General features: G+C 61.1%; 59 protein-coding genes, 2 tRNA genes and 4 pseudogenes (2 of these 65 cut by a window edge). 32 read left to right on the top strand and 33 right to left on the bottom strand.

The features are described from left to right. From tolA to AC2CGW_RS03110, 7 genes are all read left to right on the top strand, one after another. On the top strand, positions 1 to 450 hold the 3' end of the coding sequence (gene tolA, locus AC2CGW_RS03140) for a cell envelope integrity protein TolA (protein WP_186667175.1). 618 nt of this gene lie to the left of the window's left edge; only the last 450 of its 1,068 coding nucleotides appear in the window; its start codon lies off the left edge, out of view; its stop codon occupies positions 448 to 450. Positions 451 to 476: 26 nt separating this feature from the next. Then, positions 477 to 1,748: a Tol-Pal system beta propeller repeat protein TolB gene (gene tolB, locus AC2CGW_RS03135; protein ID WP_054890993.1), complete on the top strand. Its 1,272-nt coding sequence runs from the start codon at positions 477 to 479 to the stop codon at positions 1,746 to 1,748. A 53-nt stretch (positions 1,749 to 1,801) separates the two neighbouring features. Next, positions 1,802 to 2,299 (top strand): peptidoglycan-associated lipoprotein Pal, encoded by a 498-nt coding sequence (gene pal / locus AC2CGW_RS03130; RefSeq protein ID WP_023381906.1) that lies wholly within the window; start codon positions 1,802 to 1,804, stop codon positions 2,297 to 2,299. 6 nt (positions 2,300 to 2,305) lie between these two features. Beyond that, a complete protein-coding gene (gene ybgF, locus AC2CGW_RS03125) occupies positions 2,306 to 3,112 on the top strand; it encodes a tol-pal system protein YbgF (RefSeq protein WP_186667174.1) in 807 nt (268 codons plus the stop codon). Between the two features lie 160 nt (positions 3,113 to 3,272). Further along, a complete protein-coding gene (gene queE, locus AC2CGW_RS03120) occupies positions 3,273 to 3,920 on the top strand; it encodes a 7-carboxy-7-deazaguanine synthase QueE (RefSeq protein WP_186667173.1) in 648 nt (215 codons plus the stop codon). A 17-nt stretch (positions 3,921 to 3,937) separates the two neighbouring features. Beyond that, a complete protein-coding gene (gene queC / locus AC2CGW_RS03115; RefSeq protein ID WP_186667172.1) occupies positions 3,938 to 4,612 on the top strand; it encodes a 7-cyano-7-deazaguanine synthase QueC in 675 nt (224 codons plus the stop codon). A 60-nt stretch (positions 4,613 to 4,672) separates the two neighbouring features. After that, positions 4,673 to 4,748, top strand: a tRNA-Lys gene (locus AC2CGW_RS03110). A 545-nt stretch (positions 4,749 to 5,293) separates the two neighbouring features. On the opposite strand, the gene AC2CGW_RS03105 is transcribed toward AC2CGW_RS03110, so the two are convergent. Beyond that, on the bottom strand, positions 5,294 to 6,235 hold the full coding sequence (locus AC2CGW_RS03105) for an AraC family transcriptional regulator (protein WP_484573684.1): 942 nt from the start codon (positions 6,233 to 6,235) through the stop codon (positions 5,294 to 5,296). Positions 6,236 to 6,706: 471 nt separating this feature from the next. Between AC2CGW_RS03105 and AC2CGW_RS03100 the strand changes: the two are divergent. From AC2CGW_RS03100 to AC2CGW_RS03090, 3 genes and pseudogenes are all read left to right on the top strand, one after another. Further along, a pseudogene (locus AC2CGW_RS03100) lies at positions 6,707 to 7,381 on the top strand (ESPR-type extended signal peptide-containing protein); the annotation flags it as partial. 75 nt (positions 7,382 to 7,456) lie between these two features. Continuing rightward, positions 7,457 to 11,434 carry a YadA-like family protein gene (locus AC2CGW_RS03095; RefSeq protein WP_288374806.1) on the top strand — a complete coding sequence of 1,326 codons (3,978 nt, stop codon included), beginning with the start codon at positions 7,457 to 7,459 and terminating at the stop codon, positions 11,432 to 11,434. 22 nt (positions 11,435 to 11,456) lie between these two features. Further along, the gene (locus AC2CGW_RS03090; protein ID WP_484573532.1) at positions 11,457 to 12,296 is read left to right on the top strand and encodes an OmpA family protein; all 840 of its coding nucleotides are present in this window, start codon (positions 11,457 to 11,459) and stop codon (positions 12,294 to 12,296) included. 4 nt (positions 12,297 to 12,300) lie between these two features. Here AC2CGW_RS03090 and AC2CGW_RS03085 read toward each other — a convergent pair whose 3' ends face one another. Both AC2CGW_RS03085 and AC2CGW_RS03080 read right to left on the bottom strand, forming a co-directional pair. Then, positions 12,301 to 13,224, bottom strand: a complete 924-nt coding sequence (locus AC2CGW_RS03085) for an SH3 domain-containing protein (RefSeq protein WP_186709577.1) — start codon at positions 13,222 to 13,224, stop codon at positions 12,301 to 12,303. Between the two features lie 52 nt (positions 13,225 to 13,276). Beyond that, on the bottom strand, positions 13,277 to 13,630 hold the full coding sequence (locus AC2CGW_RS03080; protein ID WP_186667168.1) for a hypothetical protein: 354 nt from the start codon (positions 13,628 to 13,630) through the stop codon (positions 13,277 to 13,279). Between the two features lie 152 nt (positions 13,631 to 13,782). Here AC2CGW_RS03080 and AC2CGW_RS03075 point away from each other — a divergent pair, with 152 nt between their 5' ends. The 5 genes from AC2CGW_RS03075 (at position 13,783) to AC2CGW_RS03055 (ending at position 18,015) form a co-directional block, all read left to right on the top strand. Next, on the top strand, positions 13,783 to 13,926 hold the full coding sequence (locus tag AC2CGW_RS03075) for a hypothetical protein (RefSeq protein WP_186718925.1): 144 nt from the start codon (positions 13,783 to 13,785) through the stop codon (positions 13,924 to 13,926). 1 nt (position 13,927) lies between these two features. Next, a complete protein-coding gene (locus AC2CGW_RS03070; protein ID WP_484573531.1) occupies positions 13,928 to 14,770 on the top strand; it encodes an EAL domain-containing protein in 843 nt (280 codons plus the stop codon). Between the two features lie 398 nt (positions 14,771 to 15,168). Further along, positions 15,169 to 16,380: an N-acetylmuramoyl-L-alanine amidase gene (locus AC2CGW_RS03065; protein ID WP_186667166.1), complete on the top strand. Its 1,212-nt coding sequence runs from the start codon at positions 15,169 to 15,171 to the stop codon at positions 16,378 to 16,380. Positions 16,381 to 16,490: 110 nt separating this feature from the next. Then, a complete protein-coding gene (locus AC2CGW_RS03060; RefSeq protein WP_484573530.1) occupies positions 16,491 to 17,369 on the top strand; it encodes a glycosyltransferase family 2 protein in 879 nt (292 codons plus the stop codon). 76 nt (positions 17,370 to 17,445) lie between these two features. Then, positions 17,446 to 18,015, top strand: a complete 570-nt coding sequence (locus tag AC2CGW_RS03055) for a CatB-related O-acetyltransferase (RefSeq protein ID WP_054890988.1) — start codon at positions 17,446 to 17,448, stop codon at positions 18,013 to 18,015. 4 nt (positions 18,016 to 18,019) lie between these two features. Here AC2CGW_RS03055 and AC2CGW_RS03050 read toward each other — a convergent pair whose 3' ends face one another. The 7 genes from AC2CGW_RS03050 to AC2CGW_RS03020 are packed head-to-tail and all read right to left on the bottom strand — an operon-like array spanning position 18,020 to position 24,579. Then, positions 18,020 to 19,075: an ABC transporter substrate-binding protein gene (locus AC2CGW_RS03050; RefSeq protein ID WP_186709573.1), complete on the bottom strand. Its 1,056-nt coding sequence runs from the start codon at positions 19,073 to 19,075 to the stop codon at positions 18,020 to 18,022. A 16-nt stretch (positions 19,076 to 19,091) separates the two neighbouring features. Next, positions 19,092 to 20,195, bottom strand: coding sequence for an NAD(P)/FAD-dependent oxidoreductase (locus AC2CGW_RS03045; RefSeq protein WP_484573683.1), 1,104 nt, complete (start codon positions 20,193 to 20,195; stop codon positions 19,092 to 19,094). A 29-nt stretch (positions 20,196 to 20,224) separates the two neighbouring features. After that, positions 20,225 to 21,580, bottom strand: a complete 1,356-nt coding sequence (locus tag AC2CGW_RS03040) for an FAD/NAD(P)-dependent oxidoreductase (protein WP_186709571.1) — start codon at positions 21,578 to 21,580, stop codon at positions 20,225 to 20,227. Continuing rightward, complete coding sequence (locus AC2CGW_RS03035; RefSeq protein ID WP_186718935.1) at positions 21,577 to 21,867, bottom strand: (2Fe-2S)-binding protein; 291 nt, start codon at positions 21,865 to 21,867, stop codon at positions 21,577 to 21,579. The genes AC2CGW_RS03040 and AC2CGW_RS03035 overlap by 4 nt, the downstream gene beginning before the upstream one ends. 1 nt (position 21,868) lies before the next feature. Further along, complete coding sequence (locus AC2CGW_RS03030) at positions 21,869 to 22,663, bottom strand: ABC transporter permease (protein WP_186667159.1); 795 nt, start codon at positions 22,661 to 22,663, stop codon at positions 21,869 to 21,871. A gap of 3 nt (positions 22,664 to 22,666) precedes the next feature. After that, positions 22,667 to 23,545: an ABC transporter permease gene (locus tag AC2CGW_RS03025; protein WP_484573682.1), complete on the bottom strand. Its 879-nt coding sequence runs from the start codon at positions 23,543 to 23,545 to the stop codon at positions 22,667 to 22,669. An 8-nt stretch (positions 23,546 to 23,553) separates the two neighbouring features. Beyond that, positions 23,554 to 24,579 carry an ABC transporter ATP-binding protein gene (locus AC2CGW_RS03020; protein ID WP_186709568.1) on the bottom strand — a complete coding sequence of 342 codons (1,026 nt, stop codon included), beginning with the start codon at positions 24,577 to 24,579 and terminating at the stop codon, positions 23,554 to 23,556. 237 nt (positions 24,580 to 24,816) lie between these two features. On the opposite strand from AC2CGW_RS03020, the gene AC2CGW_RS03015 reads away from it, so the two are divergent. Next, positions 24,817 to 25,641 carry an IclR family transcriptional regulator gene (locus AC2CGW_RS03015; protein ID WP_186667157.1) on the top strand — a complete coding sequence of 275 codons (825 nt, stop codon included), beginning with the start codon at positions 24,817 to 24,819 and terminating at the stop codon, positions 25,639 to 25,641. Positions 25,642 to 25,724: 83 nt separating this feature from the next. Here the strand turns inward: AC2CGW_RS03015 and AC2CGW_RS03010 are convergent. From AC2CGW_RS03010 to AC2CGW_RS03000, 3 genes and pseudogenes are all read right to left on the bottom strand, one after another. After that, positions 25,725 to 26,315, bottom strand: a pseudogene (locus AC2CGW_RS03010) (methyl-accepting chemotaxis protein); the annotation flags it as partial. A gap of 267 nt (positions 26,316 to 26,582) precedes the next feature. Further along, positions 26,583 to 27,632, bottom strand: a pseudogene (locus AC2CGW_RS03005) (methyl-accepting chemotaxis protein); the annotation flags it as partial. Between the two features lie 284 nt (positions 27,633 to 27,916). Beyond that, positions 27,917 to 29,269, bottom strand: coding sequence for an APC family permease (locus AC2CGW_RS03000; protein ID WP_186667155.1), 1,353 nt, complete (start codon positions 29,267 to 29,269; stop codon positions 27,917 to 27,919). Between the two features lie 543 nt (positions 29,270 to 29,812). On the opposite strand from AC2CGW_RS03000, the gene AC2CGW_RS02995 reads away from it, so the two are divergent. Beyond that, positions 29,813 to 31,321 carry a YdgA family protein gene (locus AC2CGW_RS02995; RefSeq protein WP_484573529.1) on the top strand — a complete coding sequence of 503 codons (1,509 nt, stop codon included), beginning with the start codon at positions 29,813 to 29,815 and terminating at the stop codon, positions 31,319 to 31,321. 261 nt (positions 31,322 to 31,582) lie between these two features. Continuing rightward, positions 31,583 to 32,641 (top strand): quinolinate synthase NadA, encoded by a 1,059-nt coding sequence (nadA, locus tag AC2CGW_RS02990; RefSeq protein WP_186667152.1) that lies wholly within the window; start codon positions 31,583 to 31,585, stop codon positions 32,639 to 32,641. A 94-nt stretch (positions 32,642 to 32,735) separates the two neighbouring features. Here nadA and AC2CGW_RS02985 read toward each other — a convergent pair whose 3' ends face one another. Then, complete coding sequence (locus AC2CGW_RS02985; RefSeq protein WP_186709563.1) at positions 32,736 to 34,169, bottom strand: M48 family metalloprotease; 1,434 nt, start codon at positions 34,167 to 34,169, stop codon at positions 32,736 to 32,738. Between the two features lie 119 nt (positions 34,170 to 34,288). Between AC2CGW_RS02985 and AC2CGW_RS02980 the strand changes: the two genes are divergently transcribed. Beyond that, a complete protein-coding gene (locus tag AC2CGW_RS02980; protein WP_186667150.1) occupies positions 34,289 to 34,528 on the top strand; it encodes a sulfurtransferase TusA family protein in 240 nt (79 codons plus the stop codon). Positions 34,529 to 34,551: 23 nt separating this feature from the next. After that, entirely contained in the window at positions 34,552 to 35,622 is a 1,071-nt protein-coding gene (locus AC2CGW_RS02975) for an AI-2E family transporter (protein ID WP_186667149.1), read from the top strand. 81 nt (positions 35,623 to 35,703) lie between these two features. On the opposite strand, the gene AC2CGW_RS02970 is transcribed toward AC2CGW_RS02975, so the two are convergent. Then, the gene (locus AC2CGW_RS02970; protein WP_186667148.1) at positions 35,704 to 36,177 is read right to left on the bottom strand and encodes a peroxiredoxin; all 474 of its coding nucleotides are present in this window, start codon (positions 36,175 to 36,177) and stop codon (positions 35,704 to 35,706) included. Positions 36,178 to 36,186: 9 nt separating this feature from the next. Further along, a complete protein-coding gene (locus AC2CGW_RS02965) occupies positions 36,187 to 36,744 on the bottom strand; it encodes a glycine cleavage system transcriptional repressor (protein ID WP_054890967.1) in 558 nt (185 codons plus the stop codon). 260 nt (positions 36,745 to 37,004) lie between these two features. Between AC2CGW_RS02965 and dapA the strand changes: the two genes are divergently transcribed. The 6 genes from dapA to AC2CGW_RS02935 all read left to right on the top strand — a co-directional run bounded on the left by dapA (position 37,005) and on the right by AC2CGW_RS02935 (position 41,791). Continuing rightward, positions 37,005 to 37,892, top strand: a complete 888-nt coding sequence (gene dapA, locus AC2CGW_RS02960; RefSeq protein WP_186718949.1) for a 4-hydroxy-tetrahydrodipicolinate synthase — start codon at positions 37,005 to 37,007, stop codon at positions 37,890 to 37,892. Between the two features lie 17 nt (positions 37,893 to 37,909). After that, positions 37,910 to 39,025 carry an outer membrane protein assembly factor BamC gene (gene bamC, locus AC2CGW_RS02955; protein ID WP_065862225.1) on the top strand — a complete coding sequence of 372 codons (1,116 nt, stop codon included), beginning with the start codon at positions 37,910 to 37,912 and terminating at the stop codon, positions 39,023 to 39,025. After that, on the top strand, positions 39,026 to 39,784 hold the full coding sequence (locus AC2CGW_RS02950; protein ID WP_153773364.1) for an MBL fold metallo-hydrolase: 759 nt from the start codon (positions 39,026 to 39,028) through the stop codon (positions 39,782 to 39,784). A 29-nt stretch (positions 39,785 to 39,813) separates the two neighbouring features. Further along, entirely contained in the window at positions 39,814 to 40,524 is a 711-nt protein-coding gene (gene purC / locus AC2CGW_RS02945) for a phosphoribosylaminoimidazolesuccinocarboxamide synthase (RefSeq protein ID WP_063545856.1), read from the top strand. Positions 40,525 to 40,615: 91 nt separating this feature from the next. After that, positions 40,616 to 40,705 (top strand) — tRNA-Ser (locus tag AC2CGW_RS02940). 108 nt (positions 40,706 to 40,813) lie between these two features. Beyond that, complete coding sequence (locus AC2CGW_RS02935; protein WP_484573528.1) at positions 40,814 to 41,791, top strand: tyrosine-type recombinase/integrase; 978 nt, start codon at positions 40,814 to 40,816, stop codon at positions 41,789 to 41,791. 2 nt (positions 41,792 to 41,793) lie between these two features. On the opposite strand, the gene AC2CGW_RS02930 is transcribed toward AC2CGW_RS02935, so the two are convergent. From AC2CGW_RS02930 to AC2CGW_RS02850, 17 genes and pseudogenes are all read right to left on the bottom strand, one after another. Then, a complete protein-coding gene (locus AC2CGW_RS02930) occupies positions 41,794 to 42,042 on the bottom strand; it encodes a helix-turn-helix transcriptional regulator (RefSeq protein ID WP_484573527.1) in 249 nt (82 codons plus the stop codon). Next, a complete protein-coding gene (locus AC2CGW_RS02925) occupies positions 42,039 to 42,323 on the bottom strand; it encodes a hypothetical protein (protein ID WP_484573526.1) in 285 nt (94 codons plus the stop codon). The genes AC2CGW_RS02930 and AC2CGW_RS02925 overlap by 4 nt, the downstream gene beginning before the upstream one ends. A gap of 380 nt (positions 42,324 to 42,703) precedes the next feature. After that, positions 42,704 to 42,865, bottom strand: a pseudogene (gene csrA / locus AC2CGW_RS02920) (carbon storage regulator CsrA); the annotation flags it as partial. A 304-nt stretch (positions 42,866 to 43,169) separates the two neighbouring features. Next, complete coding sequence (locus AC2CGW_RS02915; RefSeq protein ID WP_484573525.1) at positions 43,170 to 43,325, bottom strand: hypothetical protein; 156 nt, start codon at positions 43,323 to 43,325, stop codon at positions 43,170 to 43,172. Continuing rightward, positions 43,322 to 43,726: a phage protein NinX family protein gene (locus AC2CGW_RS02910; protein WP_484573524.1), complete on the bottom strand. Its 405-nt coding sequence runs from the start codon at positions 43,724 to 43,726 to the stop codon at positions 43,322 to 43,324. Before AC2CGW_RS02910 ends, AC2CGW_RS02915 begins: the two co-directional genes overlap by 4 nt. After that, positions 43,723 to 44,073: a hypothetical protein gene (locus tag AC2CGW_RS02905; RefSeq protein WP_484573523.1), complete on the bottom strand. Its 351-nt coding sequence runs from the start codon at positions 44,071 to 44,073 to the stop codon at positions 43,723 to 43,725. The genes AC2CGW_RS02910 and AC2CGW_RS02905 overlap by 4 nt, the downstream gene beginning before the upstream one ends. After that, the gene (locus AC2CGW_RS02900; RefSeq protein ID WP_484573522.1) at positions 44,070 to 44,339 is read right to left on the bottom strand and encodes a hypothetical protein; all 270 of its coding nucleotides are present in this window, start codon (positions 44,337 to 44,339) and stop codon (positions 44,070 to 44,072) included. The genes AC2CGW_RS02905 and AC2CGW_RS02900 overlap by 4 nt, the downstream gene beginning before the upstream one ends. After that, positions 44,336 to 44,494, bottom strand: a complete 159-nt coding sequence (locus AC2CGW_RS02895) for a hypothetical protein (RefSeq protein WP_484573521.1) — start codon at positions 44,492 to 44,494, stop codon at positions 44,336 to 44,338. The genes AC2CGW_RS02900 and AC2CGW_RS02895 overlap by 4 nt, the downstream gene beginning before the upstream one ends. Positions 44,495 to 44,755: 261 nt before the next feature. Then, the gene (locus tag AC2CGW_RS02890; RefSeq protein ID WP_484573520.1) at positions 44,756 to 45,253 is read right to left on the bottom strand and encodes a hypothetical protein; all 498 of its coding nucleotides are present in this window, start codon (positions 45,251 to 45,253) and stop codon (positions 44,756 to 44,758) included. A gap of 23 nt (positions 45,254 to 45,276) precedes the next feature. Beyond that, positions 45,277 to 46,296, bottom strand: a complete 1,020-nt coding sequence (locus tag AC2CGW_RS02885; protein WP_484573519.1) for a DNA cytosine methyltransferase — start codon at positions 46,294 to 46,296, stop codon at positions 45,277 to 45,279. A gap of 88 nt (positions 46,297 to 46,384) precedes the next feature. Then, the gene (locus AC2CGW_RS02880) at positions 46,385 to 47,200 is read right to left on the bottom strand and encodes a DUF2303 family protein (RefSeq protein WP_484573518.1); all 816 of its coding nucleotides are present in this window, start codon (positions 47,198 to 47,200) and stop codon (positions 46,385 to 46,387) included. 47 nt (positions 47,201 to 47,247) lie between these two features. Further along, complete coding sequence (locus tag AC2CGW_RS02875; protein ID WP_372822464.1) at positions 47,248 to 47,595, bottom strand: hypothetical protein; 348 nt, start codon at positions 47,593 to 47,595, stop codon at positions 47,248 to 47,250. Between the two features lie 88 nt (positions 47,596 to 47,683). Beyond that, on the bottom strand, positions 47,684 to 48,142 hold the full coding sequence (locus AC2CGW_RS02870; protein ID WP_484573517.1) for a hypothetical protein: 459 nt from the start codon (positions 48,140 to 48,142) through the stop codon (positions 47,684 to 47,686). Next, on the bottom strand, positions 48,139 to 48,408 hold the full coding sequence (locus AC2CGW_RS02865) for a hypothetical protein (RefSeq protein ID WP_484573516.1): 270 nt from the start codon (positions 48,406 to 48,408) through the stop codon (positions 48,139 to 48,141). Before AC2CGW_RS02865 ends, AC2CGW_RS02870 begins: the two co-directional genes overlap by 4 nt. Before the next feature lie 14 nt (positions 48,409 to 48,422). Continuing rightward, on the bottom strand, positions 48,423 to 48,806 hold the full coding sequence (locus AC2CGW_RS02860; RefSeq protein ID WP_484573515.1) for a response regulator transcription factor: 384 nt from the start codon (positions 48,804 to 48,806) through the stop codon (positions 48,423 to 48,425). A gap of 142 nt (positions 48,807 to 48,948) precedes the next feature. Beyond that, positions 48,949 to 49,191 carry a hypothetical protein gene (locus tag AC2CGW_RS02855; RefSeq protein ID WP_484573514.1) on the bottom strand — a complete coding sequence of 81 codons (243 nt, stop codon included), beginning with the start codon at positions 49,189 to 49,191 and terminating at the stop codon, positions 48,949 to 48,951. Between the two features lie 353 nt (positions 49,192 to 49,544). Further along, complete coding sequence (locus AC2CGW_RS02850; RefSeq protein ID WP_484573513.1) at positions 49,545 to 50,324, bottom strand: XRE family transcriptional regulator; 780 nt, start codon at positions 50,322 to 50,324, stop codon at positions 49,545 to 49,547. A 51-nt stretch (positions 50,325 to 50,375) separates the two neighbouring features. Between AC2CGW_RS02850 and AC2CGW_RS02845 the strand changes: the two genes are divergently transcribed. The 6 genes from AC2CGW_RS02845 to AC2CGW_RS02820 all read left to right on the top strand — a co-directional run. After that, entirely contained in the window at positions 50,376 to 50,585 is a 210-nt protein-coding gene (locus AC2CGW_RS02845; RefSeq protein ID WP_484573512.1) for a Cro/CI family transcriptional regulator, read from the top strand. Positions 50,586 to 50,721: 136 nt separating this feature from the next. Then, on the top strand, positions 50,722 to 51,462 hold the full coding sequence (locus AC2CGW_RS02840; protein ID WP_484573511.1) for a Rha family transcriptional regulator: 741 nt from the start codon (positions 50,722 to 50,724) through the stop codon (positions 51,460 to 51,462). 11 nt (positions 51,463 to 51,473) lie between these two features. Continuing rightward, on the top strand, positions 51,474 to 52,199 hold the full coding sequence (locus AC2CGW_RS02835) for a DnaT-like ssDNA-binding domain-containing protein (RefSeq protein ID WP_484573681.1): 726 nt from the start codon (positions 51,474 to 51,476) through the stop codon (positions 52,197 to 52,199). Continuing rightward, a complete protein-coding gene (locus AC2CGW_RS02830; protein ID WP_484573510.1) occupies positions 52,196 to 52,879 on the top strand; it encodes a replication protein P in 684 nt (227 codons plus the stop codon). Before AC2CGW_RS02835 ends, AC2CGW_RS02830 begins: the two co-directional genes overlap by 4 nt. Before the next feature lie 95 nt (positions 52,880 to 52,974). Next, positions 52,975 to 53,421, top strand: coding sequence for a terminase large subunit domain-containing protein (locus tag AC2CGW_RS02825; RefSeq protein ID WP_484573509.1), 447 nt, complete (start codon positions 52,975 to 52,977; stop codon positions 53,419 to 53,421). 11 nt (positions 53,422 to 53,432) lie between these two features. Beyond that, positions 53,433 to 53,677, top strand: the start of a protein-coding gene (locus AC2CGW_RS02820; protein WP_484573508.1) for a phage portal protein. The gene runs 829 nt beyond the window's last position; the window shows 245 of its 1,074 coding nt (coding positions 1-245); it begins with the start codon at positions 53,433 to 53,435; its stop codon lies beyond the right edge, outside the window.

Below are 53,677 nucleotides of genomic sequence, written 5' to 3'. Positions count from 1 at the left end.
GAGGCGAAGAAGAAAGCCGCTGCGGATGCACAGAAGAAAAAGGCACAGGATGCGGCCCGCAAGGCGGCTGAAGACAAGAAGGCTCAGGCCCTGGCTGAGTTGCTGTCCGACACCACCGAGCGTCAGCAGGCACTGGCCGATGAGCAAGGCGACCAGGTGGCAGGTGATTTCGACGACCTCATCCGCATGCGTGCGGCCGAAGGTTGGGCGCGTCCGCCATCCGCGCGCAAGGGCATGACGGTAGTCCTGCAGATCAACATGCTGCCGGACGGCACGATCACCAATGTGAGCGTGGCCAAGTCCAGTGGCGACGGTCCGTTCGACAGCTCGGCCGTGGCCGCGGTGAAGAACATTGGCCGGTTGACTGAAATGCAGGGCTTGAAGCCGAACGAGTTCAATCCGTATCGTTCGTTCAAGATGACATTTACACCTGAGGATCTAGCGTTGTGATTAAACGTCTGAGAGGACTGCTGGTCATGCTCTGCTGCGTGGCAGGCATGGCCGTGGCAGAGGAAAAGAACATCCTGGTCACCAGCGGCAGCGACCGGGCCACGCCCATCGCGGTAGTGCCGTTCGGTCTGCAGGGTGGCAGCGTGCTGCCGGAAGACATGGCCGACATCATCGGCAACGATCTGCGCAACTCCGGCTACTACGCGCCCATCCCGCGGCAGAACATGATCAGCCAGCCGACCCAGGCCAGCGAAGTCATCTTCCGCGACTGGAAGGCGCTGGGTGCCCAGTACGTGATGGTCGGTAGCATCGTGCCGTCCGGTGGTCGCCTGCAGATCAGCTACGCGCTGTTCAACGTTGCAACCGAGCAACAGGTGCTGACCGGCAGTGTCGGTGGTGGCGTCGATCAGTTGCGCGACATGGCGCACTACATCGCCGACCAGTCGTTCGAGAAGCTCACCGGTATCAAGGGTGCGTTCTCCACTCGCATGCTGTACGTGACTGCCGAGCGATTCTCGACCAACAACACCCGCTACACCCTGCAGCGTTCCGACTATGACGGTGCCCGTGCAGTGACGCTGCTGCAGTCGCGCGAGCCCATCCTGTCGCCGCGTTTTGCACCTGATGGCAAGCGTATCGCCTATGTCTCGTTCGAGCAGAAGCGTCCACGTATCTTCGTCCAGCACATCGACACCGGTCGCCGCGAGCAGATCACCAACTTCGAAGGCCTCAACGGTGCACCAGCCTGGTCGCCCGATGGCAATCGCCTGGCGTTCGTGCTGTCCAAGGACGGCAACCCGGACATCTATGTGATGAACATGGGGTCGCGTCAGATCAGCCGTGTCACTGCAGGTCCTGGTATCAATACCGAGCCGTTCTGGGGCAAGGATGGCAACACGCTGTACTTCACTTCCGACCGTGGTGGCAAGCCACAGATCTACAAGACTTCGGTAGGTGGCGGTGGCGCCGAGCGTGTGACCTTCGTTGGCAACTACAATGCCAACCCGAAACTGTCGGCGGATGAAAAGACCCTGGTTATGATTCATCGCCAGGAAGGTTTCACCAACTTCAAGGTGGCTGCTCAGGACTTGCAACGGGGAAGTGTAAAGATTCTTTCTGAAACGAGTCTTGATGAGTCTCCCACTGTTGCGCCTAACGGCACCATGCTAATCTACGCCACCCGCCAGCAGGGCCGGGGAGTCTTGATGCTCGTGTCGCTTAACGGCCGTGTGAGGCTCCCACTTCCTACCGCTCAAGGCGAAGTCAGAGAACCGTCCTGGTCCCCCTACCTGAACTGATTGCGGCGTAACAATTTTGCTTAACACACTGGGGTTTCATTAGGAGTTTCACGATGGAAATGCTGAAGTTTGGTAAATTCGCTGCGCTGGCTCTGGCCATGGCCGTAGCTGTAGGTTGCTCCTCCAAGGGCGGTGACAACGCTGGCGAAGGCGCTGTTGACCCGAACGCTGGCTACGGTGCAAACACCGGCGCTGTTGACGGTTCCCTGAGCGAAGAAGCCGCCCTGCGCGCAATCACCACCTTCTACTTCGAATACGACAGCTCGGATCTGAAGCCAGAAGCCATGCGCGCCCTGGACGTTCACGCCAAGGACCTGAAAGCCAACGGCAACCGTGTTGTTCTGGAAGGTAACACCGACGAGCGCGGTACCCGCGAGTACAACATGGCTCTGGGCGAGCGTCGTGCCAAGGCCGTTCAGCGCTACCTGGTTCTGCAGGGCGTTTCCCCTGCTCAGCTGGAACTGGTTTCCTACGGCGAAGAGCGTCCAGTTGCTACCGGCAACGACGAGCAGTCCTGGGCTCAGAACCGCCGCGTAGAACTGCGTAAGTAAGTTCTTATGCGTATGTGCCGTCGTGTTGTAACCGTCCTCGCCCTCAGCCTGCCGCTTTCTGCGTGGGCTGCGGTTCCTGTAGTTGATGACAACGGAGGCAGCTATCCGCCTTCGGGTTATGGCACGAGCGGCGCCTATGCCGGGGCAGGGGCTTCGGCCCCTGCTTCTGCACAGGGTCAGTTGTTCATGCAACTGCAACAGATGCAGGACCAGATTTCCCGTCAGCAAGGCATCATCGAAGAGTTGCAGAACGATGTGTCGCGCATGAAGCAGGAAAACCTGGAGCGTTACCAGGATCTGGACCGCCGTATCAACAGTGGTGCCGCGCCAGCCGCTACACCCGATAATTCCTCCACCGGTGGCGCATCCGACGCCGCAGGTGCCGCTGCAGGCGCAAGCGCTGCGCAGCAACCGGCCGCCAGTGGCGAGCCGGCCGATCCGGCGAAAGAAAAGCTGTTCTACGATGCTGCTTTCGATCTGATCAAACAGAAAGACTTCGACAAGGCCAGCCAGGCCTTCAGTGCCTTCCTGCGCAAGTACCCCAACAGCCAGTACGCCGGCAACGCGCAGTACTGGCTGGGTGAGGTCAACCTCGCCAAAGGCGACCTGCAAGGTGCCGGTCAGGCCTTCGCCAAGGTCAGCCAGTTGTACCCCAAGCACAGCAAGGTGCCTGACTCGTTGTACAAGTTGGCCGATGTCGAACGTCGCATGGGCCACACCGACAAGGTCAAGGGTATCCTGCAGCAGGTCATCACCCAGTACCCCGGCACCTCTGCCGCGCAACTGGCCCAGCGAGACCTGCAGAAGCTCTAAACTGCATCGCTTGAAAGAAACCCGCGCCTGGCGCGGGTTTTTTCGTTAGAATCTCTGCCCTTTTTTCGTAAACACGCTGCTGCGGATAACGCTATGTCGAGTCTGCAGCAGTGCCTGACGGAGGCGGTCAGCCTGTATAGCTGTCACGCCCGTGGCGACCATGCAAGACACATTACGTATCACCGAAGTCTTTTACTCGTTACAGGGTGAAACGCGAACGGCTGGCTTGCCCACCGTGTTCGTGCGCCTGACCGGTTGCCCCCTGCGCTGCCAGTACTGCGACAGTGCCTATGCATTCAGTGGTGGCACACTGCGTACCCTCGACGACATTCTCGAGCAGGTTGCAGGTTTTCGCCCGCGCTATGTCTGCGTCACTGGCGGCGAACCGTTGGCCCAGCCCAACGTATTGCCTTTGCTTGAGCGCCTGTGCGATGCGGGCTATGAGGTTTCGCTGGAGACCAGCGGCGCGCTCGACATCTCTCGGGTGGACACGCGGGTCAGTCGCGTGGTCGACCTCAAGACCCCAGGTTCGGAAGAGGTTCACCGTAACCGCTACGAGAACATCGAACACCTGACGAGCAATGATCAGGTCAAGTTCGTCATCTGCTCCCGTGAGGACTACGACTGGGCAGTGTCCAAGCTGATCCAGTACAACCTCGAAGAACGGGCAGGTGAAGTCCTGTTCTCGCCCAGCCACCATCAGGTGAGCGCCAGCGACCTGGCCGACTGGATCGTCGCCGACAACCTGCCCGTGCGCTTCCAACTGCAACTGCACAAGTTGCTGTGGAACGACGAACCGGGCCGCTGATCAAGAGAGTGAATGACATGACTGAAAAACGTGCGGTAATCCTGCTGTCTGGCGGTCTGGACTCGGCCACTGTGGTCGCCATGGCCAAGGCCGAGGGCTACAGTTGCTACACCATGAGCTTCGATTACGGCCAGCGCCATCGCGCTGAGCTCAACGCAGCTGCGCGGGTGGCTCGCGATCTGGGCGTGGTCGAGCACAAGGTCATTGGCTTGAACCTCGATGGTATTGGCGGTTCGGCCCTCACCGACAGCAGCATCGATGTGCCTGAAGCACCTACCGAGGGTATTCCGGTCACCTACGTACCGGCGCGCAATACCGTATTCCTGTCGTTGGCGCTGGGCTGGGCAGAAGTGCTGCAAGCTCGTGACATCTTCATTGGCGTCAACGCTGTTGATTATTCGGGTTACCCCGATTGCCGCCCGGAGTTCGTCGAGGCCTTCGAGCGCATGGCCAACCTGGCTACCAAGGCGGGGGTGGAAGGTCAGGGGTTCCGCATCCAGGCGCCACTGCAGAACCTGAGCAAGGCGCAAATCGTCGAGGCCGGTATTGCCCGTGGGGTGGACTACAGCCTCACAGTATCCTGTTACCAGGCCGACGACGATGGCCGTGCCTGCGGCAAGTGCGATAGCTGCCGCCTGCGTGCTGAAGGCTTCAAGGCTGCCGGGATCGCTGATCCAACACGTTATTTTTGAAAATAATGCGATGGGGTGTTGATTTTCTCTGAGAAATCAGTAGTATACGCGCCATCCAACGGGTCGTTAGCTCAGTTGGTAGAGCAGTTGGCTTTTAACCAATTGGTCGTAGGTTCGAATCCTACACGACCCACCATATTCAGAGAAATACACGATGTACTAGGAAAGCGTGCTTAGCAGTCACTTTCTGTCATCCATATGAAGTGATGCTTCAGCGTGACTTTATATGAAATAGCCTGCCGCTTTCGGTGGGCTTTTTTGTTTATGGGTCAAAAAGTCAAAGGCATAGTGCATACTTGACCCGTCACAACTCAAATGACTGCCGATAGACCGTTGGGGCTTCGGGCTCTCCTTTCTTCATCGCATGCAGCGCTTCTTTACGTTGTCGAAGAGCGTTTTCATGGCAACGAGTTTCCAAGCTGTGCGCGACACATAAAGTTGTACAGGTTGCAACGTCTGATATTGAAGCAGCATGCGTGGGCGTTTAGGTCGACGTCCTCAATAAAAACACTCGATTAGTGAATTCGGCCAGTGCATCGGATAGGTTGCATTCATTGGGCGCGATAGTGTTTTCACGTATCGATAGTACAGGCGATCAGTGGCTCTTTGTATTCTGAAATTAATAGTTATATCGCTCGTTTTCTATAATTTTCATGGCGGTTTTTTCGTGGCGCCAAACGGTTATCGCGCTTTTCGGTCGGCATACTTACTGTGTAGGTCTTTTAGATTCATGGCGTCACGTTTAGGGTTTATATTAAATGTTCGCAAGTATTCTCGACTGAACTGTGAAGGGCTTTCATAACCTACTTCATAAGCTGCCTCTGCCACACTTTTGGACTCAGATACCATTAGGCGTCGCGCCTCCAAAAGGCGTAAATTTTTCTGGTACTGTAGAGAAGTCGTCGATGTCGCAGCTTTGAAGTTTTTGCGAAAAGAAGAGGGGCTCATCTTTGCCACTTCGGCCAACTGTTTAATTGAAAGCTTTTTATTAAAGTTTTCTCTCAAAAACTCGATGGCTTTTGTGAGGCGCTGCATTTGGCTGTCTGGTATAGCGAGCTTACAGAACTCACTAGCGTAGGCTCCGTCTAGGAACCAGCAATATAACTCTTTCATCAGTGAAGGATAAAGAATCGGAAGTGAACTGGGGCGATCCAATAAATTTATCAGGCGCAGCAAACAATCTAAAAACATATCATCAAGCTTGACAACGAATGCACACGATTCGACGGGGTCACAAGAAGAAGATACTGCATCGAATTTCGCCACGACTTCGGCAACGTCGTCTTTATCAATATCCAGGGTTATGCCGATGAATGGCAAGCTCGGTGTCGCTTCGGCAATTCGTCCGCTAGCGGGTAACTCCATACTGACGACCAGGCACTCCAGCGCATGATAGTCGAGCATGTTTTCTCCAAAGAGAATCTGTTTAGAGCCTTGTAGCACCACACAAAGTTGGGGTCGATAAACTTGGCTTACCGGCATAACTTTTGCAAAAGTGCGGTGGAGGTTAAAGCCATCAATGCGTGTTGGGAAAATACCTTCGCCGCTGCCCTGGCTGTCGATGTAATTATTGACTTTCGAAAGCAAAAGGTCGATTTTTTTTTCATCTATAAGACCTACCATCACACGCCCCTCCGAAATCCAAACCTGTCAGCCAAGCCTGCCAACTCTCAAATTTGATACCAGTGCATCAGCTCGATAGGGCAGCACACCAGTCTATCTTGGCGCCACGGCCTTCAAAACACTGCTCGCTTAACTGCCTTCGATTTCCTCCAAGCCTACTAGCCCATGAGCTCAAAGCGCTTAGCACTGTTGGCCGCTACAGAGGAACTGTACCAAGGTACCGACCTCTTGATGAAGGTCATAATAGGCAAATTTTTTATCAGCTCTGGAAAAAAAATATTTAGAACAGGGTGCAGAATGCTGCTGTACAAACCCTACCTTATTGTTGCGTAAGTGGCAAACTTGTCTCCGAGTTCAGTCTGGCGGCTGAGTGGTGGATTATTGCTGTGGCTGGAAGGTGAGCAAGGGTTTAATTCAGGTGCATCTAAAGTCTTAAGAATTTCCGCCCCGTTGTCCAAGTCTGGAGGGACCATGAATCATATTTTTCGAGTCGTGTGGAGTACTGCATTGGGGCGACTTGTTGTTACGTCCGAGCATGCCGTGTCGCGGCGCTCTACAAGCAAATGTAGGGTGGCAGCAGTGGGTATCTATCTTCCTTTATTATGTGGCATGCCGGACTCCTCATCTGCGTATGAAGCAGGCGGGGGGGACGACTGTAATGGATCACCTACGAGGATCGCTATCGGTAGTAGTGCTACGGGTTGTAATGATAATGCCATTGCTATCGGTAGTGGCTCCGGCGCTTCGGGTGGTTCTGCCATCAGTCTAGGTGTCAACACGCGATCAACGGGATCTTTTTCATTGGCCATCGGTTCTGGTACACAAGCCACAGCTGATAACGCTTTTGCATTCGGGTCTGGATCGATGGCATCCGCCGCTAATACGGTTGCGATAGGACGTCTGGCAAGTGCTTCAGTGAGGGGGGGGAGTGCGCTTGGCGATAGAGCCAATGCCTCCGGTGTCATGGCTCTGTCTCTCGGTTCTTATTCTCAAGCGACTGCAGATCGCTCAATTGGATTGGGCTATAGCTCAAACGCGAGTGGCCCCGACTCATTCGCCGCGGGAAACAATGCGGCAGCCTCAGGCAGCCAATCGATAGCTTTGGGAGCAAACTCGGCAGCCACGTTCAATGGCGATATTGCCTTAGGTGATGGCGCCATGGCGTCGGGCTCCGACAACTACTCAGCTATCTCTATAGGGCGAGCATCGAGCGCGGTAGGGATGGATGCCATCGCTTACGGAAACTCTGCTAATGCTTCGGCAGACTATGCCATGGCAGTTGGAAACCTCTCAGCGGCAAGTGGTGAAGCCTCGTCTGCCTTCGGCACAGGCTCGAACGCCAGTGGAAGTTATTCCCTGGCGGCTGGCAGCAATTCGGAAGCAACTAGCCATTTGTCGACTGCTGTAGGTAATAATGCTCTGGTCATTGGGGAAGGCTCTTCGGCTTTTGGCCATGGTGCAACCGTCGGTATGCGAGACGGCGATGGCAATGACACTGCAGCTGATTTCGCGTTGGCCGTAGGCAGTAATGCGAGCGCCACTGCAACTGATGCGTCGGCAGTTGGAAACAACGCGACGGCTAGTGGAGAGGGATCTTCAGCATTCGGCTCTGAATCGCTGGCAAGTCAGCTATCGACGACCGCTATGGGTAGTGGTGCTCGTGCGCGCGCTGTGGGCAGCTCTGCGTTCGGTTCAGGCGCAGTAGCCGATGGTGAGAATTCCCTTGCCATAGGTGGCTCATCCTCATCTCAAGGCGCCAGGTCCATAGCTGTAGGCTATGGCTCTATCGCGACAGCTGCTGACGCGATTTCACTGGGTTATTTTTCCATCGTTGCGGGCCAGGGCTCTTTGAGTATTGGCACCGGTAACCAAGTTATCGGGGAGCGTTCAGGTGCAATCGGTGACCCCAGCTATGTAACGGGTAATGGGACCTATACGCTAGGTAATGATAACGGCAGTCCCAGCGCGGCCATCGCCGCCGATGATGCCGGTATTTTCGGTAATGGAAACTTTCTCGGCGATAACGCTACGGGTAGCCGCATCATCGGCAACAGTAATGGCACCGAAGATACCCCCATCAATGTCGCCGACGCTTTCATACTGGGGAACAATGCTTCAGTCACGGTGGCGAACAGCGTAGTACTAGGTTCGAACTCCATCGCCAACGGCAACACCCTCGGGGATTCACCCTTCCAGCCGCTGGATGCCGCTGGTAATACCATCGAGGTCGCAGGAACGGCACCGGTGGGGGAGGTTTCAGTCGGTGCAGCCGACAGTGAGCGGCGTATCACCAACGTTGCGGCAGGGTCGGCAGATACTGATGCCGTCAACGTTTCCCAGCTCTCCGCCGTCAACGAGAAAGCGGATTACGCGAGTCAAGGCTTTAATCTCGGTGTGAACGGGAGCAGCACAAGTAATGTTGCACCAGGTGAGGCTGTACGTTTTCTCGACGGCGCCAATATCGAACTTACCCAAGACGGCGCCAATATCACTATCGCGACCGCCCCAGACATCTCCATCGATAGTCTGTCGATCAATGGTGGTGGACCTTCTATCGACGCCAGCGGTATCGATATGGGCGGCAACACCATAACCGCGTTGGGTGACGGTGCCGTCAATGCGGATAGCACCGATGCCATCAACGGAAGCCAGCTATTCGGACAGGCCAGCAACCTAGGCAACATCATCGGTGGCAACACGACGATCAATCCGGACTCGGGCGAGATCTCCACGTCGAACCTGGGTGGAACTGGCGAAGACACTATCAATGGTGCGATTGGCGCTATCAATACCGCTGCCAACGCCGGCTGGAACTTGAGCGATGCTGAGGGTAATACCGCCAACATCGGTCCGAATGGCGGCGTGACTTTCTCCGGCGACGATAATCTTGAGGTGACGCAAACTGGCGAGGACGATAGGGGTCAGGTCGCCATCCGACTCAATCGCAATCTTGACCTCAACAGCGTCACGACCGGCAATAGCCGACTGGATGATGCCGGCTTGGAGGTAACCGCTATTAGTGACAGTGGCGATGTCACTAGCACAACGGTAGTCACCAGCGCTGGCGTCAATGTGAGCGGTGGCGAGGGTCGCGGTGGGAGCGCATTGACTCAAACTGGCCTGACCGTAGCGTCTGTGGAAGTCGATGGGGAGGGCAATCCGCTCAGCGCGGTAACCGTTGCTGCCGATGGCATTGATATGGGAGGAAGCACCATTACCGCATTGCGGGATGGGGCAGTCAATGCAAACAGCACCGAGGCCATCAATGGAAGCCAGCTATTCCGCCACGCCGCCAATGTCGGGGACATCATTGGTGGCAATACGACCATCGATCCGAACACGGGTGAAATTATCACTTCTAACTTGGGGGGCACGGGTGAAGACACCATCGATGCCGCATTGGCCAAGACTAGTAATGCGGCGAATGCAGGTTGGAACGTTACAGATGACTATGGTAACGCCGCTAACATCGGTCCGAACGGAAGCGTTGCCTTCACAGGTGACAACAACCTGAGTGTTGAACAAGTTGGTGATGATAACGACGGACAGGTTGCCATCAGGCTCAATCGGAACTTAGAGCTCGATAGTGTGACCCTACCCGGAGGCCTTAGTATCAACGCCGATGGGATCGATATGAATGGTCAAACTATCTCCAATCTTGGCGATCCTACTGCGCGGGGGGACGCCGTAAATCTGGCTTACTTCGATCGCAATCGTACGCGCTATTACAGCGTCAATGATGGTGGAGAAGAAGGCGGTAACTACGATAACAACGGAGCTACCGGCCGCGGCGCGATTGCCGTCGGTGTCGACGCCCAGGCCAGAGCCGAAAACGCGATTGCCATCGGTAGAGGAGCAACAGTAGGCACCAGCAATGGCATTGCTTTGGGCGCGGACTCGATCTCAGAGGAAGCGATCGCGACGGAAGGCAGCATGATTGCAGGGCAAATGTACACTTATGCTGGCTCGGCACCGGTCGGAAACGTGAGTTTGGGCTCTGCGGGAAAAGAGCGGACGCTGACAAATATTGCCGCTGGGCGCGTGACTTCCGAAAGCACAGACGCCGTGAATGGAAGCCAGCTATATGCAACCAATCAGGCTGTGGCAGCCGTACAGGATGATGTTTTCAGGGCACAAACTGATATCACAGCGCTCGATGGGCGTGTCACCAGCGTCGAGGGTAACATCACCAACTTGAGTGGAGACATCGAGCGCCTGGGTGACCAGGCCGTGCAGTACAGCACCAATGAAGATGGTAGCGTCGATTACAGCTCTGTCGAACTCAAGGGAGAAGGCGGAACAACCATCGGTAATTTAGCCGCTGGCGACATTGCCGAAAACAGCCGCGAGGCCGTCAATGGCAGTCAGCTTTGGGAAATGCAGAACGCCATTACTGATATCAACCAAGGTGGCAGCCGTTATTTTAGAGCGAACGCCGATGGCCCAGCCGCGCAGGCCAACGGCGCGAATAGTGTTGCCTCAGGGCCCAGTAGCGTCGCCAATGGTGACAACAGCGTTGCTATGGGTAACGGTGCGGTCGCCGAGGCAGAAGGCAGTATCGCGCTTGGAGCAGGCTCACGCGCCACCCGCGCAGGCATGAACGGTGCTGAGGAAGCCTTTTCCGGCCATAGCGTTGCATCGACTCAGGGCGCGGTTTCAGTCGGCAGCGAGAATAAAGAGCGTCAGATTACTAATGTGGCCGGCGGTACCGAGGCAACCGATGCAGTCAATGTTCGCCAATTGAGCTCGGTGCAGGCCGGGGCGGTGAATTACGACCGTCACGTAGATGGCAGTGTCAACTATAGCTCGGTCACGATGGGTCAAGCGGGCTCACCGACGCGGGTCCATAACGTCGCGTCGGGCGAGGCCGATACGGACGCGGCCAATGTAGGGCAGCTCAGGGCGATGGATCAAAATTATCGTCGCCAGATCGATGGGCTTGGAAGAAAGATCGACGATGTCAAAGATCAGGCCAATGCCGGTACGGCAAGCGCCCTGGCTGCGGCTGCCATTCCTCAAGCAACTATCGCGGGTAAAAGCATGATCGCCGTGGGCGGGGGAACGTATCAGGGAGAATCGGCAGTCGCTGTCGGCTTTTCCTGGCTATCGGATAACGGTCGGTGGACGACGCGTTTAAACCTCACGGGAGATACGCAAAACCACGCAGGCGCGGCTGTAGGCGTCGGCTTCCACTGGTAATCGAGACAAGGGGCCCTAAACCATGTCGATTCAACGGCATATTCGTTACGCAACCACCCTGGTGATGCTGGGGTGGGCCACCGTCGGCTGCTCAAGCGCAACGATTCAACAGCAAGAGCAAGAGTCGGTCTCTCCTCAAAAAAAGGCCATCGTCTTTCCCGATATGAAGAGTGCTTGGCAAACGCAAGGTAGTTATCCCAATTTGGCTAACCTTCGAACACTGCGTGACGGCATGAGCAAAGACCAGGTCTATGATTTACTGGGTCGCCCTCATTTTGATGAAGGCATGTTTGGAGAACATGAGTGGAACTTCATATTCCATATGCCCGATCACTTGGGGCGTTATCGAACCTGCCAATATCAGCTGCATTTTGATGATGATATGCTCGTGGATGGGCGATACTGGAAGGAGGGCGAGTGCGCGCGATCACTCGCGGAAGAAACGTCCGAGGATACGCGTGTCTCGGTCAGTGCCGATGCTTTATTTGACTTCGATAGTGACGCGCTTAGCCCGCAAGGCGAGCGCGAAATCGATGAGGTCGCATCGTGGGTCTTACAAGGGATGGCGGACGGATCATCGGTCGTCGTTATCGGGCATGCGGATCGACTAGGAGATGAAACCTATAACCAGTTACTCTCGGAGCGTCGGGCCGTAACTGTACGTCGTGCACTGATCAAGCGTGGCATTCGTGAGGATCGAATCTCATCATGGGGGGAAGGAGAGCGCCGGCCTGTCCAGCAGTGTTCAGAGGCCGCTTCGATAGGGGGGCAGCGTGCCTGCCTCGCGCCAAATCGTCGAGTCGATATTCAAATAACGGGTCATAGGGCGCGAAGATCGCACACCCCTTTAACAATCCAATAAGTCATTAATCCAGCAGTGACGAGGAGACCCACCCCAGTTGCTGGCTCGATTCAAGATAGACCTGCGTCCACCCCTGTCCCTCGCCCAAAACCGGAAGAGTCTGACCTCGCATCACTTGTGCAATTACCTTATAGGCCGTCGAGTTGCCCAATCGGATATTTGCAGTTTCGGTGGTCACTTGCTGACGTGGAAGGTGTGCGAGGTAAGTCTCTATGTTTTTTTGAGCTTCAGTGTTCCCTTGAGAAGCTGACATGGCAAACCAGAAAATCGCCCAGGCGTAGTCTTGCGGAACGCCCTTTCCTAAAGCGTACATTCTTCCCATATTGTTTTGACCATAAGAATCCCGAGCACGAGCCGCTCGCAAATACCACTGTGCAGCTAGCGTATCGTTTTTATCTAGACCATTTCCGGATTCATAGAGACTGCCCAAGTTATTTTGCGCTGCGGCGATCCTGTTTTGTGCCGCAAATCGATAATAAAAGATTGCTTTAGGTAAATCCCTTGCGACGCCAGCGCCAGCGTAGTAGAGATGGCCAAGCAAGAAAGCTGATTCGGCATCGCCCGAGTCAACCGCACGCTGCAGCCACCTCGCAGCCTGCCAAGGGTCTGGCTCCTGCCCATCGAGGCCCTGTAGATAGATTTTTGCCACATATCTTTGCGCTTCAACGTCACCACCATGAGCCGCAAGGGAGTACCACTTTTTCGCCAGATCAAACTGGCGTGGTACACCTTGTCCCCGTTCGTACATTTGTGCTAGTCGAAGCTGGGACCGAACTTCGCCTTCTTCGGCAGATTGCCGCCACTCATAAATCGCGGAAGCAAAGTTTTTCAGACGGTATTCGGACGCTCCTCTGTTATAGTCGGCTAGCGCGTGGTCGGGAAGTATCAAATAAATTAAGGCGGAGGTACTGATGGCGAAAAATTTCATAAGGTTATTTCATATTTGTGGATACTAAAAAATGGTCTTTTGTGTTGGGGGTTTATTTTTCGTGCGATGAAGGGAATTTTTCAGGTGCTTTGCTATCGCGCTGAATGCCTGTCAACGCACTGATACGTGCGTGTGTCATGATGCAAACAACACCCGCAGGATTCTCAAATATCGGGTAGTTGGTGTTGCAATACAGTGCTACAGAGTTAAGGACATTGTATGCTCGTGTTGTTAAGTCTGGCTGAGTAATTCTAGCCATGAAGAGCTGCCCCTCCGTGCACGCAAGAGCCTGTTTATCAGTCGTGGCCACGCAGATTTTTGCTTGATCCACTTTCGGGTCACGATCTGAGCTTTCACAGCCGAACGTCAGTATGGCCACTAATGGAAGAAGTACGTAGTTTTTCATGGGTTCCCTTACCTGGATAAGTCTGTCAACAGTCTGTTTAAATAGTTGTCAAAAAACACGGGATCGAAGGAGCGCATAAAATATTCAAAAGTAGCTCAAGGTAAAAAGCAAGTTTATTTTTGTATTTACAGTGAGGGGCTTGGAACTTTCTGGTGGATGACGTTTCAGGCAAATTTTTTATCATTGCTGGCATGTATTGGCTTTGGCAGTGGGTGGTCGTTGAATATAAGAAAAAGTATGATGGCGAGGCTGATCATCAATATCAGCTTCTCGGCTGGCTCCACGCAGGAACTTGAAATGTTCATCGCACTTCCGACTCTGCTCTCTGACGGAGAACCCACGCGTTCTTCTTTGTTCATGTCGGCGACCCAGTGCGTTGATACTGTAGGCATCCGCGCGGGACTATGCCGTCGCGAATTCCGGGCCTATGCTCAGCCTAAGTTCGATTTACATAGTCGGGTGGTGCACAGCGTGGAAGTTCTTGCGCGCTGGCAGCATCCCCAGTATGGCTTACTGCCTCCAGCGGCATTTATAGCCACGATGACCCGCGAACAGTTGCTGGATGATTTGTTCAGCGAGCTGCTGGAGCAGAGCCTGGCTTGCCAGATAAGACTCCATCGGCAGGGTTGGGAGCTGGGTTTTTCCTTGAACCTCAGTCTGCACCAACTGGCCACTCATGCTTTGTTTGATCGCTTGATCACGCGCCTGATGCAGCATCCGTTGCCGCTATCCTCGGTGACCCTAGAGATCACCGAGGACGCACCTGCTGTTCTTGCGCCTGATATCCGTCAGCGCCTCATGTGCCTGAAGACGATTGGTGTGCGCCTATCGATGGATGACTTCGGCACGGGGTACTCCTCGCTGTGGCGGCTCAGCGAAATCCCGTTCGAGGAACTCAAGTTGGCGGGGGAGTTCACTCGACAGCTCGAAGGTTCACCTCGCGCGCGTACGATTGTCCGCAATGCGTTGACGCTGGCAGAAGACTTGCAAGTGGAACTGATCGTCGAAGGCATCGAAACTCAGGAGCAGCGTTCGCTCCTGCTGGAACTCGGTGCCAATCACGGCCAGGGTTATTTCTGCGCCAAGCCCATGTCGATGGAATCACTGGTTATATGGCTGAAACGTCTGCAAAGATCCTAGCCCACGTTTAGGTTCAGCAGATCAGGCCCAACGGCGTTTCCCTAGGGTCTGTATGAAAAGCCTTGAGACGAATGTCAGGCAAGGCGAAAACAGCCGAGGAACGGCCGGGGCCGCGCTCGACTTTACGGGTTGTAAATGAGCATTCCGACCGGGCTGGCGCACCAGGCTGTTTTCAACGCAGAATCACCAAGTATCAGGGTTTTTCATACAGACCCTAGGGCCTTCATGGAAAGTCTTGAGACGCTTCTTCGTCTGTGTCTCCGTAGTCCGTACCTAGTTTAACCAACGCGTGCAGATCCGGTGAGCGTGACAAACGGGAAAGCCTTGCAAATGACTTTAAAATGTTATGTTATAACCTTAATTGTAATCAGCTTTTGTCGACACGAGTGCCCTCCGCCATGGACAGACGCACCTTCCTACAGCTGCTGTTTGCCGGCTGCACCTTGCCTGTCAGCCGCCTGGTGCTGGCCAATACCGCCGAGCAGGTTCGCGGTGCAGTATTGCGCCAGGGGGCAGAAGGCACGACCCTGCTGCTGGACCTCAGTGGCCCGATACCCGCTCGCACCTTCACCCTGGAAGCGCCACCGCGACTGGTTCTTGATCTGCAAGGCGCGGGGCTGGCGACTTCGCTTGATGGGCTGGCCCTCAAGGGCACGCCGATCAAGGCAATTCGCAGTGCAGCGACTGCAGACGGCGGCTTGCGCATTGTGCTGGACCTGCGCTCATCGGGAATTTCCGGCGAGTTGCAGACGCTAGCCCGCGGTCGGCAGTTGGCCCTGCGTCTTGGCGGATTGCCAGTTGCGGCCGCAGTGCCGACGGGCAAGGCTGTCGGGAATATGGCACCGCCGCAGGGGCGTGACCTGTTGATCGTGATCGATGCCGGTCACGGCGGCAAGGACCCAGGTGCCGTCGGCAGTGGCGGTGAGCAGGAAAAGCTTGTAGCACTGGCCATCGCCCGCCTGCTGGCGCGACGCATCGATGCGCAGAAGGGCTTCAAGGCGCGCCTGGTGCGCAATCAGGACGTGTTTATCCCGCTGCGCAAACGTGCCGAAATGGCCCAACGGCTGAACGCCGACCTGTTCATTTCCGTGCATGCCGACGCGGCGCCGAGGCGCACCGCATCCGGTGCCTCGGTGTTCGCCCTGTCCGAGCATGGTGCTACTTCGACAGTGGCGCGCTGGATGGCACAACGCGAGAACGATGCCGATTTCGTCGGGGTATCCAGCGTGTTGAAAAAGCCACCCAAGGACCCGGTGGTGGCAGGTGTGCTGCTGGACATGTCGATGAATGCGACCATCTCCACCAGCCTGGACCTGGGGCATTCGGTGCTGGGCCAGCTCGAAGGCGTGGCCGGTCTGCATCAGGCCCGGGTGGAGCAGGCCGGTTTCGCGGTGCTCAAGTCGCCCAGCGTGCCTTCGATCCTGGTGGAGACTGGCTTCATGTCCAATGCCCGGGATTGCCAGCGGCTGCAGGATCCTCGTCACCAGCGCAAAGTCGCCGAAGCTATTTTCGCCGGGCTCGACAAGCACTTTCGCAGGCGCGCCCCCGATGGCAGCTACCTGGCCGCGCTCGCCGCGTACCGCCTGGCCGAGCCTGGCGCCCAAGGCTGAAGCGGGCCGCTTCGAGAACGCAGCGGGCTTGCGTATACTGTGCGCCTTTACGGTACAGGGCTGAACCCTGCGACCCGCTCACGGATCACGCACAGAGGCTTGCCAGTACGATGACGCAAGGATGTACTTCCAGCACTGAGGCACCGTTGATCTCGGTCGTCGCCCCCTGCTACAACGCCGAGAAGTACCTGGAGGCGGCACTGGCGAGCATCTTTGCCCAGGACTACCCGAACTTCGAAGTCATCATCGTCGACGACGGCTCCAGCGACCGAAGCGTCGAGATGCTCCGCGCGTTGCAATCGACCTACGATTTCACCTTGCTGACCCAGGCCAACCAAGGGGTCAGTGGTGCGCTCAATACCGGCCTGCAGCATGCCCGTGGGGTCTATGTCTCGACCCCCGATCTCGACGACATCATGCTGCCGAACTCCCTGAGTGTTCGCGCCGCCTATCTGGACGCCCACCCAAAGGTCGGTTGTGTCGGTGCGTTGATCGTCTACATGGACACCGAAGGCCGCGACATCAAGGCGCAGCAACGCACCGAAATCAAGACCTTCGATTTCGCCGAGATCCTGCGTGACGCAGTGGTCGTCGGCGCGCCCGGCTCGCTGTACCGGATGGAAGCGATGCGCGCGGCTGATTTCTACGACCCGGCCATCAAGGTCCAGGATTTCCAGATGACCTTGCGCATTGCTGCCCAGGGCTACGAGATCCACGAGCTGCCGGTGTGCGTCACCCGCTACCGCCGCCACCCCAACAACCTGTCGCGCAAGTTCAAGGTGCTGCTGGAGGCCGATCTCAAGGCCATCGCGCCCTACCAGCAGTATCCGGGCTATGCCCGTGGGCGTTCGGTGCTGGTGCACAAGGCGCTCAAGTATGCCGTGGTTGCCGACAAGGCCTACGCCTGGGATCTGCTGCGTAGCATTCCCCTGCGCCACTACAACAAGACCACCCTCAAGCGCATCAAGCGCCTGATGTTCCACCGTTGATGCCGATCGAGGAGCGCCTGCCGTGAAATTCTTCAGGAACCTGGCCGAGCGCCGCGAACGCAAGCGTCTGCGGGCGATGGACAAACTTGAGCGTGCGGCGGAGAAGATCCGCCTGCGCTATCCGCGTAGCACGGTCGGCGTGGGCAGCTACGGTATACCCGAGGTCACCGATTTTGGTGATGATGCCGTCCTGCGCATCGGTAATTACACTTCCATCGCCGCAGGTGTTCAGGTGCTGTTGGGAGGCGAGCATCGAACCGACTGGCTGACCACCTATCCATTTCCGGCAATGATCGACGGCCTGGAAGACATCAAGGATTACGCACCCAGCAAGGGCGACGTGGTGATCGGCAGCGACTGCTGGATCTGCACCAATGCGGTGATCCTTTCCGGAGTCACCATCGGCCACGGCGCCATCGTTGCCGCCGGGGCGATGGTCACCCGCGATGTACCGCCATTTGCGGTGGTTGGTGGCAACCCGTGCAAGTTCATCCGCTGGCGCTTCGACGAGCCGGTGCGTGAAGCCTTGCTGGAGGCGGCCTGGTGGGACTGGCCGATGGAAGAGGTCAAGCAGGTGGCGCGCATGCTCAGCAGCGCTGACCTGGACGCCTTCCTCGGATACGCCAGAGCCCGTCAGGGCCGCTGAGGCTCTATCGCTCGATTGACCGACTCCAGCGCGCGTTCCACTGTGGGCGCTGCTGGTTGACCTCGTCCCAGTTCACCACCACGGCGCTCTGCTGATACTGCTGCATCGCCTCGACCTGGCCGCGGGTGCGTTCGGTGGTCGGGGTCGTGGGGTTGGACGGAATCTGGTCGCCTTCCTCCAGCGCCGGGGCTTGGGCCGCAGGCGTGAGCAGGTAGGCGGCGAGCTTCTGCGCCAGCTCCGGCTGGTCGTTGTTGGCCACCACGCATTCGGCGAAGTTCAGCACCACTGCCCCTTCCTTGGGCTGGGCGTAGGCCACCGGGATACCCTTGGCCTGCAAGGTGGTGACCTGGGTGGGCGTCAGTGGGAACAACGCGGCCTCGTCGGTCTGCACCATCTCGGAGATCTTCGCCGAGCTGGCGATGTACTCCAGCACGTTCGGCCCGACCTGCTTGGGCCAGGCCTTGAAGCCCGGTTCGACGTTGCTTTCGTCACCGCCCTGGAGGCGGTTGTACATCAGGAAGCCGTGCAGGCCGAAGGTCGAGGAGGCCAGCGACTGGAACACCAGCTTGTCCTTGAAGCGCGGGTCTTGCAGGTCGCTCCACGAGGTTGGCGCGGCCCAGCCGTTCTTCTCGAACAGGCGGGTGTTGTAGGCCAGCCCCGTCACGCCGAGGCTGACGGCCACGGCTTCTTCCTTGATGCGTGCCTTCTGCGGAATCTGCGACAAGGCCTCGCTGGGCTGCAGCTTGCTGCACAACCCCATCGAGATGGCCCGGTACATGATGCCGTCGTCAAGCATCACCACATGCATCTGCGGCTTCTTGCTGTTGGCCTGGACCTTGGCCAGATGGTCGGCCGAGGTGCCGGGCACGATCACCACCTTGACGTTGTTTGCCTGCTCGAAGGCCGGCAGCACCTTGTCGGCGTAGGTACGCTCCATGGTGCCGCCGTTCATGCCCAGGTACAGGGTCGGGGTGGCGGCCTGCAGCGTGGGGCTGGCGGCGAGCAGGGCCAGTGACAGGCAGGACAAGCCGGTGCCGAGCATACGTTTGACGTGTTTCATGAAAGCGACCTTCCTCTTAGTGGTTGGAGGCCAGGTCGTGACGGACCTGGAAACGACGGATGGAAAATGCCTCGATCGGCTGCCTGCTGGCGCCGTCGCAGACGAGCTCGGCCAGTGCCTCGCCGACCGCCGGGCCGATCTGGAAGCCCGCCCCGGCAAAGCCGAAGCCATGCAACAGGCCGGGTTGGGTGGTGCTGGCGCCGATCACCGGCTCGTGGTCGGGCAGATAGCCTTCGGTGCCGCTCCAGGTGCGGATCGCCTGGGTGCCAGCCAGAAACGGGTAGAGTTCGACGGCGTTGCGCAGGATCGCCAGCACCGCTGACTGCCCTGGGCGAGCGCGTTGTGCGTCGAGGGCAAAACCACGCCCGCCGCCGAGCACGCAATTGCCGCGGGCGACCTGGCGGGCATAGATGCCGCCACCCTCGACACCGGTGCTGGCATTCATCACCCAAGGCAAGGGCTCGGTGACCAGCATCGCCGGGTGGCCGGACTCCATCGGCACCGGCTCGCCAAACTGCGCCGCCAGATCGGCGGCCCAGGCACCGGCACAATTGAGCAGCCACGGCGCGCGCAGGCGCAGGCCGCTCTGGGTGTGCAGGATGAAGCGCTGGCCATCATGCTCGACGCGGCTGTCGCCGGCCTGCTCGATGACCCGTGCGCCCTGCTGGCGGGCGGCACGGGCGAAAGCGGGGGAGACCAGGCGTGGGTTGGCGTGGCCATCGTCGGCGCAGTACGAGGCGCCGACGGCGATCTCGCCGACCCAGGGGTAGCGGGCGCGCAGGGCGGCGCGGTCGAGTAGTTGCAGGTCCAGGCCGTGGTCGCGGCTGGCCGCTTCATAGCCTTGCAGTGCGACGAAGTCGGCCTCGCTGCGTGCCAGTTTCAGGTGCCCGGAGCGCAGGTATTCGCCATCGATGCCGATCAACGCAGGCAGTTCGCCCCAGATCTGGTGCGCCCGCTGCGACAACGGCAACTGCGCCAGGCTGCGCCCTTGGCGGCGCACGCCGCCGTAGTTGACACCGCTGGACTGTGCGCCGCAGAACCCACGCTCCAGCAAGGTTACCGAATGGCCACGCCGGGCCAGGGCAAGCGCCGCCGACGCGCCGACGATACCGGCGCCCATGACGATCACCTCCGATTCGATCCACGGTCTCACGCGTCATGCTCCACGCCGAAGGGCAGGGGTTTGATCGGTGCCTGGGCGCGCAGACGGCCGACCTCGTGCAGGGCCTTGCCACTGCAATGGGCGATGATTTCCGCCGCTGCCGCGCCGCACATGCGGCCCTGGCAGCGGCCCATGCCGACCCGGCAGTGAGCCTTGACCCGGTTGATCTCCCAATGGCCTTCGCCGACCACTGCGCGCAGCTCGCCGACGCTGATCTCTTCGCAGCGGCACACCACCAGATCGTCCGGTGCCTGTTCAGCCCAGTGCTCGGGGAAGGGGAAGGCGGCTTCCAGCCCTTCACGGAAACGGCCAATGCGCGTCAGGCGTTTTTCCAGGGTGCGGCAACGCTGGGGGGCGACGGTTTGGCCGAGGTCCTGCAGCACCGCCAGGGCGGCGCGTTCGCCAGCCATTTCGGCGGCGTCGGCGCCCATGATCCCGGCGCCGTCGCCGGCGAGGTAGACATCGTGCTCGCTGCTGCGCCCGGCCTGGTCGCGGCGCGGCAGCCAGGCCCGGTTGAGCGTGCTCCACTCGAATGCGCAGCCGAGCAGGTCGGCCAACTGCGTTTCGCTGCGCAGCGCATGGGCAAAGGCCAGCGCATCGCATTCGGTGTCATGTAGCTGATCGCCCTTGCGCCATACCGCCCGTTGCACCTGTTGCCCGCCTTCGATGCGTTCCAGCGTCGCGCCCTGATGCACCGGCACGCCATGGGCGCTGAGCCAGGCGCGGTAGTACAGGCCCTTGCCCAGGGTTGCCGGTTGCTCGAGCAGCTCAGGCAGGGCGCGGCACTGGGCGCTGAAGGGCGCGCTGTCGAGCACGCCGAGGACCTTGGCACCGGCCTTGGCGTACTGGTAGGCGACCAGATAAAGCAATGGCCCGCTGCCGCAAAACAGCACGCGCTCGCCAATGGCGCAGCCCTGATGCTTGAGCGCGATCTGCGCGGCCCCCAGGGTGTAGACCCCGGGCAGCGTCCACCCCGGCACCGGCAGCACCCGGTCGGTGGCGCCGGTGGCGATGATCAGGCGCTGGTAGGGTAGGTGCGCGGCATGGCCGTCGCGCAGGGTGTCCAGGGCGCCGTGCTCGGCGTTCCATACCAAGGTGCCGGGGCGATAGTCGATCTGCCCGGCAAGCGCATCGAGGGTCTGGTGCAGCGCGCTGGCCTTGCGGGCCTCGAAACCATAGAGCTGGCGCGCCGGTCGCGTGAAGTTGGCCGGCTGGCGGCGATAGATCTGCCCGCCGCCCTGGCTGGCTTCGTCGATCAGGACTGGATGCACACCGTGCTCCACCAGCGTCTGCGCGGCGCGGATCCCGGCGGGGCCGGCTCCGACGATCACCACGGCGCTCATGGCCGGCGCCCCGGTTCGCGCAGCACCTGCTGCCCGGTTTCCAGCGCGGTGGCGCAGGCGCGTACGCGGCGGCCATCGCCCAGCCGTACCCAGCAGTCCTGGCAGGCGCCCATCAGGCAGAAACCGGCGCGCGGCTCGGCGCTGAAGTCGCTGCCGCGCAGGTGCGCGCCGCTGGTCAATATGGCGGTCAGCAGGGTGTCGCCGAGCAGGCCACAGGCCGGCTCGCCGTCGAGGGTGAAGTCCAGCACCGGGCGCTGGCGCTCGGCGAGGCGTTTGAACAAGGCCATGTCAGTGCTTCCCTACCAGCACCCGATCCAGGCCATAGACCCGGTCGAGCAGAATCATGGTCACCGCTGTCAGGGCGATCACCAGGGCCGACACCGCAGCCATCATCGGATCGATGGACTCGGTGGCGTAGACGTACATCTTCACTGGCAGGGTCTGGGTGGCCGGCGAGGTGACGAAGATCGACAGGGTCACCTCGTCGAAGCTGTTGATGAACGCCAGCAGCCAGCCGCCGGCGATACCGGGCAGGATCATCGGCAGGGTGATCTTGCGAAACAGCGTGAAGCGGCTCGCACCCAGCGACTCGGCGGCCTGCTCGGCGCTGCGATCGACGCCGATGGCGGCGGCGATCACCAGGCGCAGCACATAAGGGGTGATCACCACCGTGTGCGCCAGGACCAGCCAGGTGAAGCTGCCGTTGACCCCGAGCAGGGCGAACAGGCGCAGCAGCGCCACCCCTAGCACCAGGTGCGGAATGATGATCGGCGACAGGAACAGCACGTTGAGAAAGTCGCGTCCGGGGAACTGCAGGCGCGTGATCGCAAGCCCTGCCGGCACTGCGATCAGCGTCGCCAGGCTGGCGGCGAGAAACGCCAGCTGCAGGCTGTTTTTGAAGGCTTCGAGGAAGTCGGCGCGCTCGAACACCGCTTCGAACCAGCGCAGCGAGAACCCCGCCGTAGGAAGGCTCAAGGTGTTTTCCGGGGTGAATGCCACCAGGCACACCACCACCAGTGGTGCGAGCATGAAGACCACCACCAGGCTGTGGAAGGTCAGGGCCAGAGGACCGTTCTTGGACATGAGTTACCCCAGCGATTTCTTGTAGCGGCGTTCGATCATGCGGTTCCACGACAGCATGATCAGCAGGCTGACCAGCAGCAGGGCGATGGCGATGGCCGCGCCCATGGGCCAGTTCAGGTCGGCCAGGTACTGGTCGTAGACCAGCGTGGCGACCATCTTCAGCCGCCGCCCGCCGAGCAGGCCGGGGATGGCAAAGGAACTGGCGGCCAGGCCGAAGACGATCAGCGTGCCGGACAGCACCCCCGGCATCACTTGCGGCAGCACCACCAGGCGCATGACCTTGGCCTGGCTGGCGCCCAGTGACAGCGCGGCCTGTTCGGCGGCGGGGTCGAGCTTCTGCAGGCTGGTCCAGACCGGGATGATCATGAACGGCAGCATCACGTGGACCAGCGCGACGATCACCGCGAACGGGGTGTACAACAGCTTCATCGGCGCGCCACCCAGGGCCTGGATCGCGTGGTTGACCAGCCCGTCGGCGCCCAGCAACAAGCTCCAGCCGAAGGCGCGCACCACCACCGAGATCAGCAGTGGGGTGAGGATCACCACCAGGAAGATCGAGCGCCACGGGCTGCCCATGCGGCTGAGGATGTAGGCCTCGGGTACGCCGATCACCACGCACAGCAGGGTGACCAGGGCGCTGATCCAGAAGGTGCGCCAGAAGATTTCGAGGAAGTAGCTGTCGCCGAGCAGGGCCAGGTAGTGCTCGAAGGTCCAGTGGTCGGCGCGGATGCCGACTTCGTAGTCGAACACATTGAACGACAGCACCAGGGTCAGCAGCAGAGGCACGACCAGCAGGGCGGCGAACAGCGCCAGTGCCGGCGCCGACAGCAGGTAGCCGCGCAGGTCACGGTGTTGCCTGGCGCAGGTGGCGGGGGCAGGCATGGCGCTGTTCATGCGCTCACCTCGTCGGCAGCGAGCACCCGCAGTAGCTCGGGCTGCCAGTCCAGGCCGACATCGACACCTTCACCGAGCGGTGCGCTGCCATCGTTGCGCCGCACCACGGTCAGTTCGCCCAGCGGTGTGCCGATGCGGTACAGCCATTGGCTGCCAAGGAAGTAGCGGGTCAGGATGCGGCCCTGCAGGCGACCGGCGCCGTTGTCGAGCAGGTCGATCTTTTCCGGGCGCAGGCTCAGGGTCAGGCTGGCGTCGCGGCTGTGTTGCACCTGTGGCAGGCCCGCGCCGTCCAGCTCGCCGGGCAACAGGTTGGCCTTGCCGACGAAGTCGGAGATGAAGCGGGTGCGCGGGTGTTCGTAGAGGCGATACGGCTCGTCGACCTGGGTGACGCGCCCGGCCTGCATCACCACCACGCGGTCGCTGATCGACAGGGCTTCGGCCTGGTCGTGGGTGACCATCAGCGTGGTGATGCCGACTTCGCTCTGGATCCTGCGGATCTCGAACTGCATCTCTTCGCGCAGGTTGGCGTCGAGGTTCGACAGTGGCTCGTCGAGCAGCAGCACCGGTGGTTCGATCACCAGCGCCCGGGCCAGGGCCACACGCTGGCGCTGGCCACCTGACAGTTCGCGTGGATAGCGTTCGGCATGCCGGTCCAGGCGCACCAGCGCCAGTACCTCGGTCACCTTGCGGCGAATCTCGGCTTCGGGCTGCTTGCGCATGCGCAGGCCGAAGGCGACGTTGTCGGCAACGGTCATGTGCGGGAACAGGGCGTAGCTCTGGAACACCACACCCAGGCCACGGCTGCTGGGCTTGGCGTGGGTGATGTCGCGTCCGTCGAGCAGGATGCGGCCGCTGCTGACGTCGACGAAGCCGGCGATCATCTGCAGGGTGGTGGTCTTGCCGCAGCCTGAAGGTCCGAGCAAGGAGACGAATTCGCCTTGTTCGATGGCGAGGTTGGTGGCGACCACGGCGTCGATCGCGCCGTAGCGTTTGCAAAGATTGTCCAGTTGCAGAAAGGCCATGACTGCGTTCCACCTGTCTTTTGTCGCGTGTCGGGCACACTTGTTGTTGGGGCAGATGCAAGGAGGCAAATCGAGGACCGATGAATACTCACGAGGCCACCGGTGTGTTGTTCGATTTGTCCCGGTGGACGCAGAGTAGGCGCAAGCCTAGGATGGCCTCAATGGCGAATTTCACTGAGTCGAGCACTATTTTCAGTTTTATTCGCTCAGTGAAATTCAGATAAGGAAAAGCACAAATTGAATTCCGATAAACGAAATCATGAAGAGCCTGGGGTCAGTGTGGTCTCGCGCTTGTTCGCGGTGCTGCGGGTATTGGGCGAGGCGCCGGTGGAGGGCATGCGGGTGATCGAGCTGGCCGAGCAGGTCGGCCTGTCGCAGCCGACCGTGCACCGGCTGGTGCGCAGCCTGGTGGATGAAGGCATGGTCGAGCAGGAGGCGCGCAGCAAGCGTTATCGTTTGAGCCTGGCGTTCTTTGCCCTGGCGGCGCGGGCAGGCAACAGCGGCAACCTGCGCGATCTGGTGCGGCCCAGCTTGCTGCGTCTGTCGGCCTCGCTGGGGGACTCGCTGTTTCTGCTGGCGCGCAGTGGGTTCGATGCGGTGTGTCTGGATCGCAGCGAAGGGCCGTATCCGATCCGTACCTTCACCGGCGATATCGGTGGGCGTGTGGCGTTGGGCGTGGGGCAGGGGAGTCTGGCGATCCTCGCCTTCCTGCCGGAGGAGGAGCGCGAGGCGGTGATTCGCAACAATCTGCCGCGGCTACGGGATTTTCACCTGTACGACGAGGTGTTCCTGCGTGCGGAGGTGGAGAACGTGCGGCGCCAGGGTTATGCCGCACGCAATACCGGCGTGCTGCCCGGCATGGCCGGGCTGGCAGTGCCGATCCTCGATGGCAATGGCCATGCCGTGGCGGCGTTGAGCGTGGCGACCATCAGTGACCGGCTGGGGCCGGAGCGCCTGCCGATGGTGGTCGAGTTGCTCAAGCGCGAAACGACGGCGATCGGGCCGAGGATCAATCCGTTCGATCCGACCTTGCGCCATCCTTCGCGGGTGTTCGGGGAGTGAATGTCGCGGTGTCCCTTTCGCGGGCAAGCTCGCTCTTACCCTGTGGGGGCTTGCCCGCGAAAAGAACAGCGCAGTACCGGCGATCAGGTCCTGAACTGCTCCATCAGTGCCTGCTGCTGATTGGCCAGGCGGTTCAGCGCCTGGCTGATCCGCGCCGACTCTTCGGCCTGCCCTGACAACGACTCGGTCACATCACGAATACCCGCCACGTTGCGGTTCACCTCCTCAGCCACCGCGCTCTGTTCCTCGGCCGCCGACGCGATCTGCAGGTTCATGTCGCTGATCACCGCCACGGCCTTGCCGATTCGTTGCAGGGCCGGGAGCGCCTGGTCCATGCGCTGGGCATTGTCCTGGGCCTGGCGTTGACCGGCCTGCATGGCATCGACCACATCGCGCGTGCCTTGCTGCAGGCCTTCGATCACCACGCGGATCTCCTCCACCGACACCTGGGTGCGCTGGGCCAGGTTGCGCACCTCGTCGGCGACCACGGCAAACCCTCGGCCGGCTTCGCCCGCACGGGCGGCCTCGATGGCGGCGTTGAGGGCCAGCAGGTTGGTTTGTTCGGCGATGGCGCGGATCACCTCCAGTACAGAGCCGATCTGCTCGCTGCGCCCGGCCAGCGAACGGGCTTCGTCCATGGCCGCATCCATGCCCGCGGCCAGGTTGGCGATGGTCTGGCGGGTACTGGCGACCAGTTGCAGGCCCTCCTGGCTGGCCTGGTCGGCACCTTGCGCAGCCTCGGCAGCCTGCGAAGCGTTGTGGGCAACATCCTGCGCTGTGGCGCTCATCTCGTTGGCGGCGGTGGCCACCTGCTCGATCTCGCGGTGCTGCAGTTGCATGCCGGCACTGGTCTGGCTGGCGATGGCGGCCGACTGATCGGCCGTGCCGCGTGCTTCGTGCAGCGACGCCTTGACCTGGGCGATCACCGGCTGGAGCTTGTCGAGGAAACGGTTGAACCAGCCTGTCAGCTGGCCCAGTTCGTCGTCGCGGGCGTAGTCCAGGCGTCGGGTCAGATCGCCCTCGCCGCTGGCGATATCGCGCAGGCGCTCGGCCACGGCCAGGATTGGCCGCGTCACGCCGCGGGCGGTCAGCCACACCAGCAGCAGGCCGAGCACGGCAGCGACCAGGCCGATCAGCAGGCTGGTGAGGTTGGCCTGCTGGTTGTGGGTGTCCAGACGCTGGTTGACCGCCACGGCGGGGGCGCGCAGCACCGCTTCAGGCACTTCCAGCAGCACCTGCCAGGGCGCGGCGCCAGGGATCGGTGCGAACGGATGGGAGACGCGCAGCATCCCGCCTTCCTGGCGCTCGACTGGCTGACCGGTGCGCATCGGTGCCACCAGTTCGCGCACCGCCTCACCCAGCGCCTGCTCCAGGGGCTTGCTCAACTGGCTGGCGTCCTGGCTGTGCCCGGCCAGCAGGCCGACGGGGCTGACGATGCTGACCTGGCCCTGGCCTTCGAACAGCTCCTGGCGCCCAGCCAGGCTCAGTTGCTGTAGGTTGTCCAGGCCGATGTCCAGGCCGACCACGCCGATCACCTTGCCGTCTTCCAGCAGTGGCAGGGCGATGCTGGTCATCAGCACCTGACGGCCGTTGACTTCGTCGAAGTAGGGGTCGAGCACACAGGCCTTGGCGGTTTCCAGCGGGCAGGTCAGCCAGCGGTTGTAGGCTGAGCCGTTGGCGCCGATGCTGGTGTCGGCCAGCATCGATTCGGGCATCGCTTCGGAGGCGACGTCGCCTGAGCCTTCGCGCGACCAGTACAGCGAGAAGCGCCCTTGCTCGTTGCTGCCCAGCTCGGCCTGGCCGCTGAAACGCGCGTCCTGGTGCTCCAGGGCGTCCGGTTGAAACACCAGGTAGAGGCCGATCAGGTCAGGGTTGCCTGCCAGTGCCGTACCGGCTTCCTTCACCAGCTCGCTGCGCAACTCGTCGCCCCCGCGCGCCCTGAGCACCTGCACCACGCGGGCGAAGCCATTGCCGTACTGATAAGCGTCCATGAAATAACGCTGGATGCGCAGCGACTGGGTCTCGGCGTGGGCCTGCAGGCGCTGCCGCGCGCTTTGATCGAGCAGTTCGGTGTTGGCGGTGAACACCTGTTCGGCGCTGCGTCGGGATTGGATCAGCGAAGTGGCCACCAGCAAGGTGACCACCGCCAGCAGGCACAGCCCGGCAAGCAGGGTGATTTTCCACTGGATGGAGAGACGGCGCAGCGACATGGAGCGTTTCCTTCTCGATCAAGACAACGTCCGCGGTCAGGCGCGGGCGTTGTCGGCAGGGTGGGTCATTCGGCCACGTAGCTTGGTGGGGCGACGCGGAACGCCTTGGTCAGCCAGGCCAGGTACAGCACGCCGCACAAGGCCCAGGCGCCGCCGAACGCCAGTGAGTGCTCGTCCAGGTCGATCCACAGCACGGCGATGATGCAAAAGCCTATCGTCGGCAGCACCAGATACTTGAGGTTGTTGGTCAGGCCCTTGTTGCGCCGTTCGCGAACATAGCAATGGTTGATGACTGACAGGTTGACGAAGCTGAAGGCCATCAGTGCGCCGAAGTTGATCACCGAGGTGGCGGTCACCAGGTCGAAGAAGATCGCCGACAGGGCGATCACGCCCACCACCACGATGTTCAGCACCGGGGTGCGATAGCGCGGGTGCAGGCGGGCGAACAGGCGGGCCGGGATCACCTCGTCGCGGCCCATCACGAACAGCAGGCGGGACACGCTGGCCTGGGACGCCAGGCCCGAGGCGATGGTGTTGATCACCGTGCAGGCGATGAACACCGACTGGAACAGCTTGCCACCGACGTACAGGGCGATTTCCGGCAGGGCCGCTTCATGATCCTGGAAGCGGTCCATGGTCGGGAAGTACGCCTGGATGAAGAACGACATGATGATGAACACCACGCCGCCGATCAGGGCGATCAGGAAGATCGCGCGTGGGATGGTGCGTGCCGGGTCGCGGGTTTCTTCTGACAGGCAGGTGACGGCGTCGAAGCCCAGGAACGAGAAGCACAGGATGGTTGCGCCGGCGACCAGCGCGCTGAACTGCGTCTGTTCATCGGCGAACGGCGTCAGCGTCCAGGCCGTGCCCAGCCCTTCGCCCTGGTGCAGGCCGCGCACGCAGAGGTAGACGAACACGGCCATGATCGCGATCTGCGCCGCCACGAACAGGGTATTGAAGTTGGCCACCAGGTTGATGCTGCGCATGTTGACCAGGCTGATCAGGGTGACGAAGGCCACCACCCAGACCCATGCCGGCACCTCGGGGAACATTGCCGACAGGTACAGCTTTGCCAGCAGGGCGTTGACCATCGGCAGCAACAGGTAGTCGAGCAGCGACGACCAGCCGACCAGGAAACCGACGTGCGGGTTGATCGCACGTTGCGTGTAGGTGTAGGCCGATCCCGACTCCGGGAAGCGCCGCACCAGCGTGCCGTAGCTCACGGCGGTGAACAGGATACCCAGCAGGGCCAGGATATAGGCGCTGGGCACGTGACCGGCGGTAATGCCGGAGACGATGCCGAAGGTGTCGAAAACGGTCATCGGTGCGATGTACGCGAGACCGATGATCACCACCTGCCAGAGGCGCAGGGACTTGCGAAACTGCTCGTGACGATTGGCAGGGTGCTCAGGCTGCATGCTGGCACTCCCGGCGAAGGCGGGACGAAGCGGGCGACGGGCACGGCAAGGTCGAGCGGATGGGCTCCATGTTGTTCACCTTTTATAGCGGAGCGAAGGTTCGCGCGTGGGCGCGTGATCAGTACGGGCGGGGCCGGCGAAACGGCGGCGCCTGGGGGCAGGGGCGGACAGGCATGATGGCGGCGCGGTCTTTTTTTCTTGATGTGGAGGGCGCGGAGCAAGGTGGGGAAAATAAAAGACGATTGGACGGTTGGGTGTCAAGTTAAACATGACAGATTGATTGGTTTTCAGGTTTTTATCGGCTTTTTTTTCGCTGAAAATGCGTTTTCCTGGATGTTTAGGGCAAAAAGCAGATTTTAGTGTTCGTAAAATTTTACGATCGGCACCGTCGGAGTCATCTGTCGGCAGTTGTAGGACGCGTCGCAAGTGCAGGAAAATCTCCCGGGTGGACACCGCGCCAGGCAAGCGACAGTGCTACGCTTGGCACCCCGGTCGCGTGCTTCGCGCCACCACCAGCCCTATGGACAGCAATCGGTTCTATTCATGAAGAAATCAGTAGGCATCTTTTCCGGCCTGGCCGTCGCCATCGCCGTCGTCACCACTGCTGGCGCCTGGTACACCGGCAAACAGCTGCCGACGGAGCTGGAGCAGTCCATCGCCCGCGGTAACGCGGAGTTGCAGAAGGCGCTGGTCGGTACGGGTGGCACCATGACCATCGAGCTGGTCTCGCTGGACCAGCACCTGTTCACCAGCGATGCGCAGTACCGGCTCAAGGCCAGTGACCTGCGTATCGGCGAAGGTGCGCCGGTGAGCTTCGAGGTCGGTGTGACCGACCACATCGAGCATGGCCCTTTCCCCTGGTCGCGGGTCAAGGCGTTCAAGCTGCTGCCGGTGATGGCGGTCAGCAACAGCCAGTTGCAGAAGGATGACAACACCGCATCGTGGTTTGCCGCCGCAGGCGACAAGTCGCCAGTGGTCGGCCAGGTCAGCCTGGGTTATGGCGGTGGTGTCGAGAGCGACATCCGGCTGGCGCCGGTCAAGCTGGACGAAGGTGATGGCAATGTCCTCGACTTCGCCGGCATGCAACTGGTGCTCAAGGGGGATCGTGAAGGCAAGGCGGTGGAAATCCACGGCAATGCCGAGCGTCTGGACATGACCCTGGTTGGTGATGATCACCCGCCGGTCAAGTTGCAGTTCAATGGTTTCAAGATCGGCGGCGAGCTGGCCAGTACCGGGCACGACATGATCTATGTCGGCCACCTGAACCTGCTGCTGGCCGATCTGCAAGCCACGCTCGGGCCGAAGCAGGACGTGCTGGTGCTCAAGGGGCTGGAGCAGAACAACCTGTACAGCGCCGAGGGCCAGGACAAGCTGGGCGGGCGCCTGGAGTACAAGGTGTCCGATATCACCTACGCCGGTCGCGCGGTAGGCAGCGGGCAAATGGTGCTGAGCATGAAGTCGGTGAACATGCCGGCCACCCAGGCACTGCTGGAGTGGTATCAGACCAAGGTGCCCGAGCTGCAGGAAGCTGCTGCCCGTGGCGAGGCGGTGCCGTCGCTGAACATGAGCCCCGAGGAGACCGCCAAGGTCCAGGGCGACCTGCAGAAATTGTTGGCCGACAAGCCGCAGCTGGCGCTGGAAGACCTGTCGTTCAAGACGGCGAATGGTCAGAGCCACTTCAACCTGTCGCTGGACCTCGCCAATCCGACGTCCTTCGACCTGCCGCCAGACCAGATCGCCAAGCAAATGGTGACCCGCCTGCAGGGCAAGCTGTCGCTGTCCAAGGCGATGGTCGGCGACCTCGCCACGCTGCAGGCGCTGCTTGACGGTCAGACCGACGCCCAGGCCATCGCCCTGCAGTCGGGCCAGGCCGGGGAAATGCTCGGCATGATGGCGCTGCAGAGCGGCATGGCCACGGTCGAGGGTAACGACGTGGTGTCGAGCCTGCATTACGCCGATGGCATGGTGGACTTCAACGGCAAGAAGATGACTGTCGAGGAGTTTGCCGTGCTGATGAGCATGCACCTGGCGGCTTTGTCGCCACAGGGCTGACGATTGCCTTGAGTTCTGCGCGGGTAAACCCGTTCCTGCAGTGGTGGTGTACCTCTGGGGGCGGGTTTATCCGCGAATGCCTTATCCTGGCAAAAACACCTTTTGCATTCCCCCGATTGCCTGTAGCCTTCGCCGTCCGATAATAATCCGCGCCCGCAGAGGGGTCGCGATGGCCCGCCACTGCCGGCCATCCGGCACCGTTAGCCGATCTGCCAGGGCCGGGTGGTACACTCGACTGACGCGCACGCAGGTCCAGCGATCATGACCCAGATTTCCGAACGTCTCCTGGTTCAAGCCCACCTTGACGCCAAGCAGCCCCATCCGCTGACGCCCGCGCAGGAGGCCGATTACCGTGCGGCCATCGCTGCCGAGCTCAAGGCGCAGAATGCGGTTCTGGTTGCCCACTTCTACTGCGATCCGGTGATCCAGGCCCTGGCCGAGGAAACCGGTGGTTGCGTTTCCGACTCGCTCGAAATGGCCCGCTTCGGCAAGAACCATCCGGCTGAGACCGTGGTGGTCGCCGGTGTGCGTTTCATGGGTGAGACCGCGAAGATCCTCACCCCGGAAAAGCGCATTTTGATGCCGACCCTGGAAGCCACCTGCTCCCTCGACCTGGGCTGCCCGGTGGAGGAGTTCTCGGCGTTCTGCGATCAGCACCCGGAACGTACCGTGGTGGTTTATGCCAACACCTCGGCAGCGGTAAAGGCGCGTGCCGACTGGGTGGTGACCTCCAGTTGCGCGTTGGAGATCGTCGAGACCCTGATGGACAACGGCGAGACCATCATCTGGGGCCCGGACCAGCATCTGGGCCGTTACATCCAGAAGAAAACCGGCGCCGACATGTTGCTGTGGGACGGTGCCTGCATCGTTCACGAAGAGTTCAAATCGCGCCAGTTGGCCGACATGAAGGCGCTGTATCCGGATGCAGCGATCCTGGTGCACCCGGAGTCGCCGGAGTCGGTGATCGAACTGGCCGATGCGGTGGGGTCTACCAGCCAGCTGATCAAGGCAGCGCAGACGCTGCCCAACAAGACCTTCATCGTCGCCACCGACCGCGGCATCTTCTACAAGATGCAGCAGCTGTGTCCGGACAAGGTATTCGTCGAAGCGCCGACCGCCGGCAATGGCGCCGCCTGCCGCAGTTGCGCGCACTGCCCGTGGATGGCGATGAACACGCTGGAGCGCACGCTGGATTGCCTGCGCAAGGGCAGCAATGAGATTTTCGTCGAGCCTGCGCTGATTCCGCGTGCGATCAAGCCGCTGAACCGGATGCTGGACTTTACCCAGGCGGCGCGTCTCAAACTCTCCGGTAACGCCTGACGCCAGACCGCCGCTCCCTCAGTGAGTGATGTCCTCGCTCGCTGTGGGAGCGGGCTCGTCCCGCGATTGGGGCGCGCAGCGGCCCCTGTCCATATCAGCGCATCATGTCCTTGACCATCCGCTGCTGCTCCATGATCTCCCGCTGGCGCTGGTCGATCTGCGAAGCCAGTGGGAAGTTGCTTCCTGCCCGGCGCTTGGCGTAGTCCAACTGCTGGATTGCCTGATCGAAATCGCCCACCAGCGTGAAGTACTCCGCCCGTGCCCGGTGCAGGCCAATCGTGTTGCCTGACAGCCCGCGCACCTCGGCTACGTCGTACCAGACATCCGGGTCGTCCGGCCGGTTCTTGACCAGGTCGTCCAGCACCTTTTCTGCTTCGGCTGGCTTGCTCTGCTTGACCAGCAGGTCGGCGCTCACCTGCTTGAGCGGGTAGTTACCCGGATACAGCCCTTGCATGCGGGTGACGCGTTGCTGGGCATCGGCCAGGCGGTTGTTGGTGATGTCCAGGTCGATCTGCGCCAGGTTGTAGGTGATGTCGTTGGGCGCCTTGGCCAGCAGCGGCTTGAGGTTTTCCCGTGCCTCGTTCAGCTGGCCACCCTTGATCTGCGCCAGGGCCAGACCGTAGCGGGCAGCGTCGAGGTTGGGGTTTTCGTCAAGCTGGGCACGGAAGCGCTTGGCCGCGAGGCCCGGCGTGCCTTCGTAGGTGAGGGCGACGCGGGCGCGGATCAGTTGGTAGCGCAGGCTGTCTTCGACGCCGCCCTTGGGCGCCTGTTCTGCGCGGTTGCGGGTGTCGGCGATACGCGATTCGGTGACTGGGTGGGTCAGGAGGAATTCCGGCGGCTTGGCGTCATAGCGGTACTGGCGGGCCAGGCGCTCGAACATGCTCGGCATGTTGCGTGGGTCGTAGCCGGCCTTTTCCAGGTTGAGGATGCCGATGCGGTCGGCTTCCTGCTCGTTCTGCCGCGAGAAGCGCCGCTGCTCCTGCAGGGCAGCGGCCTGGGTGCCGGCGATCACGCCGATCCCGGCGTCGCCGCCGCCACCGGCAGCCAGCACGATACCGGCCAGCAGCGCCGCCATCATGGGCAGTTGCATACGCTGCTGGGCCTCGACGCCGCGGGCGAAGTGGCGTTGCGACAAGTGCGCCAGTTCGTGGGCCAGCACCGAGGCGTACTCGCCTTCGGTCTGGGCGTTGAGGAACAGGCCGCCGTTGACCCCGACGATGCCGCCGGGCGCGGCGAAGGCGTTGAGCTCGCGGCTGTCGATCAGGATGAATTCCAGGCGCCGGTCCTGCAGTTGGCTGGTCTCGGCCAGCCGGTACACGCTGGTTTCGACGTAGTCCTTGAGCTGTGGGTCGTTGAGCTGGTTGACCTGTCCGCGCAGCAGGCTCAGCCAGGCGCGGCCCAGGTCGTGCTCCTGTTTCGGCGAAACGATCGCAGAGCTGGCATCACCCAGCGACGGCAGGTCGTCGGCATGGCCAGGAAGGGCCATCAGGCAGGCCAGCGTCAGCAGGGTAGGGCGCAGTAGATTCATGCACGAAGCTCGCGTCGATCAAAACCCTTACTGTAGCCCGCTCGCACCTTGCCGACCAGTGGCGGTATCCTACGGACATCGTCTGCAACACCTTATTGCGCCCGCCATGGAGACTCCTGATGATCGACACCCCGACCTGCGACGCTGAGCTCGACGCCAGCGGGCTGAACTGCCCATTACCGCTGCTCAAGGCGAAAATGGAGCTCAATCGCCTGGCCAGCGGCGCGGTCCTCAAAGTAGTGGCCACCGATGCCGGCTCGCAGCGTGACTTTCGCACGTTTGCCCAGCTTGCCGGTCATACGCTGCTTCGTGAAACGGCCGAGTCAGGGACCTACACCTACTGGCTACGCAAGGCCTGAGTCTTCTTTCCCAAGGATCGTCAATGTTCAAAGTGCTTCGCGACTGGATGCAGCGCTACTTTTCCGATGAGGAAGCGGTGGTGCTGGCGGTCCTGCTGTTCCTGGCCTTCACCGTGGTGCTCACGCTCGGCGGCATGCTCGCGCCGGTGCTGGCGGGCATGGTCCTGGCGTTTCTCATGCAGGGGCTGGTCAACGCCCTGGAGCGCTTCAAGGTGCCGACGCGCATGGCGGTGTGGTTGGTGTTCGCCCTGTTCATGGGGGCGCTGGGCGTGTTCCTGGTAGTGCTGGTGCCGTTGCTGTGGCACCAGTTGATCACCCTGTTCAACGAGTTGCCGGGCATGCTCGGCAAATGGCAATCGCTGTTGTTGCTGCTGCCGGAGCGCTATCCGCACCTGGTCTCCGACGAGCAGGTGCTGCGCGCCATCGAGTCGGTGCGTGGCGAGATCGGCAAGTTCGGCCAGTGGGCGCTGACGTTCTCGCTCTCCAGCCTGCCGCTGCTGGTCAATGCGATGATCTACCTGGTGCTGGTGCCGATCCTCGTGTTCTTCTTCCTCAAGGACCGCGAGATGATCGCCCGTTGGGTCAGCGGCTACCTGCCGCGTGAACGCAGGTTGCTGACCCGCGTGGGCGACGAGATGAATCGGCAGATCGCCAACTACATCCGCGGCAAGGGCATCGAGATCCTGATCTGCGGCATCGCCACCTATATCGCTTTCATCAGCCTGGGGCTCAACTACGCGGCCTTGCTGGCGCTGCTGGTGGGGCTGTCGGTGGTGGTGCCCTACGTGGGGGCGGTGGTGGTGACCGTGCCGGTGACCCTGATCGCGCTGTTCCAGTGGGGCTGGGGTGATCAGTTCTTCTACCTGATGGCGGTGTACGCGATCATCCAGGCGTTGGATGGCAACGTGCTGGTACCGCTGCTGTTCTCCGAAGCGGTGAGCCTGCACCCGGTGGCAATCATCTGCGCGGTGCTGCTGTTCGGTGGGCTGTGGGGGTTCTGGGGGATCTTCTTCGCCATTCCGCTGGCGACGCTGTTCAAGGCGGTACTCGACGCTTGGCCGCGGCAGGAGCCGACGGTGGCGCCACTACTGTAGGACTGTGGTGTTCTTTTCGCGGGCAAGCCCGCTCCTACAGGTGTAGGAGCGGGCTTGCCCGCGAAAAAATTCAAGGTGATATCAGGCCTTGTTCAGGGCCTGCGCTGCCGCAAGCACCGCATCCACATGCCCGGGCACCTTCACCCCGCGCCATTCCTGGCGCAGCACACCGTCCTTGTCGATCAGGAAGGTGCTGCGGTCCACGCCCAGGTATTCCTTGCCATACAGCTTCTTCAGCTTGATCACGTCGAACAGCTGGCACAGCGCCTCGTCCTTGTCGCTGATCAGCTCGAAGGTGAAGCCTTGCTTGGCCTTGAAGTTCTCGTGGGACTTGAGGCCATCACGCGAGACGCCCAGCACCACGGTGTTGGCAGCCTTGAAAGCTTCGTGCTGGTCACGGAAACCCTGGCCCTGGGTGGTGCAGCCCGGCGTGCTGTCCTTGGGGTAGAAGTACAACACCACCTGCTGGCCCTTGAGCGCGGACAGGCTGATGGTCTGGCCACTGGTGGCCTGGGCCTGGAAGTCGGCAACGGGTTGGTCGATGGCAACGGCCATGGGAGCTCCTTAGACAGGGTTCTGTGGACGCCAGGGTTCGATCAGCGCGTCCAGGTTCAGGGCATCGGCGAAATCCAGGAACTGGTCGCGCAGCCAGCTGATCTGGGTGCCGGCCGGCAGGATCACGGTGAACTGTGCGTTGAGCATGCTGCTGCCAGTCTGCGGGGCGAGGTAGGTGTCGCAGGTCATCCCGTCGAGCTCGACGCGATGGTCGAGGAAGAACTGGCACAGCTCGTTGATGATGTCCGGGCGATAGGCGGCGCTGACGTAGGCAACGTAGGGCAGTGCCTGTGGGCGAACCTCCTGCTCGGCGCTGCGCACCACGTCGAGGGTCAGGCCATGCTTCTTGCCAAGGCCGGGCAGGGTGGTCTCAAGACGGGCCAGGGCATCCCAGCTGCCACCGACCTGCAATACCAGGGCGCTGGTTTCGCCGTGGCGCGACAGGCGCGAGGTGACGACCGCACAGCGGTTTTCGAAAGCGGCGCGGCTGAGGACGTTGGCAAGCTCCATGGGATTGGGGCCCAGGGCACTGATGACGAGGAATTGTTCGCGGGGGGCGGTGGACATGCAGCATTCCTAAAGCGATGAGCGGTCGGCGAAGGACGAGAGCAAGCCTCACTGTCGCCCTTATTCGCAGCCCTGTGGGGCATGACGAAGTACTGGCGTGGAGCACTGTCGACGGCCCGGCGGGCCGCACTGCGCCGATCAAAGAATCAAGGGTAGCGAAAAGCGACGCCGAGGGGAATGCTCCGCCCGCCAGCTTCGCTTGTGCAAGGTCGATGGCGCCAGTACCATTACCGCTCTCTTTTTCCGGCAGGAGCAGTTTCATGATCGCGGGCAGTATGGTGGCATTGGTCACACCCATGGATGCACAAGGGCGTCTGGATTGGGACAGCCTCGATAAACTGGTCGACTTCCACCTGGAAAAGGGCACCCACGCGATCGTAGCGGTCGGCACCACTGGCGAATCCGCCACGCTTGACGTCGAAGAGCACATCCTGGTCATCAAGCACGTGGTCGAGCGCGTCAAGCGCAGCGCCCGCCGCATCCCGGTGATTGCCGGCACCGGCGCCAACTCCACCGCCGAAGCCGTGCACCTGACGCAGAACGCCAAGAATGCCGGCGCCGACGCCTGCCTGCTGGTGGTGCCGTACTACAACAAGCCGACGCAAGAAGGCCTGTACCAGCATTTCAAGCACATCGCCGAAGCCGTCGACATCCCGCAGATCCTCTACAACGTGCCCGGTCGCACTTCCTGCGACATGCAGGCCGAGACCGTGATCCGCCTGTCGAAGGTCAAGAACATCATCGGCATCAAGGAAGCCACCGGCGACCTAGTCCGTGCCAAGGCCATCCTCGACGGCGTCGACAAGGACTTCATCGTCATGTCCGGCGACGATCCGACGGCCGTCGAGCTGATCCTGATGGGCGGCAAGGGCAATATTTCCGTCACCGCCAACGTCGCCCCGCGCGAAATGGCCGATCTGTGCGAGGCCGCCCTTGAGGGCAATGCCGAGAAGGCCCGCGCGATCAACGAAAAACTCATGCCGCTGCACAAAGACCTGTTCTGCGAAGCCAACCCGATCCCTGTGAAGTGGGCGCTGGTGGAAATGGGCCTGATGCACAAGGGCATTCGCCTGCCGCTGACCTGGCTGAGCGAAGGCTGTCACGAAAAAGTCCGTACTGCCTTGCGCCAGTCCGGCGTACTGGTTTAATCGAGGAAGTACACCGCATGAAGCGACTGGCTGGTCTTTCCGCGCTCGCCCTGATCATCTCCAGCACCAGCGGGTGCGGCTGGCTGTGGGGCGAGGATGGCTATTTCCGCGACCGTGGCAGCGATTACCTGCAGGCGCACCCGACTGCGCCGATGCAACTGCCGCCGGACGCCGCCAACGTCAAGCGCCTGGATCCGCTGCTGCCGATCCCGCGCAACGTGGCCGACGACAACGCCACTGGCGAGTTCGAAGTTCCGCGTCCGCAGCCGCTGTCGGCCAGCGCCGACGTCAGCGATTTCACCCTGCAGCGCAGCGGTGCCAACCGTTGGGTGCTGGCCCAGCGCTCGCCGGCCGAAGTCTGGCCGGTCGCGCGCCAGTACTTTGAAGACAATGGTTTCCGCATTGCCGAAGAGCGTCCGCAGACGGGTGAGTTCAACACCACCTGGCAGCGCTTCGATGAGCTGTCTGCCTCGCTCGGCCAGCGCCTGGCCAGCACCTCCAGCAGCCCGGACAGCGAAGTGCGCGTCCGTGTGCGCATGGAGCCCGGCGTGCAGCGCAATACCTCCGAGGTGTACGTGGTCAGCGTCGAGCGTCCGGCCGGCAGCACCGCCGAGCCTGGCTTCCCGAGCACGTCGAGCAACACCGGCGTCGATGCGCTGCTGGTCGACGAACTGCTGGCCAGCATGAACCGCAGCGCCGAGAAGGGCGGTTCGGTGTCGCTGCTGGCGGCGCGCGATTTCGATGCCCCGAGTCAGGTCAGCCTGAGCGAAGACGGCAGCGGCAACCCGGTGCTGTTCCTGGGCTCGGACCTGGACCGCGCCTGGTCTGGCGTAGGCCGCGCCCTGGAGCAGGGCGAATGGCGTGTCGAGGACATCAACCGCAGCCTGGGCCTGTACTACATCAACCTGTCCGAGAAACCCGAGGACAAGCAGAACGAGCCGGGCTTCTTCAGCCGCCTGTTCGGCAGCGCGCCGAGCAAGGAAGAGCGTGAAGCACGCGCCGAGCGCTACCAGGTGCGCCTGAGCAAGGTGGGCGAGTCGGTCCAGGTCACCGTCGAGAAGAACATCAACACCGTGGCCCCGGCCGATGTGGCCCGCCGCGTGCTGAGCGCGATCCAGGACCGTCTGGGCTAAGTGCGCTTCGCGGTACTGGGAAGCGGTAGCCAGGGAAATGGCACGCTGATCGCCAGTGACGATACCTTCGTCCTGGTCGATTGCGGCTTCTCCCTGCGCGAGACCGAGCGGCGCCTGGCGCTGCTCGGGGTATCGGCAGCACAACTGAGCGCCGTGCTGGTGACCCACGAACATGCCGACCACGTGCATGGCGTCGGGTTGCTGTCGCGGCGCTACAATGTACCGGTCTACCTCAGTCAAGGGACTTTGCGCGGCATGCGCAAGCCGGTGGAGGTCGCCGGTTTTCTCGGTTGTGGCGACGTACTGGACATTGGCAGCCTGCAGGTCAGTGCCGCGCGGGTCGAGCACGATGCGCTCGAACCCCTGCAATACGTGATCAGTGACGGGCGCCGGCGTTTCGGCATGCTCACCGACCTGGGCAGCTACGATACGTACCTGCTGGAGCGTTACCAGGGCCTCGACGCGTTGCTGATCGAGGCCAATCACTGCCGTGACCTGCTGGCGCGCGGGCACTACCCGTACTTTCTCAAGCAGCGGGTTGGCGGCAGCCAGGGACATCTGAACAACCACCAGGCTGCCAACCTGGTGGCCGAGCTGGGCTGGAAGCACCTGCAACACCTGGTGCTGGCCCACCTCAGCAGCAAGAACAACCTGCCACAACTGGCCCGTCAGTGCTTCGTCGACACCCTGGGGTGCGATCCGGACTGGCTCCAGGTGGCGAATCAGGAACACGGGCTCGACTGGCGCGAAATCGCCTAGCCCAACCACTCAAGCAAGCGGAGCCCATCATGGAAAAACGCGACGAACTCTACCGCGGCAAGGCCAAATCGGTTTACAAGACCGACGACGCCGACCGCTTGATCCTGCTGTTCCGTAACGACACTTCGGCGTTCGACGGCAAGCGCATCGAGCAGCTGGACCGCAAGGGTATGGTCAACAACAAGTTCAACGCCTTCATCATGCAGAAGCTCGAAGAAGCCGGCGTGCCGACCCAGTTCGACAAGCTGCTGGGCGACAACGAGTGCCTGGTCAAGAAGCTGGACATGATCCCGGTCGAGTGCGTCGTGCGTAACTACGCTGCCGGCAGCCTGGTCAAGCGCCTGGGCGTCGAGGAAGGCATCCAGCTGACGCCTTCGACCTTCGAGCTGTTCCTGAAGAACGACGAAAAGGGCGACCCCTTCATCAACGAATCCCACGTTGTCGCGTTCGGCTGGGGCACCGCCGAGCAGTTGGTCGAGATGAAGAAGCTGTCGCTGAAGGTCAACGAAGTGCTGAGCAAGCTGTTCGATGACGCTGGCCTGCTGCTGGTCGACTTCAAGCTCGAGTTCGGCGTGTTCCACGGCCAGATCGTCCTGGGCGACGAGTTCAGCCCTGATGGCTGCCGCCTGTGGGACAAGGAAACCCGCAAGAAGATGGACAAGGACCGCTTCCGCCAGGGGCTGGGCGATGTCATCGAAGCCTACGAAGAAGTCGCCAAGCGCCTGGGCGTGCCGCTGTAACCCGCACGCTCACGCAAGCGCCTGATACCACGCGAATTTTTTTCGAAAAAGGTTTGCCAGAAACGAAAACGCTGGTATGATGCGCGCCACTGGAGAGATGCCGGAGTGGTCGAACGGGACGGATTCGAAATCCGTTGTACTGGCAACAGTACCTAGGGTTCAAATCCCTATCTCTCCGCCATTCTAAAGGCCCCGAGCGCTGCGAAGCCCTCGGGGCTTTTTCATTTGGGGGAATTTTGGGGGAATGGGGGAGCGTGTATTTCCCCCAAGCGTTCGCTATCATTCCGCCATGGCCTACTACGAAAAGCGCGGTGACGCCTGGCGCGCCCAGATCCGCCGCAAAGGATATCCAACCCTTTCCGCTACCTTTGACACCAAGGCAGAAGCCCAGCGATGGGCCGCCGAGATCGAGGGTGACATGTCGCGTGCACGCTTCGTGGACATGCGCGAGGCCGAGAGCACCACGCTGGCCGAGGCCCTGGATCGCTACCTTTCTGAGGTGACTTCTACCAAGAAGGGCGCCAAGCAGGAGCAGGTCCGCATCAATAAGTGGAAAGAGCACAAGCTGGCCGCCAAGGGCCTGGCCACCATCCGCTCCAGCGACATGGCCGCCTACCGTGATGCCGAGCTCAAGGACGGGAAGTCGACGGCGACCGTCCGCCTGAACCTCGCGGTGATCAGCCACCTTTACACTGTGGCGACGAAAGAGTGGGGTATTGAGGGGCTGACCAACCCGTGTAGGGCGATCCGCATGCCGAAAGGCAGCAAAGAGCGAGATAGGCGTCCGACGCCGGCGGAGCTCACGGCTCTCTACAAGGCGGCGGGCCAGATGAATGCGCAGCTCCCGGTTTTCATCGAGCTGGCGGTGGAGACGGCAATGCGTCGGTCGGAGTTGTTGCTTCTGCGCCGCGACCAGGTTCGAGGCAAAGTAGCGTATCTTGAGGACACGAAGAACGGAGAGCGGCGTGCTGTTCCACTGTCCTCCAGGGCCATCACCCTACTCGAGGGCTTGCCCACGCCGATTGGTGGCGGCCGATACTTCAGCCTTGCACTCAACACGATCAGCAACTATTTCCCAAGGGCCTGCGAGGCTGCTGGGATCGAAGGACTACGCCTTCACGACCTTCGCCATGAGGCGACCAGTCGTTTCTTCGAGCGCGGCTTCACGATGATGGAAGTCGCGAGTATCACGGGTCACAAGACCCTGGCGATGCTCAAGCGGTATACGCACCTGAGTCCGCAAGACCTCGCCGAAAAGCTCGGCTGAGGTCATGCCACCCGGAGCGAGGGCGGATCTTTACGCTTGCGTCCCGGCTTCGCCTTCTCGTGCTCCCCATCCCTGAACTCGCGCAAAAACTTGCGCACATCTTCTTTCAGCCAGCAGTGCCGGTTGCCCATCTTGAAGCTCTTGGGCAACCACGGCACGCCTCGACGAATCCCTTCCCTGATCGATGCTTCGGTTCGGCCCAGCAGCTTGGCCAGGCCTTCAACCGTCAGCACTTCGGTGTCCTCGCTCATTCCTTCCTCCCAACCTGACTCACCAGGTTCTCACCTTCCGCGCCGTCGCTCAGCTCAGCAACCACAGACTTGATGCCTGCTACATAGCTGCCCGGACGGCCAATCGCGGCATTGGTCAAGCGTTCGATCACCAAGGCGACAGGGGATGCTCGGAGCGCCGCAACCAGCTCAATCGCCCACTCGCGCCCCTGTCGGTACATGTAAAGGTTGATGGGCCCGGTAATCGCCCACTCAATCTCTATTTTTGTGGCGCCAGCAGGCTTTTTATCCGCTGGTGCCATGGTTCTCGTCCTTGATTGAATGGAATTTATCCGGCCCCTGGCGCGCCGCAGTGCCATTTCAGCTATGAGGCTCATGGCGCACCTCGGATTCGAAGGTTGCTCGCAGGCGTAGTGTGATCCCGCACGCCTGCGCCAGCTGATTCAACTCGCCTACGCTTGTTTTCTGGTCTTTGAGCGCTTTGCCGAACTTAACCAGGCGCTCGCCGAGATCCTCGAATTCACTGCTCGCTGGTCTGGGCCTCGCCATGGCTGACCTCCTGGATACCTGATTTTTGCTCTTCGGCTTCATCCGCAAGGAGCTGACGCCACTCTGCCTCAGTGCGGTTCGCATAGAGCGGCTCGTCTACCGGCTGGAGTACTTTGGCTGGCGCCCGGCCATTTCCTGCTTCTTTGCGAAGGCGAATTTCGTGGCGGTCAACTGCCACCCCGGTCGGCGCTTCGATCCCCAGCCTGACCTGGCTGCCTTTGACGTCGAGTACAACGACGGTGATGTCATCACCGATGCGGATGGATTCGCCTATGCGGCGTGTGAGGATCAACATTGCAATAGCTCTCCATGCCCGCGCGGGGCGGGCTTGTGTAGTTGGGAAGGGTTAGGCCGGGTCTAATTCAGTCAGGCGGGGCGACCGATCATCGGTGCTTCTGGTCGCTCCGCAGCAGGAGCAGACCTTCTTCCAGTCAGACACGTAGCAGAAGGTGAATTGATCAGGCCTCTTGTGTCGCCTGGCCAGGTCAAGGCCGTGGTCATACTGGTGCGACCAGGCGTGCCAGCCCAGCGAACAAATCGCCTTTCGGAGATTCAACGAGGTGCCCGATAGATCAGGTAGGCCATGTAGGCGAGGGCGATCATGACTTGCGCTCCAGGAAGCACCAGACCAGGGCGACAAAGGCGCAGCCGATCCCGATGAGGTAGCCGGCGGCCGCTGCGCCAGTTGGTCCGGCGCCGTTGGCGGCGATGAAGAACAGCAGTGAGAGAATCAGGGAGAACTGGTAGTTGGTCATGGCATCAGCTCCGTCGGCACCTGGACGAACTCGCCCAGCTTGTAGCGCACGAATCCTCGGCAGAACGCGATCAGGGCGGTGGGGCCGTAGCACCAGATACCCGCTCCCTCCGGGCCGCCGCTGTAGGCGGCATCCCCGACCATGCCTGGATAGCTATGGACGCTGCCGCGGTGCTTGTCGATCAGCGGGCCGCAGCAGTGCCAGCAGCTTGAAGGGGTGTAGCTCGATTGGTCTTCACCTCCAACGCTGAGAGCCAGAGAGCCGAACAGTGCGAAGGGCTTTGGGCGCTCTTCCTTCGGGGGCGACAGCATGATTGTGCTGATGCCCTCAGCCTGCGCCACAGCCCAGTCCAGCGCAGCGCCGGTAAGGTTGGATACCCTCACTTCGATCAGGTCGGTCATGGTGCGACCGCCTTCACCCAATCCGAGAAGCCCTGCAGGATAGGCTGAACATTCTCGTCATCGGCCCAGCCTGCGAAGCCGATGAAGCCATCCCTGTTGAAGGTAATGGCCTCGCGGTTATCGAAGTAGCTCGCCTTGCAGCGAATCTCGGCATAGCGATCAAGAATACGGACGATCGCGCGCTGGCGGCAGCGAAGCGTTCCACCCATGACCCCGCTGGCCACCATGCGCTCGTTGATCTTGGCGCGTAGGCTGCGCATGCTCTCCGGAGAGAGAACGCTGTAGGTCAGGCCTGACTTTGCGAAGAGCTCGCGCGCCTGCTCTCGCGAAATTGCTTCTGTGCTCACAGCTCATACCTCTCATCAATCCAGCGCCCAGGCGCCAGAGCTGGTGTAGGTTCGTGTTGGGTTTCGTGCGGGGAGAGCTGGCGCTCGTTGCCGGCCACTTGCGGCAGCCAAACTTTCACGCAACTGATGGCGTTGTTGCCCAGCGAGTTCATGACGTAGCACACGACGCCGCGGGGCTTGTCCTCGAAGGACCAGACGCCTGACGGCAGTTCGGTTGCGCTGGCGCCGGTGGCCAGCAGCAGGAGGCAGAGAGCGAGGCGGGTCATGCTTGCTCTCCATTTATCGAGTAGCCGAAGTTGCAGACGTCAAAGAATGCTGACTCTGCTGCTTCGGCGATTTCCTCCGAAGTGGCGCTATTGTCCATTTCAAATTCAACGTCTTCGTGGCCAGTTGGCCATTCAACATGCACGGTAATGAGCACGGTGATTCCTTGGCCGCCATATCGCGGCAGTGAATAGAGGGGAGAGGGGTTAAAGCTGGGTGGAGTACAAAAGTACTCTGTTCGATTTGACGACCAGCATGGCGTGCTGGCTGTCCAGACCATCGAGCACTACCGCCAGCGCATCGTCAGCTTCGAGCGCCAAACAACTGCTCGGAGCGAGCTATGAAGCGAACAACCGAAGTGATCCATCTGGTGACTGCTGTCGTGTTTCTGATCGATGCCCTTGTGCGTGCTGGCCTGCTAGGCGCTGCCGGATAGGGCTTTGATCCGGGCGGCGAGATCTGCGGGCAGATCGAAATCAACGCCGGACCAGTGCCGCTTCGCGATCTCAGCCAGCACTACATCCCGCTCGGCCAGTTGGGCGCGCTGATTCGATATGCGCATGCTCTGCCGCATGATCTGCGCGTCAGAGTGCTTGCTGACCTCGCGCAGCCGCTCAACCTCGCCAGCGAACTTCGCTGCATAATCTTCAAGATCGATTTCGACGCCGCATTTCCAGCAGCATCCGTCGCAGTCTGCCCTTTCTTTCAGCGTGAACTCTGCCTTGCAGCTCCAGCACTTCAACGCCACCGGCTCGCTCTGGTGCTGGGCTGGCTTGGCCTGAAACTGGCGCAGGAGTTGAGCAGCGTCGTTCATGAATTCAAGCGCACCGTCGCCTGCATACGCCTCCTCAAGAGCTTCAATGGTTGCTTGCACGCTGACCATCTCTGTGTTGCTGGATCGGTTTTCTGTGGGCATGGGGATACCTCGCCGTAGTGGCTTCAAATGGATTCGAGATACGCGGCTATGAACTGCGTTGCCGCTTCAGCATTGATGGCGTTTCCGTAGGCGCGCAGTCGTCCCACTCTTGAGGCAGCCCCATGAGCCAGCGGGAATGTGCCGGGTTCAACTGGCCGCCACTTTCCATCCCGGCAGAAGAGCCAGTCAGCATCTGCCCACAGGCCGTTAACCGGACCGGCTGTGGCGAGTCGCGCAGAAGGGCTACCGTCTCCGATAGCCCCATCATTCCCGGTCGAGGAGTCACGTTGCCCTGCTTGATGGCATCGGTCGCCGTGCAGGTTGGCCAACCTGCCAGATAGGCCTGTCTCGGCAACTGATCGTTTCGATCCTTGCCGTCCCGCTGGGCCACCATCCCCGGAGTGTCCTTCCAGTCGCGGGTTGTTGGTGTGGTCCATCCCGACAAGCACGCCGCTGCTGCCAAGTCCGGACCGTGGTTCCGCATCGCCTCGAGCAACCCCCCCTCGAACGTGCGCACGCCCTTTTCTGCCAGCGCGGCGGTTGGCGTCGGCCACCCAGTACGTGCGGTCTCGGATATGCGGCGAACCGACGCCCGCAGACGGGAACGCGATAGCCCCGAAGGCATAATCCAAGGCTTCCACGTCAGCTTGTACAAGGTCGAGCCAAGGCTCTGCGTCCTTGCTTGCAACCTGCTCTCCAAAGACGATTGCAGGCTGGCGCTCGCTGATGAGCCAATGGAAGTGGGGCCACAGGTGCCGCTGGTCATCAAACCCAGCTCCCGCGCCTGCCGCGCTGAAAGGTTGGCACGGGCAGGAACCGGTCCAAACAGGTCGATCATCTGGCCAGCCGGCGCGACGAAGGGCGTAGGACCAAACGCCGACGCCGGCGAAGAAGTGGCATTGGGTGTATGGCTTGAGGTCATCGGGGTGCACATCCTCGATCGAGCGTTCGTCTACGTCGCCCGGCGCGATGTGACCTGCGGCAATGAGGTTGCGGAGCCACTGAGCCGCGTACGGGTCGATCTCGTTGTAGTAGGCGGCCATGGGCGGTCCTCGCCTGGGCGGCGTGATTCTGAGAATTAGGGGAGTTCGGGATGGATCGAGGCCCCGCTGAGCAGAGCCTCTGTTTGCATTACTTCGCGTCGAAGGTGCCCAGCGCCAGCTTGGCCGAGGCCTGGATGCTCTTCGCCAGGTAGTCCTTGAACTCCTGGGCGATCGCCTCGCGCTGGGTTTCCTCGCCGACCCAGCGCAGTTTCAGCACCGGTGCCGACCCGCTGGTGATCACCGAGACGCGCAGCTTGATTTCGTGGGTGCCCAGGCCTTCATACGGGGTGAGCTGAACCAGCAGCCAGGCCGGCAGGGTTTCCTTGCTGCTGGCCTCGATCGCGTCGAAGGCGCTGCGGCTGGCGCTGGTCTCGGAGACCGAGTGATCGCTTTCCGAGCGCGCCTTGACGGTGATGGTGCGCACCGCTGCGATGGCCTTGGCCAGCGACATGTTTTCGCCTTCATCGCTCACCGCGGCCAGGTGTTGGCTCCAGTCCTCGATCCAGTCGCTGAGCTGCTTCTGGCTCAGGTTGGTGTCGGTCACCGCCTGGACCGCGGCGTAGGCTGCGGTCGCCTTCAGAGCGAGCACCGCGCGGTCGTCGGCATGGCCAGGGGTTGCCGGTGTGCCGATGTTGAACAGCACAACGCAGCGCATGGCGTCTTGATCGATGAAGCCGCGGGCGTCCGGCGCTGCACGCTCGACAACATAGGCGCCGAAGTCGGCCAGGGAGTGGGTGGCGTAGGTGCCACGGAAGCGGCTGCGGCCGGACTGGTACTTCTCCAGATCTACGACGCTGGAACTGTCCGGCACCAGAGCTACCGGGGTGTTGGTGGGGAGGCTCTTTGCTGCGCCAGCCAGGGCCAGGTCACCGATGTACTGCAGGGCTTCTTTGCTGATGGTCATGCGTTATTTCCTTGTCGATCGCTGGGGTTGCGGGGTGGGATAGGGGATCAGGAGCGCGGGTGTACCGGCGCTTCTTCGCGGGTGAAGAGCTGGTCGTGCTTTTCGGGGAAGAGGGAGAGCTTGCCGCCGGCGTTGACGTGCATCGGCGTGTCGAGACTGGTGTTCTCGCTGCGGTCGCCGCGTTTGGTCGGCGCCTTGAAGGCAAGCTTGTGCTTGATCTTGACCTGAGCCGACTCGCCGATCTGGCTGAAGTCGAGGGTGATGACCACCTTGCCGGCTTTGCCGTGGTCCACGACGCCGGCGGCGACCTCGGATAGGGCGTGACCGATCTGGCTGGCGAAGGCGCCGCCGTTCAGTTCTTCGAAGAACTCTGCGGTATTGGTTGGGGTTGGCATTGCTTCGTCTCCACGGGAAGGATGCCGCTGGGCGGCAGGGTGATGAATTGCTGGCGCCGGCCGTGCCGGGCGCGTGAGGTGGTGCGTTTCATGCTGCTTTTTGCTGACTCCAGGCTCCGACAGCGGCAAAGATCTTGGCGGCCTCTGCTTCGTCGAGCGTTGTGTCGAAGGGAATGGCGATCCAGCCGGAGGCCACCAGGTGGTTTGGATTCGCGGTGGCGCGCAACTCGGTGTAGGTGGCTTCGATCACATCGGTGAGGTGATCGGCGCGGTAGTTGCCTTGGGGCGCGACCTCAATCGATTTGTGGTAGCGCTCGCCGAACTCGGTCCGGCAAAGCACGCTGAGGTAGATGGTCCAGCGATGCGCGATGTCGCACACGGCGTCGACGATGGTGCGGCTGACGATCTGTCGCCGGTTTCTCAGGTTGATCAGCACCTGCTGGCCGCTCGGGTCGATGTTCACCACTGCCGCATGGTTGGTGCTGATCAAGGCTCGACGTGCCCTGTCCATACGCGCGGCCATGCTGTGTGGCTTGCGCTTCTTCATTGTCGGCCCACCAGCTTCTGCCTGGCGGCTACCTCCATTGCCTCGACGAAAACGCTGGCGGCAGCCTCGCTGAAGCAGAAGCCCCGCGTCTTGCCCGTGGACAACTCGACAATGTGCCAGGCCTTACCCTTCGGGACAGCCCGAAAACGCGGGCGGCGCGCTGGTGCTGGCTGACCTATCCGCGCATAGAAGTGGGCGGTAGCCTTTCTGGCGAGCAGGCACAGATTGGCCAGCCCGTGAGCGCTTTCGCGCATGGCTTGGTTCATTGAGGAATCCTCATTCAGGCGTGGTATTCGAGGGCTTCTGCTTTGCGGATGATGCGCACCTGGGCGATGCGTCTCTCGGGGGCGCGGCGGTCACGGCGCATCGGGTCACCGTCATCGAGCATTGCGTGCAGCGCGATGAACGCTGCTAGAACGAAGCACAGCGGGCTGATGACGCCCCGGCGCATGGCTTCAGCTACGGCGGCGGTGCGCCGGCCGACGCCGAGCTTGAACATCGCGTTTTCCAGTCGATTCGCGACCGTGCCTGGTGTGATACCCATGCCCCGGGCGATCTCTTTTGCAGTCATGCCCTGGGCGACACCTAGAAGGGCCTCCAGCTCGCGAGGGGCCAGGCCACGGCCAAGGTGACCGGTCCATGATCCGTGATTGATCGTTTCCATGATTTTCCTTGGGGTGGCTGCATTGGAGAGCCGATCCCGCCTGTCTCCCTGAACACGCTTGTGTAGGGTCGGGAAGGCTCTCCGATGCAGCCTGGTGATGGGGGACCAGGTGAGTCGGGCCCTCTTTACGGCTGCCAGGGAGTCAGTGCGAGTGGATGATCTGCGCGTGACTGCGGTGGGCGTTTTCACCAACATGCTCGGCAACGCTGTGGATCAGGGCCACGGCCTCTTCCTTGCCATGGGTGGCTGCCAACGACAGGCCGGCCATGCTGATCAGCTTTAAGGTCAGGCCGAGTACGTCGTCCATGTCGCGCGGCTTGCAAGCGTTGATGTAGGCCTCAACCAGCTTATGGCTCATGCGTTCTGCGGTTTCAGGGGTGACCATTGGTGTGTCCTCGGTTGATTTCCCGTCTGGCCCTGTACCCAAGGCCAGCCAGTGAAATCTGCCGCGACCCGCTACTGGCGTCGGTCGCGCGGCAATATTCTGGTTGTTGACTCCGGCCGCGGCTCCATGCCCGACGGATAACTGGTTTCGCGCTTTACGCTGCACGCCCGGGTCAGTTGCCAACCCTCTGAACCGTTTAGGCCGGTTCATCGCTGCCTTCGCTGTGGCCGGTGTTGATCCGGCAATGACCAAAATATAAGTACGCTTATCTCTTGTGTCAATAAGCCTCCTTATAAAAATTCTGACAGGCATGAAAAAGCCCGCTCGAGGCGGGCTGTTCCAAGAAAGGGGAGTTACTTTCGGCGGGGGGATCTGCGCACGGTTGACCACCAGAATACTCGGCCAAGCATGCGAACCTCATCCTGCCACTGCTCGGCAGTCATTACCTCATCGGGGTACTCGTCGTCGTTCTCACTACTGATCCGGACGGCGCCCTGGGGGAGGCGATATAGGTACTTAGTCCGCAACAGTCCTCCATGGTTGAAGGCGTAGATTTCGCCATCAATGATTGAGGTATCGCTCATGTCAAATCCTATGGCCGCACCATCTAGGATCAGACGCTCCATGCTTCGGCCCTTGACGCGTGCAACCGCGGCGCTCTTCTTGTCGACGCCTGCTGCTCGCAGTGTGGCGCAGCTGAACCTCAGCTTACGGTCGGCGACCTCCACTACTTCTGTCATTCCATTGCCACCAGAGAACTCCACCTCCGCGAAGTAAGGCACTTCACAGTCATCATCATCAAGTGGATCACCTTCATCCCAGGCAGAAAGCTCTCCAAGCAGTTCCAGCTCTTGCGCTACCGGCTCGTTTGCTGGCTGCGATGCCGTCTGGTCCATCCGACCAATCCCCTCGGCAAGCCAGAGGGGGTTAACCCTGCACGCCTGGGCAATCTTGGTTAGGTGGACGCTGCGGAGATTCTTCCCCGTCTCCAACTGAGAAATTACGGGCTGCTCTACACCGACTTTTTCGGCCAATGAGCGCTGGGTCAGCTGCGCGTGCTTGCGCGCTGCCTTGATTCGGTCTGCGAGGGTTTCCATGCCCGGAAATCTATAAGGCAACTTATAGGCTTGCAAATAAGGCTCCTTATTCATACATTATAAGCACGCTTATCAGGAGTTAAATCCATGACCCCCATTGAAAAGCTCGTCGATTTCTTTGGCGGGCAAGCGAAGACCGCAGAAGCCCTGGGCGTTAGCCAAGCGGCGGTTTCGTACTGGTTCACCGGCACCACCACCATGAGCGCAAAGCGAGCATTCCTCGCAGAGGAACTGACCGGCGGAGAGGTGACAGCGAAAGAGCTTTGCCATCAGGCGGCGAAGAAGTCAGCAGCCTGACCAAGTTAAGTATGGATGGCCTGGCATTGCGCCAGTAGATGACCGAAACACCTGCTGATCCATCCAGTACCTGAATCGCAGGCGAAAAAAAACCGGGTGGCAGCCCGGTCTTTTCAACAACATAACGAGGTCGATTATGCATAGAGCAATCGATGCTAGCAATACCCACACCGCCATGGCAGTTCCTGGCCATGCCGAGTCGCACCGGCTGATGTCTACTCGTGAGGTCGCTGAACTGACCGGCAAGAGTCACGACAACGTGCTTCGGGACGCTCGGGCCTTGGCAAGAAGGGGTGTCCTCAAATCTGAGGAGACCCTCTATGTGCACCCTCAGAACGGCCAGCCCTACCCCGAATTCCTTCTCAACCAGCGCGATGCCCTGGTGCTGGTGTCCGGCTACAACGCGACACTGCGGGCCAGGATCATCGACCGCTGGCAAGAGCTCGAGGCTCGCGTGCTGGGGCGCCTGCAGGTACCGACGAATTTCGCCGAAGCTCTGCGTCTGGCTGCCGACAAGGCGGAGGAGAACCAGCGTCTTCAGGAAACGCTTGCCAAGCAGGCCCCGAAGGTCGCGGCAATCGTTCGTCTGGCAGGCGCCGGCGGGGCGATCTGTGTCACAGACGCCGCAAAACAGCTCCAGCTGGCGCCGTCGAAGCTGTTCGGATGGCTCGAGGAAAACCGCTGGATCTACCGCCGTCGCGGTTCCAAGCGATGGATTGCGTACCAGCCAAGGATCAGTGCGGGCCTGCTCAAGCACAAGGTGACCGGCCTCAAGCCCGATCCGGAAACCGGCAGTGACCGAGCGGCGTTCGATGTACTGGTTACACCGAAGGGGCTGGCGCGGATAGCCGAGCTGACTGCTGGGGGCACGCTGTGAGTGTTCAAGCGATGACCTGGGCGCTGGCGATCCCGAAATCCTCTCTGGAGAACCCTGCTGCTCGCCACGTTCTGCTTTGCCTGGCGAATTATGCAGGCAGCGATGGCCGGGGCGCATTTCCATCTGCTGCAACTCTGTCCGAAGACACCGGCCTATCGGAGCGCACCGTTCGCCTCAAGCTTGACGAACTGGCGACCGCTGGCTGGATCGTTGAGGGCAATCAGGCCATCGCCGCAGCGTACATCGACCGCCGTGATCGCCGGCCTGTCGTCTATGACCTTCAGATCAAACGGGGTGCAGCTAATGCACCCCGACAGGAACGGGGTGCAGCTAACCGCACGGGGTGCAGCTCACAGCAGAGCGGGGTGCAGGAAAACGCACAACGGGGTGCAGCAGCTGCACCCAATACGTCATTTAACCAATCTACTCACTCTCTGCGCGAACCGTTCGAGATGACGCTTCAGTGGGAACCTGACCAGACGATCCTGAAAGCATACGCCCTGCGTGCGGGGCTGACCCTGCAGGAATTCACCGACTCCGCGATCTCCGGTTTCGTTCTCCATCACGACGCCAAGGGTCTAGCCCAGACCGAGAAGCAATGGGTGGCGGCGCTTGTTGGCTGGGTGAGAAACGACCTCGCACGTGCCGCACGCGCTGGCAAGCAGGGTACCCAAGCCCAAGGCAGCACGTTCGATGACGACGACACGTCATGGATCGAGAAGGAGGTGCGCCAGTGAACCAAGTATCAACCGTAACGCATGGCCTGTGGGCCAAGGTGCAGGCTGGCCAGCGGGCGCACGCGGACCAGTGGATTCCCGAGGAGGTCAGGGCTGAGCTCAACCGGAAAACCGCTGCAGTGATCAACGGCCTTTTCCGCGACCTGCGAACGATTTGCAGCGCTTGGAAGCAGGCCTGGCCAGATCAGGCTACCTACGATGCTGCCAAGCATCAGTGGCTGACAGCCTTTCTCGAGGCAGGGATCAGCTCGCCGGAGCAACTGCAGTTCGGCCTTATGCGCTGCCGACAGTCCGGACGGGAGTTCATCCCGGCGCCCGGCACGTTCATCGAGTGGTGCCAGCCATCGCCAGAAATGCTTGGTCTGCCGGCCCTGGCCGCAGCTTTTCGTGAAGCAACGCGCAATGCGCACCCAGCCATGGCCGGTCGCGGGCGCTGGACCCACGACGCTGTCTGGCACGCCGCCAAGGAGTGCGGATTCGAGAACTTGAACCGGCTGCCGTCAGATGCCAGCGAAAAGCTCTTCGAGCGTAACTACACGATTGCTGTCCGCCGGATCGTCGCAGGTGAGCCACTCCAGCCCATGCCGTTGGCGCTTCCAGCCGAGGTTGCCGGCACCCGTACACCTGAGGTCGCCAACACGGCCCTCGCTGCCATGCGCGCCAAGCTCGCGCAGCGCTGAACTTCACAAGGAGCCAGGCTCATGCCTCTGACCCGTGCGACTTCATCGAGAAACTGCACCACGTTGAAGGCAAGTGGGAAAAGCCGACCATCGTGATGCACCCGTCGCACATTTTCTTCGTGGTGCAGCTGTTCGGTTTTCGCAAACGGCAGTGGGTGTACACCGAAGGCTGGGGCGACGACGGGAAGTTTCACCCGCGGCGCTTTACCTCGGCGCTGTTCGCGGTAGCCCGGAAGAACGCCAAGAGCACGCTGTCCTCGGCGATCCTGCTGTACTGCGAGTGCTGCGAGCCGGAGGAGGGCGCGCAGATCGTCAGCGCCGCGACAACGTTTGGCCAGGCGGCGATCATCTTCAACGCCGCCAAGCGGATGACGGAGAAGAACGCAGATCTGCGAGAGCACTTCGGCCTTGAGGTGTGGGCCAAGTCCATCAGCCGTGTGCAGACCGGGGCCAGCTTCAAGCCGATCCACGCGAAGGCATCGACCCAAGATGGCCTGAAACCGCCAAGCGCAGTGCTGCTGTATATGCCTGCTGCCGACTGATCGCCGGCGCGGTGGCGTTGCTGCCGCTGCCGATCTATGAGCGGACAGCTGACGGCGGGCGAACGCGAGTAAGTCATGACGTTTGGTGGCTGCTGAACGAGTCGCCTTATCCCACCCTGACTGCCTGTTCGTTCTGGGAGTGGATGCTGTCCTCGATGCTGCTGCGCGGCGACGGCCTGGCACAGATTGTTCGCGACCGTGGCGGCCGACCTGTACGGCTGATGCCGCTGCCGCGGGAGTGCGTCTCGATCGTGCG

The organism is Pseudomonas sp. SYWMCR5 (assembly GCF_057197165.1).
The sequence above is the reverse complement of the archived record's forward strand: the minus strand, read 5'-3'. Positions and strand labels throughout refer to the sequence as shown.

What these genes read in the sequence shown, in the direction of transcription:
- tolB (WP_054890993.1), top strand. Translation starts at nt 477, where the DNA reads ATGCTCTGCTGCGTGGCAGGCATGGCCGTGGCAGAGGAAAAGAACATC.
- pal (WP_023381906.1), top strand. Translation starts at nt 1,802, where the DNA reads ATGGAAATGCTGAAGTTTGGTAAATTCGCTGCGCTGGCTCTGGCCATG.
- ybgF (WP_186667174.1), top strand. Translation starts at nt 2,306, where the DNA reads ATGCGTATGTGCCGTCGTGTTGTAACCGTCCTCGCCCTCAGCCTGCCG.
- queE (WP_186667173.1), top strand. Translation starts at nt 3,273, where the DNA reads ATGCAAGACACATTACGTATCACCGAAGTCTTTTACTCGTTACAGGGT.
- queC (WP_186667172.1), top strand. Translation starts at nt 3,938, where the DNA reads ATGACTGAAAAACGTGCGGTAATCCTGCTGTCTGGCGGTCTGGACTCG.
- AC2CGW_RS03105 (WP_484573684.1), bottom strand. Translation starts at nt 6,235, where the DNA reads ATGGTAGGTCTTATAGATGAAAAAAAAATCGACCTTTTGCTTTCGAAA.
- AC2CGW_RS03095 (WP_288374806.1), top strand. Translation starts at nt 7,457, where the DNA reads ATGGATGCCATCGCTTACGGAAACTCTGCTAATGCTTCGGCAGACTAT.
- AC2CGW_RS03090 (WP_484573532.1), top strand. Translation starts at nt 11,457, where the DNA reads ATGTCGATTCAACGGCATATTCGTTACGCAACCACCCTGGTGATGCTG.
- AC2CGW_RS03085 (WP_186709577.1), bottom strand. Translation starts at nt 13,224, where the DNA reads ATGAAATTTTTCGCCATCAGTACCTCCGCCTTAATTTATTTGATACTT.
- AC2CGW_RS03080 (WP_186667168.1), bottom strand. Translation starts at nt 13,630, where the DNA reads ATGAAAAACTACGTACTTCTTCCATTAGTGGCCATACTGACGTTCGGC.
- AC2CGW_RS03070 (WP_484573531.1), top strand. Translation starts at nt 13,928, where the DNA reads ATGTTCATCGCACTTCCGACTCTGCTCTCTGACGGAGAACCCACGCGT.
- AC2CGW_RS03065 (WP_186667166.1), top strand. Translation starts at nt 15,169, where the DNA reads ATGGACAGACGCACCTTCCTACAGCTGCTGTTTGCCGGCTGCACCTTG.
- AC2CGW_RS03060 (WP_484573530.1), top strand. Translation starts at nt 16,491, where the DNA reads ATGACGCAAGGATGTACTTCCAGCACTGAGGCACCGTTGATCTCGGTC.
- AC2CGW_RS03055 (WP_054890988.1), top strand. Translation starts at nt 17,446, where the DNA reads ATGGACAAACTTGAGCGTGCGGCGGAGAAGATCCGCCTGCGCTATCCG.
- AC2CGW_RS03050 (WP_186709573.1), bottom strand. Translation starts at nt 19,075, where the DNA reads ATGAAACACGTCAAACGTATGCTCGGCACCGGCTTGTCCTGCCTGTCA.
- AC2CGW_RS03045 (WP_484573683.1), bottom strand. Translation starts at nt 20,195, where the DNA reads ATGGGCGCCGGTATCGTCGGCGCGTCGGCGGCGCTTGCCCTGGCCCGG.
- AC2CGW_RS03040 (WP_186709571.1), bottom strand. Translation starts at nt 21,580, where the DNA reads ATGAGCGCCGTGGTGATCGTCGGAGCCGGCCCCGCCGGGATCCGCGCC.
- AC2CGW_RS03035 (WP_186718935.1), bottom strand. Translation starts at nt 21,867, where the DNA reads ATGGCCTTGTTCAAACGCCTCGCCGAGCGCCAGCGCCCGGTGCTGGAC.
- AC2CGW_RS03030 (WP_186667159.1), bottom strand. Translation starts at nt 22,663, where the DNA reads ATGTCCAAGAACGGTCCTCTGGCCCTGACCTTCCACAGCCTGGTGGTG.
- AC2CGW_RS03025 (WP_484573682.1), bottom strand. Translation starts at nt 23,545, where the DNA reads ATGCCTGCCCCCGCCACCTGCGCCAGGCAACACCGTGACCTGCGCGGC.
- AC2CGW_RS03020 (WP_186709568.1), bottom strand. Translation starts at nt 24,579, where the DNA reads ATGGCCTTTCTGCAACTGGACAATCTTTGCAAACGCTACGGCGCGATC.
- AC2CGW_RS03000 (WP_186667155.1), bottom strand. Translation starts at nt 29,269, where the DNA reads ATGCAGCCTGAGCACCCTGCCAATCGTCACGAGCAGTTTCGCAAGTCC.
- AC2CGW_RS02995 (WP_484573529.1), top strand. Translation starts at nt 29,813, where the DNA reads ATGAAGAAATCAGTAGGCATCTTTTCCGGCCTGGCCGTCGCCATCGCC.
- nadA (WP_186667152.1), top strand. Translation starts at nt 31,583, where the DNA reads ATGACCCAGATTTCCGAACGTCTCCTGGTTCAAGCCCACCTTGACGCC.
- AC2CGW_RS02985 (WP_186709563.1), bottom strand. Translation starts at nt 34,169, where the DNA reads ATGAATCTACTGCGCCCTACCCTGCTGACGCTGGCCTGCCTGATGGCC.
- AC2CGW_RS02980 (WP_186667150.1), top strand. Translation starts at nt 34,289, where the DNA reads ATGATCGACACCCCGACCTGCGACGCTGAGCTCGACGCCAGCGGGCTG.
- AC2CGW_RS02975 (WP_186667149.1), top strand. Translation starts at nt 34,552, where the DNA reads ATGTTCAAAGTGCTTCGCGACTGGATGCAGCGCTACTTTTCCGATGAG.
- AC2CGW_RS02970 (WP_186667148.1), bottom strand. Translation starts at nt 36,177, where the DNA reads ATGGCCGTTGCCATCGACCAACCCGTTGCCGACTTCCAGGCCCAGGCC.
- AC2CGW_RS02965 (WP_054890967.1), bottom strand. Translation starts at nt 36,744, where the DNA reads ATGTCCACCGCCCCCCGCGAACAATTCCTCGTCATCAGTGCCCTGGGC.
- dapA (WP_186718949.1), top strand. Translation starts at nt 37,005, where the DNA reads ATGATCGCGGGCAGTATGGTGGCATTGGTCACACCCATGGATGCACAA.
- bamC (WP_065862225.1), top strand. Translation starts at nt 37,910, where the DNA reads ATGAAGCGACTGGCTGGTCTTTCCGCGCTCGCCCTGATCATCTCCAGC.
- purC (WP_063545856.1), top strand. Translation starts at nt 39,814, where the DNA reads ATGGAAAAACGCGACGAACTCTACCGCGGCAAGGCCAAATCGGTTTAC.
- AC2CGW_RS02935 (WP_484573528.1), top strand. Translation starts at nt 40,814, where the DNA reads ATGGCCTACTACGAAAAGCGCGGTGACGCCTGGCGCGCCCAGATCCGC.
- AC2CGW_RS02930 (WP_484573527.1), bottom strand. Translation starts at nt 42,042, where the DNA reads ATGAGCGAGGACACCGAAGTGCTGACGGTTGAAGGCCTGGCCAAGCTG.
- AC2CGW_RS02925 (WP_484573526.1), bottom strand. Translation starts at nt 42,323, where the DNA reads ATGGCACCAGCGGATAAAAAGCCTGCTGGCGCCACAAAAATAGAGATT.
- AC2CGW_RS02915 (WP_484573525.1), bottom strand. Translation starts at nt 43,325, where the DNA reads ATGACCAACTACCAGTTCTCCCTGATTCTCTCACTGCTGTTCTTCATC.
- AC2CGW_RS02910 (WP_484573524.1), bottom strand. Translation starts at nt 43,726, where the DNA reads ATGACCGACCTGATCGAAGTGAGGGTATCCAACCTTACCGGCGCTGCG.
- AC2CGW_RS02900 (WP_484573522.1), bottom strand. Translation starts at nt 44,339, where the DNA reads ATGACCCGCCTCGCTCTCTGCCTCCTGCTGCTGGCCACCGGCGCCAGC.
- AC2CGW_RS02890 (WP_484573520.1), bottom strand. Translation starts at nt 45,253, where the DNA reads ATGCCCACAGAAAACCGATCCAGCAACACAGAGATGGTCAGCGTGCAA.
- AC2CGW_RS02885 (WP_484573519.1), bottom strand. Translation starts at nt 46,296, where the DNA reads ATGGCCGCCTACTACAACGAGATCGACCCGTACGCGGCTCAGTGGCTC.
- AC2CGW_RS02880 (WP_484573518.1), bottom strand. Translation starts at nt 47,200, where the DNA reads ATGACCATCAGCAAAGAAGCCCTGCAGTACATCGGTGACCTGGCCCTG.
- AC2CGW_RS02875 (WP_372822464.1), bottom strand. Translation starts at nt 47,595, where the DNA reads ATGCCAACCCCAACCAATACCGCAGAGTTCTTCGAAGAACTGAACGGC.
- AC2CGW_RS02870 (WP_484573517.1), bottom strand. Translation starts at nt 48,142, where the DNA reads ATGAAGAAGCGCAAGCCACACAGCATGGCCGCGCGTATGGACAGGGCA.
- AC2CGW_RS02865 (WP_484573516.1), bottom strand. Translation starts at nt 48,408, where the DNA reads ATGAACCAAGCCATGCGCGAAAGCGCTCACGGGCTGGCCAATCTGTGC.
- AC2CGW_RS02860 (WP_484573515.1), bottom strand. Translation starts at nt 48,806, where the DNA reads ATGGAAACGATCAATCACGGATCATGGACCGGTCACCTTGGCCGTGGC.
- AC2CGW_RS02855 (WP_484573514.1), bottom strand. Translation starts at nt 49,191, where the DNA reads ATGGTCACCCCTGAAACCGCAGAACGCATGAGCCATAAGCTGGTTGAG.
- AC2CGW_RS02845 (WP_484573512.1), top strand. Translation starts at nt 50,376, where the DNA reads ATGACCCCCATTGAAAAGCTCGTCGATTTCTTTGGCGGGCAAGCGAAG.
- AC2CGW_RS02840 (WP_484573511.1), top strand. Translation starts at nt 50,722, where the DNA reads ATGCATAGAGCAATCGATGCTAGCAATACCCACACCGCCATGGCAGTT.
- AC2CGW_RS02835 (WP_484573681.1), top strand. Translation starts at nt 51,474, where the DNA reads ATGACCTGGGCGCTGGCGATCCCGAAATCCTCTCTGGAGAACCCTGCT.
- AC2CGW_RS02825 (WP_484573509.1), top strand. Translation starts at nt 52,975, where the DNA reads ATGCACCCGTCGCACATTTTCTTCGTGGTGCAGCTGTTCGGTTTTCGC.